The following is a 57360-nucleotide window of genomic DNA, read 5'->3' on the forward strand; positions in this document are numbered from 1 at the left end:
GGATTCATGCGAAACAGTTATGAAAGTCGAAAACTCGGAACTCGAAGCATTTGTCGCGGTGGCGGAGCTTGGCAGCTTTCAGAAAGCCGCCGACAAGCTGCACCTCACGCAACCCGGCTTGTCCCGGCGTATTCAGAAGCTGGAGCAGGCGCTTGGCGTGGAGTTGTTTCACCGGACCACGCGGAGTGTTGCGCTGACGGGCGTCGGCCGCCAATTCCTGCCGATGGCGCGCCAGCAAATCTCGCAGTTGGGCACGATGCTGTCGTCGATCCGGGAGATCGCCGAGAAGCGCTTCGGCAAGGTGCGGCTGGCGAGCATCCCGACGGTCGTCAGTCGCGTGCTGCCGGATGTGTTGCGGCAATATGCCCGGAAGTATCCGCACATCGGCGTGCAGATCTTCGACGGCAATCACGACTTCGTGCTTGGCCAGGTGCGGGCGGGGCTCGCGGAATTCGGCATCAGTCTCGATCCCGGCGACGACGAAGACCTCACCTTCGAGCCCTTGCTCGCGGACCGATACGTGCTGGCGGTGCATCGCGAACACGAATGGGCGTCGCGCGAGAGCGTGTCGCTGCGCGACCTGCCGAACCTGCGCGAGGCGCGCTTCGTCATTGGCGGACGTGACAGCGGGAACCGGCTCTTGCTAGAACTGCTGCTCGGACACGAGTCGATCAGCCTGCGCTGGTTCTACGAAGTCGAGCACATCTCATGCGTCGTCGCGCTCGTCGATGCAGGGCTCGGCTGCGCGATCGTGCCGTCGCTTGCGGTGTCGGCGCACTTCGCGCCGAACATTCGCGCGATCACGATCGCCAGTCCGGAAGTGCAGCGTGCCATCGGCATCGTGAAGCACCGGCATGTGTCGATGTCGTCCATCGCCGCCGATCTCTGCGGACTGCTGCAGAGGTCGCTTGGCTAGCTTGCGGGACTCACTCCGCCTCAGGCACTGATCGATGCCGCTGGAAGTTTCACGCAGAGCGGACCACATCATCAGGTTTTCCAATGGTCGTCGCGGGCCGTATTGGCGCGCCCGGCGGCTTACTACACTGGGCCCATCGGAACCCGTCCAACGGACGACCGGGGCTTGCCACGCCTTCCTCTACCCCGATCGGTTCCGAGTCAACCGACCGCGTCAACCGATGACGTGCAGGTGATCCTTGAACCTCGATGCGGGAGTCCGCCGTGAAAGACGCATGCGCTCAATTGAGCCCAGGCAGGTCCAGACTCAGCAGCAGGCGCCGCTACCCCACGTTGCCGTGCTGGCCACGGGGGGAACGATCGCCGGAACCGCGGCGACCGAAACGCGGACGACGGGCTACAAACCCGGCGAGCTCACTGCGGATGCGCTTCTCAATGGCGGTGTTTCTCGCCGCAGGCCAGTCGCTCGGCGCCAGTTCGCTCGACCCCGTCGCCCAGCAAGTCGCGATGGTCGCCGCGAGCCGCGCGAACGCCGCGGATTACGGCATCGCGGTGCATGCAACGCTTGCGGCGAAACTGGGCGCATCGGCGGAAATCGTCGAGGCTCTGCGGAACGGAAGCATGATCGACGACCCCAGGCTGGAAGCAGTACGCCGCTTTGCCGCCGCCGTCGCGACGAATCGGACGCAGGTATCCGACAGTGACGTCAATGCCTTGAAAGCGGCAGGCTTCGATCGCTGCGCGATGGTCGCCATCGCGTTGGCCGCGGCAGCAAAGACGCTCGTCAATACCGTGGCTCATCTGTCGCGGCCAGAAATCGACGCTGCTTTCCGGGCCGGCCAGGCTTGGTCATCTGACTCGCGGAACGACATCCCACATGCCGTTCCACGATTGCGCATTGCGAGCGGCATGATGCATGAACAGCGCCTGCTTCGAACGGGTCAAAGAGCGCGCCCCTCCCCAAGGAACCTGCCCATGATCACTCCCGCCGTCTGCGTGAATACCTCGGCAAGTTCCAGATCCATCGAAGTCGGCAACCTCGGCTCTCTGGAATACATGGCCAGCGCCCCAATCAGCCCTCCCTCCGGTGTCTGCACCGGAAACGACCAGCATCCTCGATACCCGAACTTCTCCGCCAGCCAGATCCACGACTGCCAACTCGGTTCATCGAACACGTCTGCCGTGATAACCGGCTTCCCCGTTGCAACCGCCAGCCCGCAGGCAAGCGACTCCGGCGAAATCTCGAACCCGTCGACACACCGCGCATACTCGTCCGACATGCCCACGACATGTCGCAACACGCTTCCCTCCGCGACAAAAAAAGCGCATCGGCCTCGTTCGGGCGACTGATTCGACAGCGTGCGCACCAGGATGCCCAACGAGGTATCGAGTGAAGCCCCGTTCATGGCTGCCTGAAACGCGTCCTTCTGCGCCGAGAGCCAGGCCCGGCTGCGCGCGATCACGGCCTCCGCGCGAGCATGATCGCTGATGTCCATGAACGTGATGGCCACCCCGGTAATCGCGTTGGTCTCCGACACATACGGATAGATCTTGCGCACAAAGGTATGGTCGTGGCTGTCGCGAATGATCGCTTCGCGCGGTTCACTCGCGCACAGCACGGCATGAATATCCGTGTAGAAGGCAGCGTCCGGAAACTTCGTCACGAGGTCCGTGATATTGCGGCCCGTGTCGCCCGGCATCAGCGGGAACACATCCCGCATCGAAGGCGTGAACCAGCGAAGCCTCAAATCCGGATCCAGGAACATCGTCATCACGGCGCCCGAAGACAACACGCGGCTCTGCATCGCAAGCTGTTCGATGTTCTTCTGCAAAGCGACGTTTGCCACGTTGAGATCGCCGTTGCTGCGATTGAGCTGTTCGTTCGATGCCTTGAGCTCTTCATTGAGCGCCTGCAATTCCTCGCGCGATGCTTCCAGCTCGTCGCGCGAAACCCGGGCCTTGTCTTTCCAGTCGACCGACTCGGCAACATCGAGATCACCCCGCATGAGCGGCGTACCCTCCGCCTCGGATGCATCGGCCGCATCCTGCTCCCTGACGAACGACACCAGCACACGGTCGCACGCGGCACCGGCCGACGCTTGCAACGGAGTGAGCCGTACGCGCATCGGCATGTTTTCCGCGCCGTCGAGTTTCAGGCCTTCCAGCGTGATAGGTTGCTGATCAGCCAGTATCTGCCGGATGGAATGCCGCAGGCGCGCCTCCCACTGCTTGGGCACGAGATCCGTGATCCTGAGCGAGGGTTCGCCCGCAGCAAGCCGCAGCACGTCCTTTGTGTCGCCGTACACCCGCAGGATGCTGCCATCTTCGTCGATCAACACTGACGGAACATCGAACTGTTCGTAGGCGAGCCGCAGCGCGAGCTTGGCCAGTCTTTCCTCATCCGATGCCACTCTGCGCACAACACTGCGCGGCACCTCGTGCATCGGCCCGACCTTGCGATAAATGTTCCACTTCCGGGAAACGACTTCGAAGCCCTGCTTGTCAAGAGGATAAGCCTCGCTTCGGCCAAGAAGAAGATAACCGCCCATGCGCAGTGAGCCGTGAAGCGAGAACAGTACGTCGCAGACCGTTTCCCGCTCGAGGTAGATGAAGAGGTTGCGGCAAGTGACGAGGTCGAGCCCTGAAAGCGGTGGATCCGAGATCAGATCCTGCGGAGCGAACACCAGCTTTTCACGCAGGAACCGCTTCACGCGAAAAGTGGCGTCGACCTTGTAGAAGTAACGTCCCTGACGCGCCGGCGACAAGCCGGTCAGCGACCTCGCATTGAACTGACCGAGGCTTGCGCTTGCGACCACTTCGGGAGCGGCATCGGTGGCGAAGATCTGGAAGTCGAATGGCTCGGCCGCGTCGCGTGCAAGTTCATCAAGCAGCATCGCAATGGAAAACGCTTCTTCGCCGGTCGCGCATGCAGGCGTCCAGACCCTCAGGATGCGCTCCTTCCCCGCCTCCGCAATGAGACGCTGAAGCACATCGGCTTGCAGGACCGCCCAGGCATCCGGATCGCGAAAGAATCCGGTCACGTGAATCGAGATGCCGCGCGCCAGCGCTTCCAGTTCGACAGGATCATCCCTGAGCAGCGAAGCGTAATCCTCCAGTGACCAGACCTTGCGCATATCCATGCGCTGCTGGATGCGCCATAACAAAGGCGAAGGCTTGTATCCGCCCAGGTTGAAGCCCGCACGTTGCCGGACCAGCCCGACGATATGAGCGAGCGTCTGCGACGTGATGCTGGACCAGTCGGCAGGCGGCACGGGACGTTCGTAGGCCGGATCGGCACAGGCCATCAATTGCCGCCCGATGGCCCCCGCATGCAGGACGTGATCGTGCACATGCCGTTGGATGACCGAGTTCGGCATGGCGTCATGCAGCGCCGTCAGCGGATCCTGAACGATGACGATGCCGCCGGCCTGCCGGACGAGCGTGGCGCCCGCGGTTCCATCCATGCCGGTGCCTGAGAGTATGACCGCGACCGGTGGCGGCTCCGTGCGCAACGCAAGGCTTTCGAGAAAGCAGTCGATCGTATCGATCCCGGGACGCCGTCCGCCTCCTTCGAGCGGTCTCGTTTCGAACACGTCGTGTTCGAGCGTCAGGATGTCATCCGGCGAGGGAATGTAGATGGTTCCGGCCTTGGGACGCGCCCCGCCGATAGCGCGCTGAACCGGCATGCGCGTCCATCTCGCGATCAGGCCGGGAAGCCCGCTGGGCAGACCGGCAGGCAGGTGCTGGAGCACGACGAGTGCATAAGGCAGGTTGCCGGGAAGCCCTTCGAAGAGCCGCTGCAACGCCGTAATGCCGCCGGCCGACGCACCGACAGCAACGATCCGCACATGGGTTTGTCTTTCATCCGCGTTCAATGATTCGGCCATGGCTGTCTTGTACGAAGGCCTCCCGGTTGGAGAGAAGACATGTGCGTACCAGCACGACCGATGAGGATGCAGACCAACCGGTTCTGCGATCGGGACTCGATGCCAACCCGGTTGCATACAAGGTCCTTGACTCCACTTCGCGTGAAGGACGGTGCGCAGCTATCGACGCCTGCTCTTTATGGTAGGTTAAATCCGCAGCAGGCGCTCACTGCATCCTGCATGGACCGCAACGAACTGGGCATGCAGCACCCGTATGGTTCAGGCACCCTTGCCGCCCGAGCAATATTCGCCGCATCGATCGGCGGGACGGGCACGCGCCGGGAAAAGGCGTTCCTTGATCCAATGCCAGTGGTTCCTCATGCGCGACAAGGCGCTGGCTCGTTCTGTGCTCGACGATGCAAGCTCTGCGGTGTCAGGTTGCGAATCGAAACAGGAGTGCAAGGCCGCACTGTCAGTTAAGCGCCCTTTTCGTCCCGCTTCGATCACATTCGGGGCACTCTTTTTGATCCTGCATTATTGGCAAAGCACGTGATGAACCTACAAGCAAGTTGGCCGGAGCATGCATACGACTGTAGCGGCTGGCGAGCCAGCCGCCGCATCGGGCGGCCGTGGTGTTCGCATCGGGCTATACGCGCGATGTCATCTTCCACGAAGGACGCATCGACGAAGGCATTACCTTGCTGAACAAGCCGTACAGCCGTTCCTAACTCGCGGGCGCGATCCGGCAGGCGTTGGACGCGCGGTCGGGGGCGCTGGCTGCGTCGGAGGGCAGCGACGGCGCCGCGATGACAGTCATGTTTCTGAACTCCGCTCGCCAGGAACGTCGTCAGCGCATTCGCAGCGGTCATCGGCATCAGTCTCATGGCATGATTCTGGACATCATGCCTTCAGACACCCCTTCCTCCGACGCCGCCAAGGCCACCGGCACCGCTGCCTTCTCGAAGTTCATGGCGGTCCTGCAACTCGTGGCCGATGCCGCCGATCCCCCCACCATCGCCCAGCTCGCGGCAGAGAGCGGCTATCCGCGCCCGACCGTGTATCGCATCGTCGGCGCGCTGATCGCTGAAGGGCTCGTCGTGGAAGGCGAGCGCGGCGGCTACGCGCTCGGCCCGCGCCTGATGTCGCTCGCCAGCCGCAGTTGGGAACGCTCCGACCTGCGCATCGCGGCCACCGACGCCTTGCAGGCGCTGCGCGACGCCACCCAGGAAACGGTCCACCTCGCCGTGCGCAGCGGTTCGGAAATGGTGTACGTGGAGAAGCTGGAAAGTCCGCACGCCGTGCGCATGACGTCGCGCATCGGCACGCGTGTCACGCTCTATTCGAGTTCCGTCGGCAAGGCCTATCTCTCGATGCAAACACCCGCCGAACGCGACGCGCTGCTGCACGGCATCGTCCTGCAACGCTTCACGCCGCATACGGTCACCGATCGCAACACGCTCGACGCCGAACTCGACGCCACCCGCGCACGCGGCTATGCCGAAGACCGCGAGGAAAACGAGGCGCAGATCTTCTGCTACGGCAGCGCGATCGTCGGGACGAACGGCGCCACGCTCGGCTGCGTGAGCGTCAGCATTCCGCTGTTCAGGAAGAGCGCGACGCCGCTCGAAACCTATGTCGAACCGCTCAAGGAAGCGTGCCGCGCAATCGCGCAACGCATGAGTCCGGGCACGCGCTAACGCAGCACGGAATCGCTGGTGCGCTGCGTCGCTGCTGCGCGTTTCGCGATGAGCGTCGGCAGGCGCGGCAGCATTTGCGGCCAGTGCGTCGCCTCGTGCGCGAGCCGGGTCGCCATGCTGCGGAGACTGAAGCGGTCGGCAGCGAGCCGGAGAATCACCTTGCGCGCGATGGTCCAGACATCGACATCGGGCGCAATCTCCCGCGCCACGCGCTCGATCCGTTCCGCCGACCTCGCCAGCAGCACCGCCCGCGACGCAATGCGTCCGTGCGCCGCGCTGAACATGTGCTCGGCGGGCGCCTTGCCGATGGCGCCGAACAGATGCGCAACGCCCACATTGCGCCGCGCGTGCGGCGAGGCGAAACGCTCGGCCTCGCGCCGATAGGTGGACTCGACGCGCATTTCATGATGATTCGACTGCGCGTCCGGACGGCCCTGTTCGAGATGCGCGCGCGCCGCTGCCTTGTGATCGCCCTGGATCAGCGCATGCGACACGCCCACGAGAAAATCGCGTTCGTGCGCGGCGAACAACATCATCGGGTTGTCGGCTTCCAGCACGATCTGGCCGCGCGTGCCCTCTTCGATGCTGACCCGCGCGCCCGCTGCATCGAGCCCCGCGTGATACAGCCCGATTCCCAGCGCCATCTCGAAGCACGCTTCGATCAGCGTCGCGACGACATCGGCCGGATCGAGTCCATGCGCCGCCAGTGTTGGCGTATCGTGCAACGCCGCCGTTTCGATGGCACGCGTCGTGAGCACTGCATCGTTGCAGTAGTCCCACAGCACTTCAGGCACCGCGATACGCGGGTCCTCGCGCAGACGGAAACGCAGGTAGCTTTGATCGGCGGCGCGCTGGCGCAGGTCGATCATCGCGTCGATGCTCTCCCGTGCCCGCTGCACCCACTCCACCGGATGCATGTTGCGCGCCTTCGCCGAACGCCGTTCGGCGAAGCGCGCCGCCGCGAGCGCGAGGTCGAGATCGTCGGCCAGCTCGGCGCGTGCGTCCGCGCGCAGCAGCGTGACGCGCACCGGTGTCCCGCCGAGGCGCGCCGTATGCGTCTGCTCCGCAACGCCCGAGCGCAGCGGCGCGTCCTGCAAGTCCGTCATTTCGAAGGCCAGCGTGGCGGGAAACGCCTCGGCGCAAGCCTTGCGAAAACGCGCGGCATCGTAGGGCGTGAAGAGCGCGTCCATTTCGGCCAGCGCGACGCGCACGGCCGTTTCCGCCAGCGCGGGATGGCTGGCGAGCGCATCCGACGCGTTCTCCAGCACGCGCGACAGCTGCGACAGCGCGGGCACGCCCGCCGCGAGCGGCGCCGCCCGCGCGCCATGCGTGGCGAAGAAGCGCGCGACGCGCGTCATCGCAGCGCCGTCATCGACGTGATGACTTTCCCGGACGAAAGCTCGGCCAAGGCGCCACAAGGTGGCGAGTCGTCGGACAGGCAAGTTGAGGCTCGCTGAAAGTGAGTTGGAAACTGCTGTAAGACTGCGCAGCCGCCACGGATGGCACGGCCGCGTCAATGTGTAACACGATTCGCCAGGCCGTGCACGCGGATGGTTCAATGCCGCCCTCTGCATCACGCTGTGTGGTTTGTTTCGTGATCCCTAGCAAACCGCGTCTGAACGAGCTCCCGGCAGCACGCGAAAATAACGCCGTCAAGGCCATCTTCGCGCGACAAATGCGCCTGCGTTTCCGTTTGTGGATTTTGTCGATCATCATTTCGGATTAATCTCAGTGCGGTATCTTGTAAAAGCGTCGCGGCTGGAGATCTGCCGGCCGGGCGTCGACCGCTTCGTGCTGCCACGCGCGAAGACCAATAACGATAAAGCTGAGAGCCCCCATGCCACTCCATTCCGCAGTGCCGTTGGCGAAGGTTATGTACATCCTCGGGCAGATTGGCGCGATCATCTGTCATGAACGCGGTCCGAGCCCGCAGACGAGCGTGCTGACGCGCATGGCGTCGCGGCCCGCGGAAGGCCTGGCGGACGCGCTGGCGGAGATGAATGCGCTGGGCACGCCGCGCCGCGGGCATCGTCGCGCGCTGCTGCAATGGAAGCATGGGGAGATTCGACGTCTGCGCCGCATGCTGCCCGAAGCCCTGCCGGCAGCGGCCTCGGCGCACACCCAAATGCCTTTCTGGGCGGGCTATTGCCAGTACTGGGAAGAGATCCTCAAAGCGCACGCCGAATCCGACACTGAGCGCCCCGTGCTCCGGCTCGTCGATACCTCGCGCAAGCATCCGGACGCCTGATTCTCCGCCTGTCAGCCGCGCAAAAGCACGGCTGCACTGTCGTCGCCTTGCGCGGAGAAATACGTCCGGATCACCTCGATCATGCGGTCGAGTTCCGCCGGCTTCAGGAAGTAGCCGTTGAAGCCGGTGCGCTGGGCGCGCGACCAGTCGTCCGGATTGGCGCGCCCGGTATGCGCGATCAGCAGCATCGTGATGTCGATGGCGCGAATCGCTTCCGCCGCCTCCCAGCCGTCGCCGAGCGGCATCGACAGATCGAGCAGCACCACGCCTGGCCGCCACTTGCGCGCCAGCGAAACCGCATCGAGCCCTGTGTGCACCGCGCGCACGGAGAAGTCGGCGTCCTCGAGCGCAAGCGCGATTGCGCGCGTGGCGTCGGGATCGTCGTCGGCGATCAGCACGCGCGGCTCGTCGGGAGCCGTCGCGCGCATTGGCATCTGCCAGAGCGATTGATGCGGAACAGGAACGGGTCGTTGCATCTTGATGGCCTCGGAACGAGCGAATCAGAAAGCAACCCTCGTTCCCTGCCCGAAGCGACAAGCGTTGAAGCAGACGCCATGCGCCTCGCCAACGTTACACTCCGGGAATACCCGCTGGCCGGCTCGACGCGCCGATGCACGCACTTCGTGCAGCTTTTGCATCGGCCTTGCGCGCGTTCGCCGGAACCGTGCGGACGTGCGTCCCAAAACGTGAGGAGAGTCGATGTTCGTCGTCTACTGGCTCGACGGCAATCCGGATGCCGAAGGCGCGGCGCGCTTCCGGCGTTTCGATCCCGCTTCGCTCGCCGAGGCGTTGCGCTTTGCCGAAGCGCTGAGAAAGCGCCAGGCCGATGGCGATGACCTGAGCTTCATCACGCTGTGCAGCGAGAATCCGCAGTCGGTGGGCAAGCCGGGCGCCGCTGACCCACCCGCGGACTACGCCTGGAAGAAGCGCAGGCGCTAGTTCTGCGCGGTCGCGGCGGCGTCCTCCTGCCAGCCGCCACCGAGCGACTTGTACACGGCGATGAGATTCGTCGTCACGTTCACCGTCGATTGCGCCAGTTGCTCGCGTGTCTGGGCAAGCTGGCGCTCGGCATCGAGCACGGTCACGAACGCCGTCAGCCCCTTGCGATAGCTGTCCGTCGCAAGTTGCAGGCTGATGCGGTTGGCCTCGACGGTGCGCACCAGCGCCGCGCGCCGGTCCTGCTCGGTGCGATAGTTGACCAGCGCGTTATCGACGTCCTGCAACGCGCTCAGCACCGTCTGCCGGTATTGCAGCGCCGCCGCGCCCGCTTCGGCCTTGGCGACGCGCACGTTCGCCCGCAACTGGCCGCCCTCGAAAATCGGCAGCGAGATGCTCGGCCCCACCGACCAGAACAGGCTCGACCAGTGAGCGAGGTAATTGGCCTTCGAGGCGCGCATGCCGACCTGTCCGGTCAGCGAGATATCCGGATACAACTGCGCCACCGCGACGCCCACTTCCGCCGTGGCCGCGTGCAACTGCGCCTCGGCACGGCGAATGTCCGGACGCCGCCGCGCAAGCGTCGACGGCAAGCCGACCGGCACGGTGGGCGGCACCGGCGGCACGGCTGCGCTGCCGGTGGTATCGGCGAGTTCGGCGTCGAGCGTGCCGGGCGGACTGCCGCTCAGCACGGCAAGGCCGTTCATGGCCTGCGCGATCTGCGCATCGAGCGTCGGCAGTTGCGCCTGGAGCGTGCCGACCTGCGCACTCGCGCTCTGCACGTCCTGCTGGCTCGTCAGGCCGACGCGCGCCTGCTCGCGCGTGAGATCGAGAATCTGCTGTTCGGCGTCGATCTCGGCCAGCGTGATCCGCTTGATCGCCTGCGCGCCGCGCAATTGCGCGTAAGTGCGCGCCACTTCCGATTCGAGCGACACCAGCGCGTCGTTGCGGCTCTCGATCTGCGCCTGTGTCTGGGCATCGGCGGATTCCACCGAGCGCCGCACGCGCCCGAACAAGTCCAGTTCCCACGACGCATCGAAGCCGTATTGATAAAGCGTGGTGGGCTGCGTCGCCGAGTCGAGTCCCTGGCGGATCTGCGCGCCATTGCTGCCGCCGATGTTGTTGATCTGATCGTAGACGCCCTGCGATTCGAGGAAGCCTTTCACGCCGAGCTGCTCGCGCTTGACGCTCGCGTTCGCGCCGATCTGCGGCAGACCGGCCGCGCCCGCCGCAATCGACTGTTCGCGCGCTTCCGTGATGCGCAGCACCGCGGCCTGCAAGTCGAGGTTCCCGGCGACGGCGCGCTCGATCAGCGAGTCGAGCATCGGATCGTGAAACTGCTTCCACCAGCGCGGATCGGGATCCGCCGAGGTCTGCGCCACCGAAGGCGCATCCGCATGCGGCGCGCGCGGATCGTTCGGCGCGTTCTGCACGCGCTGCATGTCGTTCCAGTCGGCGGGGGTATCGGCGGTCGGGGCCTTGAAATCCGGGCCCACTGCGCATGCGCCCAGCAAGAGCGCCGGCAAGAGAGCAAGAAGACGCGGCTTCATTTCAATGTCCTCCCGCCTGACCGGACGCCTTGACCGGTGAAAAGAACAACGACAACGGAATGAACATGAACGAGAAGATGGCGCACGCGAGGAATACGTCGAGATAGGCGAGGATGGTCGCCTGCGAAACAAGGGTCTTGTACATCTGTCCGGTGGCGGCGGTCATGGCCTGCGACATCGACTGTCCCGTGTCCATCAGCGTGCGGGCGATGCGATTGACGGAGTCCGTATAAGGTTGGTTCAACGGTGTCAGGTGTTCGACCATGTGCGCCATGTTGGCCTGCGTGCGCTCGCGGATCGCCGCTGTGGCGAGCGATATGCCGATGGACCCCGCCACGTTGCGGAACATCGTGAACAGCGCGGAGGCGTCGTTGTTGAGCGACTTGGGCAGGGAGAGATAGGCGAGCGTCGTCACGGGCACGAACAGGAAGCCGATCCCTATCGACTGCGCGCTGCGCATCTTGGTCAGCGTCACATAGTCGACGTTGGGCACGAGATGATGCGAATAGAGCAGCGCGCAGCCCATCAGGAAGAAGCCGAACGCGACGAGAAAGCGCGTCTGTATCACGTTCATCAGCTTGCTTACTACTGGAATCAGAAACACGATGCAGATCGCCCCGGGCGACAGCACGAGGCCCGCGAGCGTCGCGGTATAGCCGAGCTGCTGTTGGGCAAGCTGCGGAATCAGCACGGCGCTGCCGTACAGCACCGACGCAAAGCCGAAGATCGCCGCCGAGCCCAGCGCGAAGTTGCGGTCCTTCATCACGCGCAGGTCCACCACGGGTTTCTTCGCGTACAGCAGCCAGACCGTCGCGCCGATGATGCCCACCGCCGCAAGCACCGCGAACAGCACGATGAAGTTCGACGAGAACCAGTCGTCGTCCTCGCCGCGATCGAGGAACACTTGCAGACAGCCTAGACCCAGCGCGATCAGGCTGATGCCTATTACGTCGATGCCCACTTTCTTCGGGTCCTGACGCTTCTCCCACGGCGGATCCTCGACGAACTGCATGACCGCGAAAGTGGTCAGCACGCCCACCGGCACGTTGATGAGGAACACCCAGCGCCACGTGAAGTTGTCTGTGATCCAGCCGCCGAGCGTCGGCCCGAGCACCGGCGCGACGACGATCGCCACCGCCGAGATCGAAAACGCGCGGCCGCGCTGTTCGGGCGGGAAGGTGTCGAGGATGATCGATTGCTGGCTCGGCTGCAGGCCGCCGCCGAAGAAGCCTTGCAAAATGCGGAAGACGATCAGCTCGCCGAGATTGGTCGCGACGCCGCACATGAACGAGCACACCGTGAACGCGCCGATGCAGATCAGGAAGTAGCGCTTGCGCCCGAGGATCTTCGAGAAATAGGCGGACAGCGGCAGCACGATGCCGTTCGCGACGAGATAGGACGTGAGCGTCCAGGTGGATTCGTCGTAGCTCGCGGACATCGTGCCCGAGATGTGCGGCAGCGCGACGTTGACGATGGTCGTGTCGAGCACTTCCATGAACGCCGCGAGCGTGACGACGACGGCAATCAGCCATGGATTCGACCGGGGCTTCCAGCCGCTGTGGTCGTGTTCTGCGGTGGTATCGCTCATGGCGTCAATGCTTGAGCATCACGGTCGGCACCACGGACAGCCCGAGCGGCAGCGGCGCGCCCGGCTTCAGGCCATCGTCGATGACGATCTTCACCGGCACACGCTGCACGATCTTCACGAAGTTGCCGGTGGCGTTCTCGGCGGGGAACGCGGAAAAGCGCGAGCCGCTGCCGAGCTGCACACTGTCCACGTGGCCGTGCAGCTTCATGTCCGGATAGGCGTCCACTTCGATATCGACCTTGTCGCCGGGCTGCATGCGGTCGAGCTGCGATTCCTTGAAGTTGGCCGTCACCCAGAAGCGCGTCGTGACGAGCGTGAAGATCGACGTGCCCGCCTGGAGGAAGGTGCCGTACTGCACGTTGCGCTTGGTGATCCAGCCGTCGGACGGGGCGCGCAGTTCCGTGTACGAGAGGTTCAGCTGCGCGGATTCGACCTGCGCTTCCGCCTGACGCACCTGCTGGCGTCTTTCTTCGACAGCGGCAATCACGGTCGCGATCTGCTGCGGCACGAGCGCGGCGGTACGCACTTGCGCCCGCGCCTGCGCGACGTTCGCCTGCGCGCTCTTTTGTTGCGCGGTGGCTGTGTCGATGTTCTGCTGCGACGTCGCGCGGACATCCACCGTCTTCTGACGGTCGTATGCGGCGCTGGCCTGCGCGAGATTGGCGCGCGCCGTCTGTTCCTGCGCCTGCGCCTGGGCGAGTTGCGCCGGGTACTGCACGCGCGCGACTTCGAGCTGGGTTTCCTGGGCGTGCAGTTGCGCCTGGGCGAGGCCCAGCGATGCATTGGCCTGATCGAGTTGCGCCTGATAGTCGCGCGGATCGATCTTGATGAGCAGATCGCCTTTGTGGACGAACTGGTTGTCGTTGATGTTCATTTCCACGACATAGCCCGATACCTTTGGCGCGATGGTGACGGCGTCGCCATCGGTATAGGCGTCGTCGGTGCTTTGCTGGTTGCGCGTCATGAACCACCAGATGAATGCGCCTATCGCGATCACCACCACGGCGACGCCGAGAATGATCAACGGCTTCTTGCCGGGCTTCTTGCGGCCGTTCTTTTCGTCGCCGCTTTTCTCGTCGCCGTTTTTCTCGTCGCCCTTGTCATTGCCGTCATTACTCTTGCCGTTCGACTTGGCTTTCAGGCGTGGCTTGGCTTCGCCTGTGTCGTCGGCATGCGGGCCGTTGCGTGCTGGGTTCTGGGTATCGTCTGAATCTGGCATTGCCGCTCACTCGGTGTCGAAACTCGGCGCTGAATCCCGGACGAATGCCGGGCGGAACCGCTGGGTGGACCTGCGCGTGCAATCACGTCGATGGCCAGCGGGCACAGGACTACCCGCGCCAGCCCTCCGTGGCGGTGTCGTTGAGCAAGCGCCGTTCCCTTGCCGCGCGAAAGCGCGTCGATCCGGCGCGGAGCGAACGTGCGTGCGGCTTGGCACGGAATTGTTCTGCCTGTCCGGACGCACATGGGCGCGCGGCTTTTTAAGCCTGTGAGTAAAACTTTCAGCGGCCTGGCGGCATGAGCGCTCATCTCGCTCTAAGTCTCGTGGCACAGGATGGCGCCTGTACTCGACCGGAGATGCACCATGTACAAGCACATTCTCGTAGCCGTCGGCACCAGCCTCAGCGATACCGCCCTCACGGCCGCGATCCACTGCGCACGCGAATCCAACGCGCGCCTGACCGCGATGCACGTCGTCGATCAGACGCCGTGGTGGGCCGTCGTGACCGCGGATTGCAGCACGGCGGAAACCCTGGCGGTCATCGACCAGCACGCCCGCGCCGTCGCGCGGCATTGCATGCGGCGGATCAACGAGGCGGGCATCGAGGGCAGCGCGTTCACGCTCACCTTGCCGCTCAACGCGAATCTGGGCGAGACAATCGCGAAGGCGTCGACGGAACTGGGCGCGGACCTGATCGTGCTCGGCGGCGAGGCGGACATCGGCTGGAGTCATGGCGACCAGCGGCTGCGCGATGTCGTCCGTGCGCACGTGAAATGCAACGTGCTGATCGCGTCACATCTGGCGACGCACGCGGAAAGCGTGATGTAGCGTTCGCGATGCAAGCGCGTCAGAGCGTGCCGCGCAGTTGCGTTGCGAGCTGCACGATGCCGATGCAGATACGCCGCTCGCGCTTCGCATCGAGCCGGCCGATGGGCACGCTCGTCGACACGGCGATGCGTTTGCCGGCCGGCGTCATCCCGACATAGGCGGCGAAGCACGCGAGCCCTTCGGCGACTTCCTCGCGTTCGACGGCCAGACCGCTCGTGCGGATGGCGGCAAGTTCGCGGAGCAAGGCAGTACGTCGCGTGATGGTGCGCGGCGTGACGGCTTCGAGCCGTTCGGGCAGGCGTTCGATGACGGCTTCATCGGTTAGTCCCGCCAGCAGCGCCTTGCCGAGCGCGCAGCAATGCGCGGGCAGGCGCGAACCGGGATCCGACACGAGCCGCACCGGCCGATGCGCATCTTCGCGCGCCACATACACGACATGGATGCCGTCGAGCACGGCGAGCTGCACGACCTCGTTATGCTGGTGGATGAACGCGCCCGCGCCTTCGCGGAACGCCGCCTGCAGCGTGTCATGGCGCACGTAGGCATTGCCGAGCTCGAACAGGCCGACGCCGATCACATAGCCATCGTCGCGCTTCTCGATCCATTGCATGCGCGCGAGCGTTTCCAGCATCAGGTAGAGCGTGCTGCGCGACAGCCCCGTCCGTTCCGCGAGCGTCGCGGCGCGCACCGGCTTCGCAGCGGCCGCGAGGGCTTCGAGAATGTCGCTCGCGCGCCGCAGCGCAGGGACATCGTAGGTTTTTTCCATGCTGCGGTGTGGCCGATTCAGGGCACACAGTTTCCAACAGGTTGGATAAACAATCAACCCAATGGACACTTCGGGGTGGTGCGGGCTACGATCGGTTTTCCTTTTTCAGCCTGTCAGGCAAAGCCATGCAAACCGTCACCGTGACCTCCTGTCTGCCCGAAGATTTCGCCGATGCCGTATTGATCGGCCGCGTCTGGCGTCCCGCACCCGTGAACGGGCCGAGCGTCGTGGCGGTGCGTCAGGGCGAAGTGTTCGACATCACGCGCGCCGCGCCGACTACCGCCGATCTCTTCGATCACCCCGAGATGATCGACATTGCCCGCCATGCGGAAGGCGAGCATCTCGGCAATGTGCAAGACCTGCTGCAAGCGACGCTCGATGCCACGCCCGACAGCGTGCGGCTACTCGCCCCGTGCGATGTGCAGGCGGTGAAGGCATGCGGCGTGACCTTCGCGGTGAGTTTGCTGGAGCGCGTCATCGAGGAACACGCGGGCGGCGACGCCAGCAAGGCGCAGGAAGTGCGCGACACCATCAATACGCTGATCGGCGCCGATCTGTCGAAGATCAAGCCGGGTTCGGAAGGCGCGGCCAAGTTGAAGGCCGAACTCGAACGTCGCGGCGCGTGGTCGCAATACATGGAAGTGGGCATCGGGCCTGATGCCGAAGTGTTCTCGAAGTCGCAGCCGATGTCGTCGGTCGGTTTCGCGGCGGAAGTCGGGCTGTATCCGACATCGCAATGGAACAATCCTGAGCCGGAGATCGTGTTGGCCGTGAATGCGCGTGGTGAGATCGTCGGCGCGGCGCTCGGCAACGATGTGAATCTGCGCGACATCGAAGGCCGCAGCGCGCTGCTGCTCGGCAAGGCGAAGGACAACAATGCGTCGTGCGCGATCGGTCCGTTCGTGCGCCTGTTCGACGGACGCTTCACGCTCGATTCAGTGCGCCAGACGAGCGTGTCGCTGCGCATCGAAGGCGCGGACGACGGCTTCGTGCTGGAAGGCGTGAGCCACATGAGCGAAATCAGCCGCGATCCGGCGGATCTGGTGAAGCAGACGCATGGCGCGCACCATCAGTATCCGGACGGCTTCATGCTGTTCCTCGGCACGATGTTCTCGCCGATCAAGGACCGCGACACGCAGGGCGGCGGCTTCACGCATCATCTCGGCGATGTCGTGACCATCTCGACGCCGAGTCTCGGTGCGCTGGTGAATACGGTCAGGCTTTCGACGGAAATCGAACCGTGGACGTTCGGCGTCAGGGCGCTGTATCAGAGTCTCGCCGCGCGGGGGTTGATGGGGGCAGCGGGGGGTTGAGGGAGTCTGTTGTCTTGATGGGTGTAAAAGCTGAGCTGTCGAAACGATAGTAGTAGGTGCCTCGCCCCTGCTCGTTCCGGCTGCCATGCACGGTCAGCAGCGCACTGTCTTTTCGATAGGCAAGCGGCTCGGTGATATCCAGTGGCCAGTCGGACACGGTGAAGGGCAGCATCACGACCTTTCCCGTGTTCGAATCGATTGCGGCAGCCATCACGCAACCCGCGCCGCAGCCCCATTCCGCAAGGATGTGGTGACCCGCGAAGTTGATCTTGCCTCTGGCGGCTGTGCTGATCTGCGTTGCGTAGCGGCGGCTCTGACTAGAGTTCAGTTTGGGTTTGGGTTTGATCGGTCGAGATGACGGTTCGACCACCATTGGATAGTCCGCGAAAACCGGCGCGACAGGCTCGGCGCGGCAATTGCCCGCAACGAACAGGAAGAGAACGCAAGCCGCGAAATGCTTCCGCATGGTGACAGTCTTCCCGATGAATTCATCGAAGACATTACGCGGACGCCACCACGCGCGCTACGCGACTACTCTTAAACCCCTCACGACGCCCCCAGCCGAAACCCCTTCGGCTGTCCCTTGGTCACGAGTTGCACCGGCGTCTCCATATAGGGCGAAAGATCCCGCTGCCTGCGTTTTTCCAGCAGCGCTTTCACCGCGACATCTACGCCGAATACCGCCTGCCTCGCGCCGAACTGCTCCACGGTAGCGAGCAGGCGGCCGTCCTCGAGCATCGGCTGGACGGCCTCGATGTTGTTGTAGCCCGTCACGAGCACCCGGCCCTTCTTGCCCGCGATGCGCAGTGCATCGATCGCGCCCATCGCGATGTTGTCGTTGGCGCACATCAGGCCGCGCACCATCGGATGCCCCGACAGAATCTGCAGCGCGGCGACCTTGCCGCTTGCGGCGTTCCAGTCACCGCCGTCAATGGCGCTCACCCGCATGCCTGCCGCGTTCATCGCGTCCTTGAAACCCGCCGAGCGCTGCTGCGAATTGCGGTCGTTCGAAGGGCCTTCGATGATCCCCACTTCATCGCCCGGCTTCAGCTTCGACGCGAGATACGTGCCGACGAGCTTCGCCCCGCGCCGGCTGTCCGGCCCGACGAACGGAATCACGACTTTCGCGTCGTCCTGCGCGCGTTCGTCGAAAGGATTGTCGATCGCGATCACGATGATGCCCTCCACGATGGCCCTCGCCGTCACCGGCAGCAACGCCCGGGAATCCGCCGGCGCGATGACGATGGCATTCGCCTTCGCATCGATCAGCGACTCGACGATGCGGATCTGTCCGGCGACGTCGTTGTCCGTGTCCGTGCCGCGCGTTTCCAGATTGAGTTGCGATGCGAAGTGACGCTGGTAGTTCTTTGCGCCTTCGATCATCGACATGACGAACGGGTCTTCCAGCGACTTCATCACCAGCGCGATGGTCGCCGTGTCGGTCGCGGCGAGCGCATCGCGTCCGCGCGCCAGACCGCATGCGCTGAGAGCGCAGGCGGCGAGCAGGCGGCGGCGGACAAGGCTCGTCATGAAATGAAAGAGTGAGGCCGATGGATCGCCTCATTGTAGACGCAGCCGTCCGCGCTCTGGCCAAGTCCCGCAGCGACGCGGGCCTTTCGACTCAGCGCGCCGCCGCCTCCACGAGCGCGGGCAGGCCGCTGACAGGTTGCATCAGGCCGGCATCGAGCCCATGGCGCGCGCGCAGATAGTCGGTTGCGTTCCAGGAAAGCCACGAGCCGCCCTGCGCATCCTCCCAGGCCAGCACCTTGAGCGGCAGGTCGAGCGCGGCGGTGGGAACGGCCTGCATCAGCGGCGTGCCAGCCTGCGGATTGCCGAACACGAGCAACTGGCTGGGCGGCATCGCGAGGCCGGCGCGCGCGGCGTCGCCGCTGAAGTCGATGCGCGCGAACAGCATCAGCCCGCGTGCGCGGATCAGTGCTTCGAGCTTGTCGGCAGTGGCGAGTGCGCCGTGCGCGCTCGCCATCGTCTCGACGCCGTTTCCGGCGCTTGCATCGGGCATCGACATGAGGCCTCCGAGGTTCAAGGCGCCGCGCGGTTCTTCCAGGCCAGCGAGACAAAGGCCCTGCACAGCGCTTCCATGCCGAGCGCGTCTTCGTCGTCGAAGCGGTTGGGCACGGGACTATCCACATCCCATACGCCGATCAGCGTGCCATCGGCGGCAATCAAGGGCACGACGATCTCGGAACGCGACGCCGCATCGCAAGCAATGTGGCCGGGAAACGCATGCACATCGGGCACGACCTGGGTCCGGCGCTGCTGCGCCGCCGTGCCGCACACGCCGCGTCCGAGCGCAATGCGCACACAAGCCGGCTTGCCCTGAAACGGACCGACGACGAGTTCCGTGCCGTCGAAGAGATAGAAGCCGGCCCAGTTCAGATCCGGCAGCGAGTGATACAGCAGCGCCGAGAAATTCGCTGCATTGGCGATGAAGTCCGGTTCGTCGCTGACGAGTGCGCGGGCTTGCTGAAGCAGGTCGTCGTATTGGGCCGCCTTGCTGGCGTGACTGGTCGGGGAGATCGAAAACATGATGGCGACGAAGTTGGGCCGCAGCGCGAGCGCGTCCGCGACATCGAAAAAGTGTCGCCGACGATAGCACAACGGTCAGCGTCTCGCTGTCGATGCCGGAAAGCCCTTTGCAAGCAAGCTCCGCGTGCCTTGGCACCGCGCGAGACTCGCGACGCCACTGAAAGGAACGCTTAAAACCCCCTCCGGGATTTCCCTCCTTTACTTCGCTTCGCCGGCGGCATTAAATCAACCAACTTGATTTAATTAATGGCCACGCCAAGATGGCCCTCTGACGGAGACATCGAGTGAAATCCCCGAGCGGCAAAGGAAGCAACTCCGCGAACGTGCGCCGGTACAACGAGCGCCTGCTGCTGCAGGCGCTCAGGCGTACCGAACCCGCGTCGAAGGCCGACCTCGCGCGTCACGCGAACCTGACCAGCACGGCTGTCGGCAGCATCGTCGATTCGCTCCAGCAATCGGGTCTGATCGAATATTCGGGACGCCGTCTCGGAGGCCAGCGCGGCCAGCCGGCGTCGCTGCTGCGGCTCGATCCGCGCGGCGCATTCGGGATCGGCGTGCGGCTGGACCGCACGGGCATCGAGACGGTGCTCGTCAATTTCGCCGGCGACGTGCTCGCCCGCAGCGCGCTCGATTCCGTCCTGCCGCATCCGTCCACGGTGCTGAAGATCGTGCAGCGCGACGTCGGCAAGATGCTCTCGCTGCTGAGCGAGGCAGAGCGCGAGCGTCTGACGGGCATCGGCGTGGCGCAGCCGTTCAATCTCGGCAGCTGGCTGCGCGAACTCACGCTGCCCGCCGACACCTTCCGCGCCTGGGACGAAATCGACTTCGCCGACGAACTCGGCCGCGCGCTCTCCCTGCCCGTCTTCAGCGAGAACGACGGCAACGCCGCCGCCACCGCCGAACTGTTCTACGGCCACGGCCGCCGCTGCGACGATTTCGTCTATCTGTTCCTCGGCTCGGCGATCGGCGGCGGCATCGCGATTCATGGCGACTGCCTGCGCGGCGCCTCGGGCAATGCGGGCGACATCGGCGTGATTCCGGTGCCGCCGAGCCGCCTGCCGTCCGCGCCGCAGCCGGCCGGCCAGTGGGACATCCTGCTGTCGCGCGCATCGCTGAATGCGCTGGTGCGGCATCTCAGCTACTGCGGCGCGGCCGCCGACAACCGCGTCGATCTTCAATCGTGCATCGAGCGTGCTCTGCCCGCCGTCGACGAATGGATCGACGACTGCATCGAGGCGCTCGCGCCCGCATTGCGCGCCACGCTCTGCGTGCTCGATGTGCCGATGGTCGTGATCGATTCCGACATCGACGGCGGCCTGCTCGACAAGCTCGTCGCGCGCCTGGCCGCGACGCTCGCCGCCAACGCGCCCGAAGCGCGCGGCACCCCGACGCTCGTGCGCGGCACCTTCGGCCCGGATGCGGGTGCGATCGGTGCGGCCACGCTGCCGCTGTTCTTCAACTTCTCACCGCGCGCGGCGATCCGCCACGCGGGCATCAAACCGCAAGAGGTGAACCATGCCGCATGACGTATCCAGCCGGCCGCCGCTTCTCGAAATGCGCGGCATCAGCAAGACTTTCCCCGGCGTCCGCGCGCTCAACGACGTGCGGCTCTCGGTCTATCCCGGCGAAGTGCATTCGCTGATGGGCGAAAACGGCGCGGGCAAATCCACGCTGATGAAGATTCTGTCCGGCGCCTATCAGGCCGATGCGGGCGGCCAGATCCTGATCGACGGCGCACCCGTCACGATCGACGGTCCGCTCGCCGCGCGCTCGCTCGGCGTCGCGGTGATCTATCAGGAACTGAGCCTCGCGCCGAATCTCTCGGTCGCCGAGAACATCTACGCGGGGCGCGAGCTGCGGCGCGGCCGTCTGGTGGATCGCGCGGGCATGGAGCGCGGCTGCGCCGACGTGCTCACGCGGCTCGGCGCCAACTTCAGGCCGCATACGCTGGTGGGCGATCTGTCGATTGCGGAACGTCAGCTGGTCGAGATCGCGCGCGCCGTGCATGCGCAGGCGCGCATTCTCGTGATGGACGAGCCGACCACGCCGCTGTCCTCGCGCGAAACCGACCGCCTGTTCGCGCTCGTGCGCCAGCTGCGCGAGGAAGGCATCGCGATCATCTATATCAGTCACCGGATGGCGGAGATCTATGAACTCTCCGACCGCGTGTCCGTGCTGCGCGACGGCTCCTATGTCGGCACGCTGATGCGCGAGGAACTGTCCGCCGAAAGCCTCGTGAAGATGATGGTGGGACGCGACATCTCGGGCTTCTACAAGAAGGAACACGCGGCCTACGATCCCGGCAACGTGGTGCTCTCCGTGCGCGATCTCGCCGATGGCAAGCGCGTGCGCGGTTGCAGTCTCGACCTGCACGCGGGTGAGGTGCTGGGCATCGCGGGGCTGGTCGGCGCGGGGCGCACCGAGTTCGCGCGTCTGATCTTCGGCGCGGAGCCGGCCGTGCGCGGCGACGTGACGATGCACGGCAAGCCGCTGAAGCTGCGCACGCCGCGCGATGCGATCGACGCCGGTCTCGTCTATCTCACCGAGGACCGCAAGCATCAGGGCCTGTTCCTCGACATGAGCGTGCGCGACAACATCAACATCACGATCGCCGGGCGCGACGCAAAGATGGGCGTGATGGACCTGCCGCGCGGCAACTCGCGCGCGAAGGACGCCATCGCCGCGCTCACGATCCGCGTGCCGAACATGCGGGTGAACGTCGGCGCGCTGTCGGGCGGCAACCAGCAGAAGGTGCTGCTGTCGCGCCTGCTGGAGACGAAACCCGAAGTCCTGATCCTCGACGAGCCGACGCGCGGCGTGGACATCGGCGCCAAGTCGGAGATCTACCGGATCATCAACGATCTGGCGCGCTCGGGCGTCGGGATCATCGTGATTTCGAGTGAACTGCCGGAAGTGATCGGCGTTGCGGATCGCGTGCTCGTGATGCGCGAAGGCGAGATTGCGGGCGAACTCGGCGGCCATTCCGGCAAGCCGATTTCACAGGAAAGCATCATCGAACTGGCGACCGGCTCGAAGGCCGCGCTCGGCCAGGCGGCTTGAGCCTATCTGGACTGGAGAGAGACATGGCTAACACGACGAAACCCCACGACACCGCGCCGGCTTCCAAGGCGGACAACCCGGCAGAACGGCAGACGCGCATCGAGCACAAGGAACGCATGCAGGTGCTGATGCGCACGGCGGGCATGCTGCCGGTGCTGATCCTGCTGTGCATCGGCTTCGGCATTGTGACGGACGGCTTCTTCAGCCTCCAGAACCTGTCGATCGTCACGCAGCAGGCGTCGATCAACATCGTACTCGCAGCCGGCATGACCTTCGTGATCCTGACGGGCGGTATCGACTTGTCCGTGGGCTCGGTGCTTTCGGCGGCCGCCGTCACCGCGCTGCTTGCCTCGAACCTGCCGGGCCTGGGCTGGCTCGGCATTCCGGCGGCGCTTGCGGTCGGACTGGGCTTCGGCGTCGTCAACGGGCTGCTGATCGCGCTGCTCAAGCTGCCGCCGTTCATCGTGACGCTCGGCTCGCTGACCGCCGTGCGCGGCATCGCGCGGCTCATCGGACACGATACGACCATCTTCAATCCGCAACTGTCGTTCGCGTTCATCGGCAACGATTCGCTGTTCGGCGTGCCCTGGCTCGTCATCATCGCGATTGCCGTGGTCATCATCTCGTGGTTCATCCTGCGGCGCACCGTGCTCGGCCTGCGCATCTATTCGGTCGGCGGCAATCCGGAAGCGGCGCGGCTCTCGGGCATCAAGGTGTGGGGCATCGAGCTGTTCGTCTACGCGATCTCCGGCCTGCTCGCGGGACTCGGCGCGGTGATGTCGGCGGCGCGTTTGTACGCGGCGAACGGCCTGCAACTCGGCCAGTCCTATGAACTCGATGCGATCGCCGCCGTGATTCTCGGCGGGACGAGCGTCGTCGGCGGCGTCGGGTCGATTGTCGGCACGCTGGTGGGCGCGCTCATCATCGCGGTGCTGTCCAACGGTCTCGTGCTGCTCGGCGTGTCGGACATCTGGCAGTACATCATCAAGGGCCTGGTGATCATCGGCGCCGTCGCGCTCGACCGTTACCGCCAGCGCGGCTCGGCCCGCACCTGATCAACTCTCTTATCCTCCATCCGGGCGCTCGCAGGGTCCGCTTGCGCCCGACTCAAACACGAACGGACCAACCTGGAGACAACACCATGCGCAAGCACACCCCGCTGTTCGCCGGCGTCGCACTCGCCCTGGGAATCGGCCTGTCGATCTCGGCCCATGCCGCCGACAAGCAACTGAAATCGATCGGCGTCACGGTCGGTTCGCTCGGCAACCCGTACTTCGTGACGATTTCGAAAGGCGCGGAAGCGAAAGCCAAGGCCATCAATCCGGCCGCGAAGATAACAGCCGTGTCGGCGGATTACGACATGAACAAGCAGTTCACGCAGATCGACAATTTCATCTCGGCGCATGTGGACATGATCCTCATCAATGCCGTGGATCCGAAGGCGATCGAGCCAGCCGTGAAGAAGGCCAAGGCGGCGGGTATCGTCGTGGTCGCGGTGGACGTCGCGGCGGCCGGCGCCGATGCCACCGTGCAGACCAACAACGTGCAGGCCGGAGAACTCGCGTGCGACTTCCTCGCGAAGAAGCTGAACGGCAAGGGCAACGTGGTGATCGAGAACGGGCCGCAGGTATCGGCGGTGATCGACCGGGTGAACGGCTGCAAGAGCGTGTTTGCGAAGAACCCGGGCATCAAGGTCCTGTCCGACGATCAGGACGCGAAGGGCTCGCGCGAAGGCGGCATGAACGCGATGCAGGGTTATCTGACGCGCTTCCCGAAACTCGACGGCGTGTTCGCGATCAACGATCCGCAAGCCATCGGCACGGATCTGGCGGCCAAGCAATTGCATCGCAACAACATTGTGATTACGTCGGTGGACGGCGCGCCCGACATCGAATCCGCGCTCAAATCCGACACCATGATCCAGGCGTCCGCGAGCCAGGACCCGTGGTCGATGGCGCAGCAGGCGGTGAGCGTCGGCTACGACCTGATGAACGGCAAGAAGCCCAGCAGCACGATGATCCTGATGCCCTCCACGCTCATCACGCGTGAGAACGTCGGTAACTACAAGGGCTGGTCGTCGCCGCGCTGAGCGCGGTGGTTACCTGAGCGGCAGCACGCGGAGGGCGCTCGGCCGGCTGGGCGAAGTCGAGCGATCCACCGCGACCAGCCGCTTGCGCGCCACGTCCACGGCGACGCCGCGCGGCGCGTCCAGATCGTCGGCGATGACGGTGGGGCGGCCGCGCTTCGAGAAGCTGCAGACGGCGTGCGCGCCGCATTTCGTGTAGAGCGTGCCGTCGGGCGCCGCGGCCAGCAGGTCGGGCGCTTCGACGGTCGCGAAGACATCGCTGGCCGCAAGCGGCGCGTCGGCGGTGCGCGCCGCCGGCAAATCCACCCGGTAGATGCGGTTCGCGGCCTGATCGCTGATATAGAGCGTGTCGCCGGCCAGCGCGAGTCCGACCGGCTTCTTCAGGCCCGTGACGATATCCTGCTCGATCACCTGCCGTGGCGCCGCGCCGCGCGTGATGATGCTGACGCCGCCCGTCGCGGGCGCGTCGCCTTCCTTCGAAAACCAGCTCGACAGGAACGTGCCGCCATCGAGCACCAGCAGACCCAGGCGACGTCGCGCGGCATTCGTGTCGGACGCGAGGTTGACCTGACCGCTCGGTGCGACATCGAATACGGCGCTTGACGAACCAAAGCCGAAGCGCTCAACCAGCAGATGCCCGTTCGGCGCAAACGCGATCTGGCTCAGGCTCACGCGCTGACCGTCCGCCGCCGGCAGGCGCGCGTAGGGCGAAAACGCGGGCGCTTCCGCTTCGCCGATATGCTGCGTCATCTGGATGCCGTTACTGTCGTCATCGGTGACGAACACGGCGCCGTCCGAATCGCGCACGGCTACGCTGTTTGGCGTGCCCGTCAGCGGCACCTTCTGCGCCGTCGTCGTCACCGGGGCGACCGAGCCGCAGGCTGCCAGAAGCATCGTTGCGGCAAACGCCGTCATCAGTTGCCGGTTCATCGCGATGCCTCCCATCGAGTGGATGTCCATCCTTTCCTCCAGCTCAGATGATAGTGGCCCGCTTCAACATGCGCCCACTTGGCAAGCCTTCGACCCGCCTTTCAATTGTTTTGCGGATGATGCGGATCCGTGTCGTCCGTATGATGGCTGCCGGGAATGCCGCCTCCTCCGCCCCCAAGCCCTGCACCACCGCCACCGCCACCGCCGCCGCCGCCGCCCTTGCCTCCCTGACCCTCGCCCTGCTTGCCTTTGGCTCCGGACGGCCGCGCCGGACCCTGTGCCGGAATGCGGACCGTCATAGGCACCGCATCCAGATCGAGCGCGTCGCGGATGAAATCGCGCAGCGAGATCACGAGTTCAGCCGTATGAATCGGCCGCCCCTGCACCATCTCGGTCGCGGCATGAGCGGCCAGACGCACCTGTTCTTCCGTGCCGAGCAAGATGATATCGGCCAGCGCGGCCTCCACCGAGTCGCGTATGCGCCGCGACCTTTCCGTTTTGCCCGGATCGTGAGCATCGCGTGCCGCACCGGAATCATCCAGCGCGGCAAGGGCGTCATCGACGGCGGGCGGCACGGCCATCGAAGCGCGCCTGAGATCCTTGAGATGGGTCGGATCGACGGCAAGATTGCCGGTGAACGATCCTCCCAGCGTCTTGTACGCGGCGATCAGCGTACGCAGCCGTTCGTTGATCTGCCGGTTGGCGCGCTCGCGCCGCTGCTGGACCGTCTGCATCAGCAGCAAGCGGACACCGACGCCGATCAGCGTGACGACGGCCAGCGTGAAGAGCGTCGAAAGAAGGGTTTGCCAGGAACTGAAGTTCAGGTCGCGCATGGGGGGACGTCAGGAAAGATGGGGATGAATGACGCGCTTTCACAACTGCACCTGATGCAGTTGAACAGACGGGCATTGCTGTCGCTGATGGCCGCTGCGGGACGGTACTGAAACGCCTACGCCCTGAGCTTCATTCGCCGCCGGGCTGCATCAGCGGCAGGCGGACGGTGAAGGTCGAGCCGAGGCCGGCGCCGTCGCTCGCGCCATCCAGCATGCCGCCGTGCAGATCCACGATCTGTCTGGCAAGCCATAGCCCCAGTCCCAGCCCGCCGACGCGCCCGCTGGTGCGCGGCGCAATCTGTTCGAAGCGGTCGAAGATGCGCGGCAGGGCTTCCGGCTCGATGCCGCGCCCGGTATCGCGCACCTGGATGCTGACGTGATCGTCGAGCACCTTCATCGACACGGTGACGCTGCCGGCATCGGTGAACTTGATCGCGTTGGTCAGCAGGTTCGACACGACCTGTCCGAGGCGGTTTTCATCGGCGAGCACGACGCAGGAACCCAGTTCCGCGATATCGAGTTGCAGGCCCTTGTGCTCGGCGAGCTTGCGCATGTCCTCGACCACGATGGCGACCAGCGGACCGATATCGATGGGTTTCAGGTTTGCCGAGAGCTTGCCGGTCACGACGGCGCCGCTGTCGAGCAGGTCATCGACCATTCTCGACAACTGCCGTCCGTTGCGGCGAATGGCATCGCCGGCCTTGGCGACGTGATTCGGATCCGCGACGAGTTGCAGCAACTCGGCCCACGACACGATGGCATTCAGCGGCGAGCGCAATTCGTGGCTCACCGCCGCGATGAAGCGGTCCATGGTGGCCGCCAGCGCCTCGCTCCGCTCGCGCCCCGAGCGCTCTTCGCCCGCGACGGCATGCGCCTCGATCTCCCGCTCCTTGCGCCCCGTGATGTCGAGCGTGAAGCCCACCACCGAGCGCACGGTCACGTCATCATCGAAACGCGCCATGCCGCGGACCAGCACCCAGCGACGGCCCGTCTGCCTTTCCACAAGACGCTCGAACTCGAAAGGCTGTCCGGACTGAAGCAGGCGCCAGTGGGCCGCGAACTGCTCGGTGGTGTCGCCGAGGAAAGACGCATGCATGAGTTCGTCGGCGTGAACCTGACCCAGGTCGCGGCGGCATCGTTCACTGCACTTCACCGTGCCCGCCATCAGATCGAGTTCCCAGGCGCCGACGCCCGCGAACGCCAGCGCTTCCTCGAAATGGCCGAGGTGATCCGCGAGCTGCTTCTGCGTCTCCTGCACGAGGATTTTGCGCAGACGCGCATTCGACCGCATCTGCGCCTTCTCGCGCCGTTCGCCCTCGCCGGCCAGCGTGCGGGCGGTCATGTCCTCGAAGCGCAGGACGACATGGGACGGAAGGTCCTGCGTGGCCGGCACCCGCTGCGCGAAGATCTGCCAATGACGCGCAGCCGGCGCGGTGCTTCCGGTGGTTTCATCGGTGGATTGGCCGCCATCGAGACGGAACACCGGCGAGGACCGGCGTTGCCCGGCCCGCAGACTGGCCGCGATATTGACGATCAGATGCTCGCAATTGCGGCGCTGCTCGGCCAGCAGGCCGTCCGGCGCCGCGCCTTCAGGGAACGCGAACAGCGTCCGCCATGCAGCGTTCGCGCTGACGACCGCGCCGTCGGAATCGAGGATCAGGTAAGGGTCGAGCAGCCGTTCGAAGATGCGCAGATCACCCGCCGCCGCCCAGACGTCCGAACCGTCCTTTCGCGTAGCCTGATCCATCAGGGGCTTCGCCTGTCGCGAGCGCTGCGTTCGAAGCGGTGCATCGTCAGCCACCTTCGGAAAGTCTGGCGACGGTCGCCAGGAAGTCGTCCATGCGCGCGGGCTTGCGCAAAACCGCGTTCCATAGCGCCGTGCCGGCAGACGCATCGACATGAGCCGACGTGTGCAGCACGATCGGAATATGCGTCCATTCAGGGTTTTGACGCAGCGCGCGGCTCAGTTCCTCGCCGTTCATGCCGGGCATCATCAGGTCGGTGATGACCAGGTTGGACGGCCGGCGCTGCATCGCGAGCAATGCTTCCTGCGCGCCGTTCGCGCGTTCGACCTCGTAACCGACATGCTCCAGCGCGAAACTCCACGCTTCGAGCAAGTCCGGTTCATCATCAACGAGAAGGATACGCGTCATTTGGCGCTCATAGCGACGATAGGTGCCACCCTGGCCTTCGGCGTCCGGACCGTTTTTCCATGGTTCGGCTCGGCGTCATTCCGTTGCTCCGCGCGGGACCTGGACGTAACGCGCGACCGCTCCAATCAGGTCAGCCGGCGCGCACGGCTTGCGCAACAAGGCGGCGAACCGGTGAACCTCGTCCGGCGGGATCGCGTGCGGCACCGCGCTGCACAGGATGATGGGCATCGCCGGGCCGTCTTTCTGAAGGGCCCTCGCAAGCTCCAGGCCCGACATGACGGGCATCATGAAATCAGTCACGACGAGCGCCGGACGGACACGCGCGATCAGGCTCAGCGCCTCTTTTCCGTTGGGCGCGGCGTGAACCGTATATCCCTCGTCTTGCAGGAGAAACGTGAGGGAATCGGTAATCAGGGATTCGTCATCGACGACGACCAGAGTAGACATGCAGACCGGCGACGGCTATCGGCCGCGCGCTTTGATGTTCCCCCCCGCTGCGACGACGACGTCGCTCAGCGGCAGCGTTCCGATCACGTGTACGCCCTTGCCCGAAGTGGAAATGCCGACTTCGGCCACGGTGGTGTCGAAGAGACTGTCGCGCACCTTGAGCACGGCGATGGCCCGCTTCATGACGCCGTCGACCAGTTCATGCTGCATGCCGATCACGTTGTCCAGCTGGCTCAGGATTTCCGGCGACGGATTCTCGATCCACGGGCCCGACAGTTCCTTCACTTCCCAGGTACAGACCGTGGTGACGCCCAGACCGCGCAGTTCGTTGGTGAGCGCCGCGAAGAACTCGACCATGCGATGCGGGTCCACGGTGGCGCGCTCGAAGCCGGCCAGCCCGTCGATGAAAACACGTTTGGCGCCGCTCGCCCGCACGACGTCGAGCAGGTCGTAGGCGAGTTTATCGAGCAGGTTCTCGGTCATCGGCCGCCAGATGACCTTGAGCGCGCCCGATGAACAGCGTTGCTCCCAGTCCAGGCCGAGTGCGTGCGCTTTGGTCTCCAGGCGTTTTGGCGTTTCGTAGAAGCCGAAATGCACCGCCGGTTCCTCGGGCGTGCCGAGTTGCAGGAAATTCAGTCCGAAGGTTGTCTTGCCGCTGCCGGCCGGGCCCACGAGAACGGAGACCGAACTTGCCGGAATGCCGCCGCCGAGACGGGCGTCCAGTCCGTCGATGCCGGTGGGGATCCTGTAGGGCGGCGCAGGGTCGCTCCGGGTTGGAAGCCCCAGCGCGACTTCGAGCCGCGGATAGACGACGATGCCGCGATTGCCGATCTCGAACAGATGCAGCCCGCCCATCGCGCGGCTGCCGCGCGACTTGGCGACGCGGATCTGACGCACCGTGCGCGACGCAGCGAGGATCTCCTCGATCTGCAGCACGCCGTCGACCATCGTGTGTTCGGGGCTGGATTCGTCGATGCGCGCGCTCGTCAGGAACAGCACGGTACAGCCGGTGAAGGCCGCGTGTCCCTGGAGTTCGGCGACGAAGGTCTTGACGTCGAGATTGCTTTCGCCGCTTTCACGCGCGTTGAGCAGGCCGTCGAGCACGAGAATGCTGGCTTTCTGCCGGGCAAGCTCGGTGCGCAGCGTGGCGACCAGCGCCGAGAGTCCCTCTTCGCGCAGCGTGCGGAACAGACTGATGTACGTGATGCCGTTTCCGACGCGTTGCGCGTCGTAGAAGTCGAGCGTCGAGAGCGACTGGAACAGTCTGTCGTGCGACTCGGCCAGCAGCGTCACGTACAGCACCTTGCGGCCCTGGCGAGCCTGCGCGAACGCGATCTGATTCGCAAGAATCGTTTTGCCCGCGCCAGGGCGACCCTGAATGATGTAGGACGAGCCTGCCACGAGGCCGCCGCCACAGATTTCGTCGAGTCCGGTGACGCCGCTGCGTAAGCGCGCAAGCGTGTTGTCCATTGCCTGGGTCCATGAAAGCGAAGATGTGGAGCAACCGAATGTCACCGGCTTACTCGCGTACCCGGCAGTCTAACCGATAACCGTCTCCGTCCGATCCGTATCCGCTTGTGCGCATCAACCGGAGAGCCTTTGCGGACGCGGCTCGCAGGGCTTTCTACCGCGCGAAAAAATTGCTCGGTGACACGTTCGCGGTCGGTAAATCAGGGAGCGCGATAAAAAATATTTGCTACGCACCAGTTCGCCAACGTTTGCCATGACCGTCGACTAGTTGTCCACCGTTCAGTCCTGTCCCAACACGCCGTAAGGCCGCCTAGAAAGCTTAAGCGACCACTAAAAAAACGCCTTCGGACAACTCAAACAAGGAAGAACAACCATGTCAGGCAACCTGCGAGTCAAGACCAAACTCGCGCTCGGATTCGGCATGCTCACTGCGGCCGTGCTGATCGTAGCGGCGCTCTCGATCGAGGCGCTGCGGGAAAGCAACACGCGCTTCATGTCCTACGTGCACGGCATCAATGCGCGCGCGACGCTGGCCGAACACATCCGGACCGATGTCGACCGGCGGGCCATCGCGGCGCGCAATCTCGTCCTGGCCACCCGGCCCGAGGATATCGAACTCGAGAAAGCCGCGGTCATGCAAGCGCACGAAGACGTGCAGCGAGATTTGCGTATCTTCAAGGACAGGGTGGCCGGCGCGCAGGATGTCACGCCGGAAGTGCGGGCCCGCGTGGCGGAGATCGACCGCGTCGAGGCGCTCTACGGGCCAGTGGCATTGCATATCGTCGATCTCGCGCTGAAGGGGCAACGGGAGGAAGCCATCGCGCGCATCAACGACGACTGCCGTCCGCTGCTCGCCGCGCTCGTCAAGGCGACGCAAGATTATTCGGAACTGACGCAGCGACGCGAGGAACAGCTCGTCACCGAATCCGAACGCCATTACGCCACCGCGCGCCTCCTGCTGAGCGGCGTCTGCGCGCTGGCGGCGCTGGGCGCCGTGCTGGCGGGCTTCGTCATCACGCGCGGCGTGATGCGCGCGCTGGGCGCGGAACCGGATGCGCTGAGCGCCGTCGCGCAACGCGTCGCGAGCGGCGATCTCGCGCCGGTCGCCCACGCCGATGCCGCCCCACGCGACAGCGTGCTTGCCTCGATGAGCACCATGCAGAAAAATCTCGTGCAACTCATCGGCAATGTGCGGGCATCCGCCGATCACATCGCCACGGGTTCGAGCCAGATTGCATCGGGCAATGTCGATCTTTCGACTCGCACCGAACAGCAGGCGGCATCGCTCGAAGAAACCGCATCCAGCGTCGAGGAACTCACCACGACCGTGCGCCAGAACGCCGAGCACGCGCAGCAGGCCAACGCGCTCTCGGCCAGTGCGAGCGCCGTCGCCAGCGACGGCAGCGTGGCCGTCACCCGCATGATCGAAACCATGTCCGAGATCAGCGCGCGTTCGAGCCAGATTGCGAACATCACGGGCATCATCGACAGCATTGCCTTCCAGACGAACATCCTGGCGCTCAATGCCGCCGTCGAAGCTGCACGCGCGGGCGAGGAAGGACGCGGATTCGCCGTCGTCGCCGCGGAAGTGCGCAGCCTCGCGCAGCGCTCGTCGAGTGCCGCGAAGGAAATCAAGGCGCTGATCGATACCTCGGTGGAGCGCATTGCCGAAGGCTCCTCGCTGGCGGGCAAGGCCGGCGTGACCATGACGGACGTCACGCAGGCCGTGTCCAAGGTGCGCGACATCATGGGCGAAATCGCCGCCGCGTCCAGCGAACAGAGCCGGGGCATCGAGCAATTGAGTCACGCCATCTTGCAGATGGATCAAGTCACGCAGCAAAACGCGGCGCTGGTGGAAGAGGCCGCGGCGGCGGCGCAGTCGCTCGATGACCAGGGACGCCGCCTGACGGATGCCGTGTCCACCTTCCGCGTAGCCTGATCAACGTATGAACGACGAAGACTTCCTGACTTGCGGCCACGCGGACGCGTCCAGCGAACTGGTGTATCGACGGCTCGTGCAGAGCATCACCGGCTATGCCATCTATATGCTCGACGTGGACGGCATCATCACGACCTGGAACGCGGGCGCGCAGAAGGCGAAGGGCTATGCCGCCGATGAGATCATCGGCCGCCATTACGGCTGCTTCTATTCCGTCGAGGAACGGCTGGACGACCTGCCCGGCCGCAATCTGGAAACCGCGCGCACCACCGGCAAGTACGAAGCCGAAGGCTGGCGCGTGCGCAAGGACGGCAGCCGCTTCTGGGCGCACGTGGTCATCGACGCATTGCGCGACGAACACGGCGTCCTGTTCGGCTTCGCGAAGATCACGCGCGACTGCACCGAACAACGGCGCGTCAGCGAATACGCGTTCGATCAGGAACGGCGCTTCCGCTTCCTCGTGCAAAGCGTGACCGACTATGCCATCTACATGCTCGACATCAATGGCATCGTGTCGAACTGGAATGCCGGCGCGCAACGCACGAAAGGCTATAGCGCGGATGAGATCGTCGGCCGGCATTTCAGCTGCTTCTACACGCCCGACGATCAGGCCGCGGGCCTGCCCGCCCGCAGTCTCGCGACGGCGCTCGCGCAGGGCAAGTACGAGACCGAGAGCTGGCGCGTGCGCAAGGACGGCACGCACTTCTGGGCGCATGTCGTCATCGACCCGATCTACGACGACAACGGCGAGCTGTTCGGCTTCGCCAAGGTCACGCGCGACCGCACCGAAGCCCGCGCATTGCAGAAGCAGACGCGCGATCACGAGCGCAGCTTCCGGCTCCTGATAGAAGGCGTCACCGACTACGCGATCTACATGCTCGATGCGAACGGCATCGTGTCGAACTGGAACGCCGGGGCGCAGCGCGCGAAGGGTTACAAGGCGAGCGAGATCGTCGGCAAGCATTTTTCCTGTTTCTACGATCCGCGCGACCAGGAACAAGGGCTGCCGCAACACGGACTCGACACCGCGCGCGCCCATGGCAAGTTCGAGGCACTGGGCTGGCGCTTCCGCAAGGACGGCACGAAGTTCTGGGCGCACGTGCTGATCCAGCCGATCTACGACGATCGTGGCGACCTGTTCGGCTTTGCCAAGATCACGCGCGACTGCACCGAGCAGCGCGAGACCTCGCTGGCGCTGGAAGAGACCACGCGCAATCTCGACCTCGCGCTGGAAAACATGCTGCAAGGCTTGTGTCTGTTCAACCGGCGCGGCCGTCTGGTGCTATGCAACGACCAGTTCGCGCGCATCCTCTCGATTCCCGCCGACAGCCTGCCCGCCGGCATCTCGTTGCGCACCGTGCTGCGCCGCATCTGCGACCGCAAGACCGGCGCGCGCGACGATGCGGTCAATGCAGTCGACGAACTGCGCCGCAAACTGCTGCGCGGCTCCGCGCCGGGAACAGAGCAGACCACCATCGAATTCCAGCACCTCGGCCGCAGCATCGGGGTCGTGACGCGGCTGCTGTCGCATGGCGGCTGGGTATCGACGATCGAGGATGTCACCGAGCGCCGCGCCGCCGAACGGCGCATCTCGCATCTGGCGCATCACGATCACCTGACGGACCTGCCGAATCGCGTGAGCTTCAAGGAACGCCTGGAGCATCTCGTCGATGCCGTCACGCCCGAGCATCCGTTCGCCCTGCTCTATCTCGATCTCGACCGCTTCAAGGTGGTCAACGACACGCTGGGCCATCATGCGGGCGACGAACTGCTCAAGGCGGTGTCGCAGCGGCTGGGCTCGCTGTTGCGCGCAAGCGATCAGCTGGCGCGCCTGAGCGGCGACGAGTTCACCATCCTGCAGACGTGGGCCCGCACACCGGACGATGCCGCCGCCCTCGCGCAGCGTTGCATCGACGCGCTGGTGACGCCGTTCGAGATCGTCGGCAATGAGGTGACGGTGGGAGTGAGCATCGGCATCGTGTGCTGCACGGTAGGAAGCGTCGATGCCGACAATGTCCTGCAGCAAGCCGATCTCGCGCTCTACAAGGCCAAGCGCGAGGGCCGCAACTGCTTTCGCATCTACGAGCGCGGCATGAACGATCCGCTGCGCCTGCGTAACGAACTCGAAGACGACCTGCGCCGCACGCTGCGCGCGGACGAACTCGAAGTGCATTACCAGCCGATCGTCGATGCCCGCAGCGGCCGCACCACCGCCTGCGAAGCGCTGCTGCGCTGGCATCATCCGAAGCGCGGGCTGATCTCGCCGGCCGAATTCATTCCGATTGCGGAAGAGCGCGGCCTGATGCCGGAAATCGGCGCGTGGGTCATGCAGCGCGCGTGCCGCGATGCCGCGAAATGGCCCGCCCATGTGCGGCTCAGCATCAACGTTTCGCCGGCGCAATTGCTCTATGAAGACTTCACGCGGGTGCTGCTGCGTTCGCTCAACACGGCGGGCTTGCAGGCGCACAGGCTCGAGATCGAGATCACCGAGACCGCGCTGCTCGAAACCTCGGGCACGCCGCACCGCATTCTCAACGAGATCCGTACGCTTGGCGTGGGCGTCGCGATGGACGACTTCGGCACGGGCTATTCATCGCTGAGCATCCTGCAAAGCTTTCCGTTCACGCGGGTGAAGATCGATCGCGGCTTCGTCAACGGTCTTGGACGCAATCCGAAGTCGGCGGCGATCGTGCGCGCCATCAGCGAACTATGCCGCAGTCTCGGCCTGCCGATCACGGCGGAAGGCGTGGAGACGGCCGAGCAACGGCAAGCGCTGCTCGGCGAGCATTGCGATGAACTGCAGGGCTTTCTGCTGTCGCGCGCGCTGACGACGCGGGCCGTCGAGTCGTGGCTGATCAAGGAATCTCTCCCGCAATAGGCCGAGCGCTATTCGTTTCGCTCTCGTTGGATCTTCCAGAAAGTTACCGCATTTGACGGCGCTTGAATGCGGCTGACTGCGATTGACGCATGGCCCCGCGCGAACACTTTGTTTCAAAACGCGTTTTCTCTTTAGTGCCGCGCCTGAAGCCGCGCACGCCCAACATTCCGTAACGAATGCACGAACGAACGGCGTCGGAGCCCGTGATTTAATCCGGCCTCCGACGCGTCGACCGGTCGATCGGACGGGCTGTTCGCGCGAGGCATGCACGTCTTGCGCAACACAGGCACATCCTCAAGCTCTCTTGGAGAAACACAGTGAAGAAATCCTTATTCGCGCTGACCGTGCTCGGCACCGTCGCGGGCGCGGCGCATGCACAGAGCAGCGTGACGCTCTACGGCCTCATCGACGCGGGGCTGACCTATACGAACAACCAGGGCGGCTCGCATAACATTCAGGCGACGAGCGGCGCCGTCAACGGCAGCCGCTGGGGCCTGCGCGGCGCGGAAGATCTCGGCGGCGGGCTGAAGGCGATCTTCACCCTGGAAAACGGCTTCAACATCATGAACGGCAATCTCGGGCAGAACAGCCGCGAGTTCGGCCGGCAGGCGTTCGTCGGTTTGTCGAGCAATCAGCTGGGCGCGCTCACGCTCGGCCGGCAGTACGATTCCGTCGTCGATTATCTCGGCCCGCTCGCGCTCACCGGCACGCAATTTGGCGGAACGCAGGCCGCGCATCCGTTCGACAACGACAACCTCGACAACTCGTTCCGCGTCAGCAACGCCGTCAAGTATCAGAGCGTGAACTACGGCGGCTTCAAGTTCGGCGGCCTGTATGGTTTCTCGAACGAGGCCGGCGGCTTCGCGACGAATCGCGCTTATAGCGTCGGTGCGTCGTATGCGTTCGGGCCGTTGAACGTGGCAGCGAGCTACATGCAGTTGAACAACGCAGGCGCGACGCTGAACGCGAGCGGCGCGGTCAGCGACGACGCAACCTTCGCGGCAAGCCGTCAACGCACCTTCGGCGCCGGCGTCAGCTATGCGTTCGGCCCGGCGCAGGCAGGCTTCGTCTTCACGCAGACGCGGCTCGACGGCGCGACCGGCATCGGTGCATCGGCATCGGGCGTGACGGGCGGCATCACGCTCGACGGCGGCAGCGCGCGCTTCACCAACTACGAAGTCAACGGCCGCTATAACCTGACGCCCGCGTGGTCGCTGTCCGGCGCCTATACCTTCACCGACAGCCATCTGCAGGGCGTCGATCCGAAGTGGAATCAGATCAGCCTGCAAACGGCGTACGCGCTCTCGAAGCGCACCGACGTCTATCTGCAAGGCGTGTATCAGCACGTGAGCGATACGGGCGACTCGGGCATCACGGCGGCGATCAACGGTCTGTCGGCGTCATCGACGAACAGCCAGGTTTCGGCGACGGTGGGCTTGCGGCATCGTTTCTGAGTACGACGGGCTTGGCGTGGGCACGGCGTTCGCGGCGGTGCTTCAATGTGCCGCGAACAGTTCCACCACGCTCTGCGGCGCGTGTTCGCCGAAGAATCGCTCGTGGTTGCGAGCGGTTCGATCGGCGAATGCGGCGCTGCGTGAGAACAGCGCGTTTTCGTAGGCCTCGAGCGCTTTTTCGATGTTGTCGCGATGTTCGCACAGCGCCAGGCCCAGTGCGGCGCCGTCCTGGATGGCAAGGTTGGCGCCTTCGCCGGCGAACGGCGACATCAGGTGCGCCGCATCGCCCACGAGGGTCACGCCTTCAGTTTCAGTGCGTGCCCAGTGATGATGGGGCGGCAGGGCGTGGATCGGGCGGATCACGAGGTCCGTCTCGCTATTCAGTATCAAGGCTCGAAGCTCGGCAGCCCATCCTTCGAATTCATGCGCGAGTCGGGCCAGCGAGGACGAGCGCTTGGCGAAGTCGATCGTGTCGAACCAGTCTTCCGGCTTCTGCAACGCGACGTACACACGCACCGTGCCATCCGCGTAGCGGTGCGCAAGGATGCCCTTCCCCGGTTCTACCGCCATCAGCGTTCCCGTTTCGATTGCAGTCGATACTGTCGAGCCGGACGGATGGCTGGTCTCCATGAAGGTCGTGCCAGTGTACGCCGGCTTTGCAGCGGACACGAGCGGCCGAACCCGGGACCATGCGCCATCGGCACCGATCAATAACGCTGTGCGCTCGGTTACGCCGTTCTTGAATGCGATCTCGTGGTTGCCCTCTTGCAGACGGCTCACACGGGTCAGTTTGTGGCCCCAGCGGATCGTATCGGCCGGTAGCGAATCGATCAGCATGCGACGCAACGCGCCTCGGTCGACTTCAGGCCGCGTGGGTGCGGCGGAGGCGGGCTGGTCGAACAGGATGGTCGCGTGTCTGTCGACCACACGCTTGGCGTCCTCGCCTGGAAGCACGAGATCGAGAAAGCGATCGTAGAGGCCCGCGGCTTTCAGGCCTGCCTGGCCGTTGTATTCGTGGATGTCGAGCAGGCCGCCCTGTGAGCGCGCGTCGGGAGAGGGTTCGGCTTCGTAGATCGTCGAACGAAATCCGTTGATGTGCAGGACGCGAGCGAGCGTCAGGCCGCCCAGGCCAGCACCGATGATTGCAATGCGGGCCGCTGCGACGTTCGAGGAAACGAGGGGTGGGTTCATGGCGCGTTCCGATAAGTACGAGCGAATCGCGCGGAAACACGACGGCTCGTAACGGTTCCGACAGGGTGTCGGAGGAAACGCTGGTCAGCCCGAACCGAGTGGTTGGGTGACGTGTGCGCGGTCTTTCGATCAGCGGTTAAGGGCGCTTGCGCGCTCAGGCTGATTTGGACGACCGTTTTTCGCGAATGTCAGACCGGGAGTATTGCATGGAAGGGCGTTGCGAGGGGAGAAGAACCGGGCGCTGATTGCGGTCCGCGCCCGGGTCTTGAGTCGATCGTGGGTGTGTCGATGGCACGAGGCCGGCCGGAACGTGCGAGTCCGGTCGATCTCGTGCTTTCTTGGTTTGTAGTTAGCGTTCTTGTGCTGGGGTTAGTGGTTGCCGCCGCCGCCACCACCGCCACCGCCACCGCCACCGCCTCCGCCACCACCGCCATTGCCGTGGCCGCCGCCGCCATTGCCGTGACCACCACCACCGTTGCCGTGGCCGCCACCACCGTTGCCGTGGCCGCCACCACCGTTGCCGTGGCCACCATCGCCATGGCCACCAACGCTGCCGGCTCCATGGCCGCCATCGCCGTGACCGCCGCTGCTGCCGCTGCCGCCGCCAACGCCGTGGCCACCGTCGCCATGGCCTCCATCGCCGTGACCACCGCTGCCGTTACCGCCGCCAACGCCGTGGCCGCCATCGCCATGGCCGCCGTCACCGTGACCACCGCTGCCGTTGCCGCCGCCAACGCCGTGGCCGCCATCGCCATGGCCGCCGTCACCGTGACCACCATCGCCGTGACCGCCGCTGCCATTGCCGCCGCCAACACCATGACCGCCGTCGCCATGACCGCCGTCGCCATGACCACCGCTGCCGTTGGCACCGCCGACACCGTGGCCGCCGTCGCCATGACCGCCGTCGCCGTGGCCACCATCGCCGTGACCACCATCGCCGTGACCGCCGCTGCCGTTGGCACCGCCGACACCGTGGCCGCCGTCGCCATGACCGCCGTCGCCGTGGCCACCATCGCCGTGACCGCCGCTGCTGCCGGTGCCACCGCCGACGCCGTGGCCGCCGTCGCCATGACCACCGTCACCGTGACCACCGCTGCCGTTGGCACCGCCGACACCGTGGCCGCCATCACCATGACCGCCGTCGCCGTGGCCGCCATCGCCGTGACCGCCGCTGCTGCCGGTGCCACCGCCGACGCCGTGGCCGCCGTCGCCATGACCTCCGTCACCGTGGCCACCATCGCCGTGACCGCTGCTGCCATTGCCGCCACCAACGCCGTGACCGCCATCGCCATGGCCACCATCGCCATGACCGCTGCTGCCATTGCCGCCACCAACGCCGTGACCGCCATCGCCGTGGCCGCCGTCACCGTGACCGCCATCGCCGTGACCACCGTCGCCATGACCGCCGTCGCCGTTGCCGTGGCCACCATCACCATGACCACCGTCACCATGACCGCCATCACCATGGCCACCATCGCCGTGACCGCCGTCACCATGACCACCGTCACCATGACCGCCATCACCATGGCCGCCATCACCATGACCGCCGTCGCCATGGCCACCGTCACCATGACCGCCATTGCCATGGCCGCCATCACCATGACCGCCGTCACCATGGCCACCGTCACCGTGGCCACCGTCGCCATGACCACCATCACCATGGCCACCGTCGCCATGACCACCATCACCATGGCCACCATCGCCATGGCCGCCATCACCATGACCGCCGTCGCCATGACCACCATCACCATGGCCGCCATCACCATGACCGCCGTCACCATGGCCGCCGTCGCCATGGCCACCATCGCCGTGGCCACCATCGCCATGACCGCCGTCGCCATGGCCATGACCGTCACCGCCGTGACCGTGACCATGACCGTTGCCGCCGCCATCACCCGTGCTGCCCCCTCCTGTACTACCTCCGCCTGTACTGCCCCCGCCCGTACTACCCCCTCCCGTGCTACCCCCTCCTGTACTACCCCCTCCCGTACTACCCCCTCCCGTACTACCCCCTCCTGTACTACCCCCTCCCGTACTACCCCCGCTCGTGCTACCCCCTCCACCCGTCCCACCCGAACCGCCACTCGATCCACCCACACCCGAACTCGAACCGCCCCCTTGCCCACCGGCGGACACAGCGCCGCCTCCCGACGTCGCGCCGCCTCCCTGACCGGATGCCCCGTTCCCGGCGCTACCGCTGCCGCTGCCCGTACCGGTGCTGCTGCCGGCGGTGCCGGTGCCCGACGTACCGTTGCTCCGGCTACCGCTCCTCAACGCAACCGAGCGTCCCGGCAACACGGCCGCCTGCGCCACAGACTGCGTGGCCGGTACAGCCGCGGCCATGGTCTGCGTCCCGACCACACAACCCGTCGATGTCAGGTTATTGCAAGCATCCTGTGAGGAAGCTGCATGTGAAAGATTCGACACCGCCGCAGCAATGACGAGCACGCTAAGCCTGAGTGCCGTCCTCAATTCATATTTGTTCGAGTTCCTCATGTTTTCCCCGTATGAGCAGTCGCGCCGCCTCTGGTGATGCGGATAACGCGATGTGGGGCAAGAATGGCAGTCTGGAAATGTTGTTCTGTGCGCTACTCAACCGAGCGCCCGGCGGCTGCGAGCAAGCACGTGCGTGTCCGCGCAGAAAACGTTTGCAGAAGACTCAAAAGCGACTGTCGCATTTACTTGGGACGATGACCAACCAGCGCAAGCTTTACCTTGAAATGATCCCGAAGCGCGCCGTTGGCGATCCAGATACCTCGTCGATTACTACGCCATCCGAACTAAAACTCTCAGGCAAGAATCCGTACAAATTGCTTTCTTTCCGATCAACGCAGAATGGATTACGAAAGAAACTCGCTGGCGCCTGCCGATGTCATGCTGACAACCAGCACACGCAGCGCCTTTCAAGAATCGAACACCGAAACCCTGAAAAGGCAGATACACGACATTTCCCGCAGAAGATGTCATGAGCGACGATCCCGTAATATATTCAGTGATACAGCGATGTCCGGCCCAAGCCGTCTTGAGCAGCCACGCCAACCCGTGCGCAGCTTTCGATGTCCTTTCGCTCATTCCAACCAGAAGCCCTGCTCACATGCTTTCACTCAGCCAGGAAATTCGCAGCCCGCACGTGGAGATCGGTGGCGCGGTGCGAATGCCTCTCAGGCTCGATGTTTCCGCGTTGCGCGAGTTCGCCTGCACGCGCATCGAGCCGTTCGATCTGATCTGCTTTTCGACCGGCCGTTATATTCGTCCGATGGGAAGCTATCGCGGCGTCCCGTTGCGCACGCTGCTGGACGCGGCGGGCGTGCGTCGGCCGGACAATACGGATTTCAAGCGCACGGTGTTCCTCGCGCAGGCGCACGACGGCTATGCCGTCACCTTCTCATGGCATGAGCTGTTCAACACGCCGATCGGCGCGCAAGTGATCGTCGCCTACGAATGCGCGGATCGCGAACTGGGTGTCGAAGACGGCCTGCCGGTGCTCGTATCCGGCGCGGACACGGTGCATGCGCCGCGGCACATGAAACGCCTCGTGCGCGTCGATGCTCACATTCTGGGAACCTCGCACCCATGAACGATGCCACGCGCGCGTTGCTGACTCACGCCGTCGCGCCCCCTTCCGCCGATACCGTGCTGTTCGCGCGGCTGATCGGCGCGCGCATCGAAGCGGGCGATACGGCCCTGCTGGGGCTCGATCGCATCGCACTCGCCGCATTGCTCGACCGTCATTTCCCGCACGCGTCGAATACCCCGGAAGCCCCGCGGCAGATCGTGCTGACGCCCCATCATGCGTTCGTCCGCCGTCTGCACGGCCTGCTGATGTGGCACGACCGCACCGCGACACACGCATGGCACGACGCACTGTGTCTCGCGACCATCATCTCGGCCGCGACCTTGCGTCCGGATCATCTCTGGCGCGACCTCGGTCTCGACGGCCGCGACGACGTCACCGACATGCTGCAGCGTCACTATCCCGCGCTGGTCGCGCGGAACACGGCGAATCTGCGCTGGAAGAAGTTTCTGGCTCAGGAAGTGGCCTGCGCGGAAGGCGTCGCGCCTACGTGCGCGCCGGGTTGTCCGGGCTGCGAGGATTACGCGTTCTGTTATCCGGGGCAGTCATAGCCCATCGCGCCGATGTCGTTCGTGTATTCTCTCGGGCATGGCGACGACCCTCAAATCCAAGGACAGCGCAAAGGAAGCGGACACGGCAAAGCAGCCGGCCGAAGTGCGCTTTCGCATGCGCATCACCAAAGGCGAAACCATCGCGCTCGGTCCGGGCAAGGTTGCGCTGCTCGAAGCGATCCGCGAGCAAGGTTCGATATCGGCGGCCGCACGCAGCCTTGACATGTCGTACCGGCGCGCGTGGCTGCTCGTCGACGAACTGAACCGCTCGCTCAAGTCACCCGCGACGCTCTCCGAGCAAGGCGGCCAAAGCGGCGGCGGCTGCGTGCTCACGCCGGTCGGCGAACGCATCATCAAGCTGTATCGCGATGTCGAAGCTCAGGCCGAGGCAGCCTGCGCCCGGCAGATCGCTTCTCTCACGCAATTGCTCAAACCCTGAGCCCCGAAGCTTTCCTGCTAGCCGTGACGCAGACAGAAGGCCGATGGCGGCGGTGACGCCGGGTTCACATCCCGCGCGCCCGCGCCAAGCCGCCCGACGAACTCCACGAAACTCGCCACGCTCGCCGTACGCAGCGGTGAATACGGCACGCCGTGACGCTCGCAAACACGCTTGAGCCTGTTCATCGAATCGTGATCGATGCAATCGACGGGAAACAGCACCGCGTCGGCATTCGGCAGCGCCGCCGCAAGCAAGCCCTTGCGATCTTCGATGCCGCCATCGTGCACAACCAGTTCGCCGCCCGCCGCAGCCGTCAGCGACCTGAGCAGCGCATTCGAATTCGGCCTCCCGCCCACATACACGATGCGCTTCCCTTCCAGCCATTCGACCGCGCGCCGGCGTGTCTCGGGCTCATCGCCGGCGGCGAGCGTCGCGCGTTCGAGCGCCGCGCATTCCGCCTGCACCACCTTCAACAACGCCTGCGTCTCGCCCAGGCTGTTGCGCAATGCGCGCGACTGTTCCTCTTCCTGCAGCACGCGCTGCTCGACACTTTCACGACGGCTCGTATGCAGCGCCAGGCGCCGCTCGCCGTCCTCGACCTTCTCGCGCAGACGCTCGATTTCGTCTTCGAGTTCGATGGTCGAGCGTTCCGGCTTGCGCGCGGCCAACTGCAAGGCAAGCTCATGCGCCTGCCTGACGGCGGCATCGCGTTCGGCGCTCAATTCCAGCACCCGCGCCTGCTGGCGCTCCAGCTTGTCGCCGAGTTCCTGGTTGTCGGCTTCGAGCGCGACCAGACGCCGAATGTCCGCGCGATTCGCCGCGCCGACCAGATGCGACAGCATGTGCAGTTCGCCGAACGCGTACTGTCGCACTTCGATGCTCGCGTGCGGATGCGACATCACGGCCCAGTAAGCAGGCGGAATGTCGCCGGATTTGAGCGCTTCGTTCCACAGATCGAGCAGCGCCTGGGTATCGCGCGCGCTGTCGAAGCGGCGGATCGCGCCTGAATACCGTTCGTCGAGCGCCTTGTGCAGCGCCTTCGCACCCGCGCCGCCGGCAATGGCCAGCTCGACCGCCGCGTGATGGATCTCCAGATCGCTCGCGTGATAGCGGTCGAGGTCGGTGAACTTCGGCACGAGCTTGCGCAGCTCGCCCGTCGAAAGACACGTACCGATGACCGAGCAGTGCAGATGCGAGTCCAGTTCCGCGAGGCGCGCGCGACGGCGCACCGGACGCGGAACGGCCTCGCCCGGCTGGCAGCAGGCGTCGCCATGCGCATGGGCATGCGTGCGCGCGAGTTGGAACGGCGGGGTTTGCATGATCACCTCGGGCTCGATCGGCAGGGCCAGGACGAGCGCGGATGCCGCGCGCAGACGCGACATGGCGCCCCGGCAAGATCAGTCGAAAGCTTTTTCGCAATATACCACCGAATATAGCGACGACGAAAACGCACCGGCCGTCCGTGCCTTGCCGCGCGCGGGCTACGGACACGGCGTATCCTACGACTTCGGCGCGCCGGGCCGGCCGTGCAAGGTCGCGTCCGCAAGGCGCCGCGCCGGACGTTTCCAATCGCGAACAACGCGCTCGCTCACAAGGAGAATCTGAATGGCCAGGGTTGAAGTCAAGGTTCCGCAGCTTTCCGAATCCGTCACTGAAGCGACGATGCTGCCGTGGAAGAAAAATGCGGGCGACGCCGTGGCACAAGACGAAACGCTCGTCGAACTGGAAACTGACAAGGTTGTGCTCGAAGTGCCCGCGCCCGGCGCCGGCACGCTCGTGGAAGTGCTGAAGAAAGCAGGCGACATCGTTCACGCCGATGAAGTGCTCGCCGTGATCGATACCGAAGCGAAGGCATCGGCGGCCCCTGCGGCAGCTGAGAAGCCGGCAGCAGCCGCTGCACCCGCAACGCCTGAGAAGCCCGCAGCACCCGCGCAAGCCGCCGCACCCGCGCCCGCATCCGCCCCGGCCGGTCAGAAAGCCGATTTCGACGTCATCGTGATCGGCTCAGGGCCGGGCGGCTATATCGCCGCGATCCGCGCCGCGCAACTCGGCCGCAAGGTCGCCTGCGTCGAGGAATGGATCAATCCGGCGGGCAAGCCGAAACTCGGCGGCACCTGCCTGAACGTCGGCTGCATTCCGTCTAAAGCGTTGCTGGCATCGTCGGAGGAATTCGAGAAGGCCAGCCTTCACTTCGGCGACTTCGGCATCAAGATGGACAACCTGTCCGTCGATGTCGAGAAGATGGTCGGACGCAAGGAAGCGATCGTCGAAAAGATCACCGGCGGCGTGGAATTCCTGTTCCGCAAGAACAAGATCACCTGGCTCAAAGGTCACGGCAAGCTCGCCGGCAAGGATGGCGGCAACTTCAAGATCGAAGTGAGCGGCGACGGCAAGAGCGAAAGCCGCACCGCGCAGCACGTGATCATCGCGACGGGCTCGAAGGCGCGGCATCTGCCGAACGTGCCGGTGGACAACAAGATCGTCTCCGACAACGAAGGCGCCCTCGCCTTCACCTCCGTGCCGAAGAAGCTCGCGGTGATCGGCGCGGGCGTGATCGGGCTGGAACTCGGCTCGGTGTGGCGTCGGCTCGGCGCGGAAGTGACGATTCTCGAAGCGCTGCCCGAATTCCTCGGCACCACGGATATCGCGCTGCAAAAGGAAGCCGCCAAGCTGTTCAAGAAGCAGGGCCTGGCCATTCATCTCGGCGTCAAGATTGACGGCGTGAAGACGACGGATTCGAGCGTGTCGATTTCCTACCAGGACAAGGACGGCAACGCGCAGACGCTGGACGCGGACCGGCTGATCGTGTCGATTGGCCGCGTGCCCAACACCGACAATCTCGGCCTCGATTCAATCGGTCTGGCGGCCGATGAGCGCGGCTTCATTCCCGTCGACGGTCATTGCGCGACGAAGGTGCCGAACGTGTACGCGATCGGCGATGTCGTGCGCGGCCCGATGCTCGCCCACAAGGCCGAGGACGAAGGCGTGCTGGTGGCGGAGATCATCGACGGGCAGAAGCCGCATATCGACTACAACTGCATTCCGTGGGTGATCTACACGCACCCGGAGATCGCGTGGGTCGGGCAGACCGAGCAGGCGCTGAAGGCGGAGGGCCGCGAGGTCAAGGCAGGGCAGTTTCCGATGCTCGCCAATGGCCGCGCAATGGGCATCGGCGAGACCGATGGCTTCATCAAGATCATCGCCGATGCCAAGACCGACGAGATTCTCGGCGTGCATATCATTTCGGCGAACGCGTCGGATCTGATCGCGGAAGCCGTTGTCGCGATGGAGTTCAAGGCGGCGGCGGAGGATATCGGACGGATTTGCCATCCGCACCCTTCGCTTTCGGAGGTGATGCGCGAAGCGGCGCTCGCGGTGGACAAGCGGGCGTTGAATATTTAAACGCGCCGCGCCATCCACACCCTCAACAACGAGTAAAGCCGGTCGATGTCGATCGGCTTTGCCAGATAGTCACTCGCCCCCGCCGCGAGACACTGTTCCTGATCGTCCTTCATCGCCTTCGCCGTGATCGCGATGACCGGCAGCTTCCTGAAGCGCGCATCCTCGCGGATGCGCCGCGTCGCCTCCAGTCCGTCCATGCCCGGCATCATCACATCCATCAGCACGACGTCGATGCCCGGATTCTTGTTGAGCGCCTCGATCGCCTCGAAGCCGTTGCGGCCGATCTCCACCTTCAGCCCCTGATGCTCCAGCGCGCTCGACAGCGAGAAAATGTTGCGGATGTCGTCGTCCACCAGCAGCACGCGCCGGCCATCCAGCACGCGATCCCGCGAACGCGACACATGCAGCATCGCCTGGCGGTCCGCCGACAGATCCGTTTCCACCTTGTGCAGGAACAGCGTCACTTCATCGAGCAGACGTTCCGGCGAGCGCGCGCCCTTGATGATGATCGACTGCGAATAGCGCAACAACTCCGCTTCCTCGTCATGCGTCAGGTTGCGGCCCGTGTAGACGATCACCGGCGGGAACGAATAGGCGTCGATCGCGGCCATCTGGCGCAGCAGGTCGCCGCCCTGCATGTCCGGCAGTTTCAGGTCGATGATCATGCAGTCGAAGATCGTCGTCTTCAGCATGTCGAGCGCTTCGCGTCCGTATTCGACCGGCGTGATCTCCACGTCCGCATCGCTGATCAGTTCGACGATGCTCTGGCGCTGACGCGCATCGTCTTCCACCAGCAGCACGCGCTTGATCTTCTGGCTGCTCTTTTCCTCGAGCCGCTGGAAAATCTCCAGCAGTTGCTCGCGCGTGGTCGGCTTGACCGCATGGCCGATCGCCCCGAGATGCAGCGCCGCTTCGCTGCGGTCCGTCGCCGACACCACATGCACGGGAATATGCCGCGTCCGCGCATTCGCCTTCAGTTCCTGCAACAGCACCAGGCCCGAGCGGTCCGGCAAGCCGATGTCGAGCAGAATGGCGCTCGGCGCGCTCTCCTGCGCGAGCCGCAACGCCTCGCCTGCCGTGCCGCTCACGATGCAGCGATAGTCCAGCTCGTGCGCGAGATCGAACAGCACCTGGGCGAAGCGCGCGTCGTCCTCGACCACCAGCACGAGGCGACGGCCAGGCGCGGAATCCTCGTGGCGATCGTCGTCGATCACGCGGGCGGGCTCGACTGCTGCCATCGGTTCCACCACTTCAACTTCATCCACGGATTCCACCGGCTCCAAAGCTTGCGGAACTTCAACCGCCGCGTCATACGCAAGCGGCATCGTCAACGTAAAGGTGCTGCCCGTGCCCGGGACGCTGCGCACCGCAATCGTGCCGCCGAGCAAGTGCGCCAGGCTGCGTGAAATCGACAGGCCCAAGCCCGTGCCGCCGTAATGACGGCTCGTGGTGCCATCGGCTTGCTGGAACGCCTCGAAGATCGCATCGAGCTGATCCGTCGCGATGCCGATACCCGTGTCCTTTACTTCGAACTCCACCGCACGCGAGGAATCCGCGTTCCGCAGCGTCAGCGAAACGACGCCGGCATCCGTGAACTTGATCGCGTTCGACAGCAGATTCTTCAACACCTGTTCGAGCCGCCGCGCGTCGGTTTCGAGCGTCGGATAGCCGGCCATCTCGTTGCGCAGTTCGAGCGTGAGCTGCTTCTGCCGCGCGAGCGGTTCGAACGTGCGCCGCAGCGTTTCCACGATGCGTTGCAGCGGCACGTCCTCGATATGCAGATCCAGCTTGCCCGCCTCGACCTTCGAAAGATCGAGGATGTCGTTGATCAGGTTCAGCAGGTCGTTGCCCGCGGAATAGATGGTCTGCGCATACTTGATCTGATCGCCGTTCAGGTTGCCGCTCTTGTTCTCGGAAAGCAGCTTCGCGAGAATCAGCGAGCTGTTCAACGGCGTGCGCAGTTCGTGCGACATGTTCGCCAGGAACTCCGACTTGTAGCGGCTCGCGCGCTGCAACGCATCGGCGCGCGTTTCGAGTTCGCCCTGCGCCGCGTTGAGCGCCGAATTGCGCTCGTCGAGCACGCGCGCCTGCTCCGCCAGTTGATCGTTGGTCTGCTCCAGCTCGGCCTTCTGGTTCGCAAGATAAGCCTGTGCCTGGGAAAGCGCGGTCGTCTGCTGCTCCAGTTCTTCGTTGGTGGTGCGCAGTTCTTCCTGCTGCATCTGCAATTCTTCGTTCAGTTGCTGCGTTTCCTCCAGCACGCGCTGCAAGCGCTCGCGATACTGCGCCGCATCGACGAAATCGCCGATGTTCCGCGCCACCAACTCCAGGAACTGCCGGTCGCGCGGACTGAGCGCGTGCATCGCGCCGAGTTCGAGTGCGCCGTTCGCGCGCCCTTCGTTTTCGATCGGCACGATCACGAGGCTCGCCGGCGCGCTCCCGCCGAGCGCCGAGGTGACCTTCCAGTAACCGGACGGCACCTCGGCGACGCTCGTCAGCTTGCGCGCATGCACCGCTTGCCCGACCAGACTCGTCACGCCCGCCAGCGATCCCGGCACCGCCGTGCTGGCCGGATCGAAGCCGAAGCTGGCGGTGCGCTTGAGCGTGCCGTCGGCTTCGCGCACATAGAACGTGCCGAGCGAAATCTTCAGGTAATCGGAGAGGAAATCGAGAATGGACTGGCACAGCTGATCCAGCGTTTGCCGTCCGATGACCGTCTCCGCAAGCTGCCGCTGGCCATCGCGCAGCCACGCCTGCTCCTGGAGCGCTTTCGTCTGCCGTTCCTGTTCGTCGATCGCCGCGCCGAACGCGCCCGACAGGCCCATCAGCTCGCGCCGGCCGAACACCGCCAGCACGACCGAAAGCGCCAGGCTCAGGATCATGAACACGGCGACGGTAATCGTCGTCAGTTGCCTGGCGGATTCAATACGCTGCAAGCGCAGCGTCTGCTCGATGTTGAGAAAGGCGTCGAGCTCACGCCCGGATTCCGCGCGTTCCGCGGAACCGCGTCCGGCACGCACGAGCGCGGCGGAATCCTGCTGGCGGCGGCGCGCGTCGATCAGCGCGTCGGCCACCTTGTCCCATTGCGCCTGCAACGCGCGGATGCGGATCAGGCGGTCCACCTGCGGCGTGTTGTCGGACACGAGGCCCGCGAGCGTGTCGATATCCGCCGACAGCTTCGGCTTCGCCGTCTCATAGGGCGCGAGGAAGGACTCGTCGCCGGTCAGCAGGAAGCCGCGAACCGCGCTCTCCTTGTCGCTGACCAGCCGGCCGATCTCCTGCGCATTGCCGATTACGCGCTCGGAATGCTCGACCCAGTTGATGCCCGAAAGCAGATACAGCACGAGCGCCAGGAAGGCGACCGCCGTGACGATGCCCGTCGCGAGCGGCAGCGTGATGTTGCGCAGAAGAATCCGACGAAAGCTGGCCTCGTCGACACCGGACCGCAAGGGCATAAACAGCTCCGATTAAGCGTGGCGGCCGCCCGGCGAGAACCGGCTGTCTGGATGACGCCAATCGCCGCGGCCGTTTCTAAAGTTGTAATTGTGGTTCCAGCCGGTGCGCATCATAACCGCTTTGAATCCGCCGCGCGGGAGCCGCCGGACGGGTGGGCGAAGGGTACACCGTATCGGCTTCCGAAACGGACGCGGCCATCCTTGCGCCTCCCTGAATATTTGCGCGCGCCGCCTTACAATCGACGCACGGCATACAGCCGCCACGGCCACGAGGAAAGCGTCATCGGCCCGGAGAAAGTGCTTGCGAGTTGTTTCACCGGTTTTCGCGGCCCATTCCGGCCGCGCGACGTTCAACCGATCTCTCTGGAGAGGCTATGAAAGCAACGCTCGGCAGCAGACTTGCCGTTTCCCTGATGGCGGCCGTATTCGGGCTGTCGGTCGCGCCGCTCGCCAGCGCCCAGGACAGCGCCGCCACCAATGGCGCCACGCAGGCCGCGCCCACCACCAAGGCCGACCAGAAAGCGGCGCGCAAGGCCGCCCGCAAGCAGGCCCGCGCCAAGAAGAACGCCGAACTCAAGAAGCTCGAGGACGCCGGCTACAACCCGGCCGTGCGCGACGACGCCAAATATCCGCAGGACATCCAGGACGCGCAGAAGAAGGCCGGCATCGGCCGGGGCGCGAGTCAGTAAGCGGTTTTTCCGGCGCTGCCCGCGTCCTGTGACGCAGCAGCGCCCTCTTCCCGCTTGTCGGGCACGGCGGGTTCCTCATGCAGCCATTCGACCAGGCCGTCGATGGACGAGGTAATCGACCGTCCGTGCGGAACCACGATGTAGTACGCGTCGGCGGGCTTGCATGACGCCGTATGCAGCCGCACCAGTTCGCCCGACGCCAGGAAGTCCGTCACGAGCCGCGCCCAGCCGAGCGACACGCCCTGCCCGCAGCGCGCCGCCAGCACGGCATCGGAATAAATGCTGCAGCGAAGCGCGTAATTCAGGCGCGCCGGCCGATGCCCCACCGACGCAAACCACGCCTCCCAGCCCATCCAGCCTTCCGAAGTCGAATCCGAGCCGATCAGCGGCATCTGCGCGAGCGCTTCGAGCGTCTCCGGCGCCTCGTGTTCGCGCAGCCAGTCGGGCGAGCACACGGGGAACACTTCTTCGTCGAACAGATAGGTCGAGGTGCCGTCCGTCCAGGAACCGTCGCCGAAACGCACCGCGACATCGACTTCGTTGTGACGCAGGTCCGCGATGAACATCGGATCGGTCAGGCGCAACTGCAGCTTCGGTTGCAGCCGCTTCAGGCTGGCCAGACGGGGAACGAGGCGCAGCTGCGAGAAGGCGGCGGTGGACGCCAGCACGAGTTCGCGCTGCTCGAAACCGGTGGAAAGACGGTCGAACACGCCCGCGATCTTCTGCATCGACTCCGCGACCACCAGATAAAGCGACTCGCCTTCGCCCGTCAGCGAGATGGAGCGGTGCAGGCGATGGAACAGCCTCACGCCGAGCGTCTCTTCCAGCACCTTCACCTGCCGGCTGACGGCCGCCTGACTGACGCCCAGTTCGCTCGCCGCATGCGTGAAGCTGCCGAGCCGCGCGACGGCTTCGAACTCGACCAGCGCGGTCATGGAAGGAATGATCCGCCTGTAACCTTTGGGGCCTCTTGCATTCTTCATCTGACGACGGTTCCTGTCCGGTGAATACAGCGTTCGAAGACTGCGGCAGGCGCGATTCTGCCTCAATTTTCACGGCTCGATACGCATAACATAGAGTAATGCGAGACGGAGATTAAAGGACATTGACGCTCACAGGCGGCACTCCAATACTGCGCGTACGGCGGCTGGGAACGCCCGCCGGAAACACATTCCTCTGGAGCGCATCGTGTCAGCCACTCCCCACAAGACCCATCGCGAACTGCTCGACAGCCGGGAGCCCGGCTGCGGCTTTCCGGGCGAAGTATTCAGTCGGCAGGACGTGTTCGAGAACGATCTCGACGTCTTCTTCAGCAAGCTCTGGATTCTCGCCGGCGTGACAGCGGACATTCCCGAGCCGGGCGATGTCTCCACGGTCGAAGTGGGCCGGGCATCGATCATGATCGTGCGCGACGACGACGACAACATCCGCACCTATCGCAACGTCTGCCGTCATCGCGGTTCGCGGATCATGAAGGAGGCGGGCAAGGCGAGCGTCGGCATGCTGGTGTGTCCGTATCACCAATGGACCTACGATCTCGACGGCAGTCTCAAGCACGCCGCGCACATGGGCAAGGACTTCGACGCCAAGTGCAAGAGCCTGATCCCGGTCCATACGAAGGTGATCGGCAGCCATATCTACGTGTGTCTCGCCGATGATCCGCCGGAAGACGTCATGAAGCTCGATCAGGCGATGACGCCGCGCTTCGCGCCGCATCAGATGCAGCGCACGAAGATTGCGTTCGAGGCGGAGATCATCGAGAACGGCAACTGGAAGCTCGTGATCGAGAACAATCGCGAGTGCTATCACTGCGAAGGCACGCACCCCGAGCTGTCCAATTCGTTCCTGCCGGAAGACTTCGGCTACTGTCTCGACGGTCTCGGCGAGGAAGCCGTCAGGGACTACGAAGCCTATACGGCGCGCAACGAGAAAAGCCGCGAAGACTGGGAGCGGGACGGCTTCATCTGCGAGCTGGTGGAAGCCGTCGATGAAAGCGCGCAGACCAATTTCCGCACGCAGCGGCTCGTCATTGCGGGCAGCAACGAATCGCAGACGATCTCGACCCGCGTGGCCAGCACGAAACTCCTCGGCGATCTGCAACGCCGCGACCTCGGCGACGTGCATCTGTGGGGACACAATTCGTGGACCCACGTGATGAGCGATCACGCGGTTGTCGCCTTCATTCTGCCGATCGCGCCGGACAAGACCGTCGTGCGCACCAAGTGGCTGGTTCATGAGGATGCGGTGGAAGGCGTGGACTACGACGTGCCGACGCTCACGGAAGTCTGGCTCGCCACCACGCGCCAGGACGCCGATCTCGTCGCGAACACGCACAGCGGCACGCAGGATCCGGCCTATGTGCCGGGCCCGTATTCGCGCTACACCGAAACCGCGCTCGACCAGTTCTGCCGCTGGTATGACGCGCGTCTGAGCGAGCACGGCATCTGAAACTCTATTGACGTGCATGGTTCACATGCACGTTTATGCACGTTTACATTCTTGTTTGTGCACACTAGAATGCACACTCATGAATGAAGACATCCCACTCGCCCGCCGCGATGAGATCGCGGCGCGGCTCGCACAAGGCCAGCCGGTCGTCGCGGCGGCGCTCGCCACGGAATTCCATGTCTCGGAAGACGCCATCCGGCGCGATCTCCGCGCGCTGGCGGCGGAAGGCCGCTGCCGCCGGGTGTACGGCGGCGCGTTGCCGATCACGCCGGCATCGGCGCCCATGGCCAGCCGGATCGACCAGGCCCAGGAACGCAAGGCAGCGCTGGCGCGTGCGGCGGTGCCGCTGATCGAACCGGGCGAACTTCTGTTCCTCGACAGCGGCAGCACCAATCTCTCGCTGGTCGCCCTGCTTCCGGAAGACTTCGGCCTCACGGTCGCGACCAACTCCGTCGATATCGCCGCCGCCGTACTGCGCCGCGCCGACCTGCCGCTCATCATGACCGGCGGCGTCGTCGATCCGGCGGTCGGCGGGTGTGTCGATGCGCAAGCCATGCAGCAGGTCGCGCAGATGAACATCGACCGCTGTTTCATCGGCTCGTGCGCCATTTCGTCGAAGGCGGGCATCAGCGCCTTCTCGCTCGCCGACGCAAGCTTCAAACGCGCGGTGCTGGCCGCCAGCCGGCATGGCATCGTGCTCGCGCTCAACGACAAGTTCGACGCCCGCGCGCCGCATCGCATCGCCGCCGTCAAAGCGATCGGCAGCATTGTCGTCGAGCATGATCTGCCTCGTGCGGAACGAATGGCGCTGTCGAAAGGCGGCGCGTCCGTTCTGGCGGCTGCGGAGGCTGTCGGATCATGAACGCGCGTTCCCTTCCCGAGCAGCGTGCTTCAGAAGCGGCGCATCCGGCCGCGCGTCTCGCGACACGGCTCGCCTTCCTCGTCGCGGGCTTCGGCGTCGCGTGCTGGGCGCCGCTCGTGCCGTTCGCGAAGCAGCGTCTCGGCGTCGATGACGGCGTGCTCGGCATGCTGCTGCTCTGCATCGGTCTCGGTTCCGTCTTCGCGATGATGATGACCGGCGCGCTCAGCGCCCGCTACGGCAGCAAGCCGATCATCGTGGCGGGCGGGATCGGGCTGGCCGCCATTCTGCCGCTGCTCACGGTGGCCGACACGCCCGTCGCGCTCGGCATTGCCCTGCTCGGATTCGGCGCGTGTCTCGGCTCGCTCGATGTCGCGATGAACATCCATGCAGTCGAAGTCGAGCGCGCCGCGCAGCAACCGCTGATGTCCGGTTTTCACGCGCTGTTCAGCGTCGGTGGATTCGCCGGTTCGCTGCTCATGACGTTCCTGCTGTCGATGCACATCGGCATGTTACTGAGCGCGTCGTTGTGCGCGGTGCTCATGTTCGGCGCGATGATCGTGGCGCGTCCTCGACTGATCGAAACCGCCAGCGCGAACGACGCACCCTTGTTCGCCGTGCCGCGCGGCATCGTGCTGTTGCTGGCGGCGCTGGCGGCGATCACCTTTCTCGTGGAAGGCGCGTTGCTCGACTGGAGCGCGCTGCTGCTCACCAGCACCGGAATCGTCGCGGCCGCGCAGGGCGGACTGGGCTACATGGGCTTCTCGATCGCGATGACCGCAGGCCGTTTCGGCGGCGATGCATTGACGGCCCGCATCGGTGATCGCGCGATGGTGTTCTGGGGCGGGCTGCTTGCCATCGCGGGCTTCGTCGTGCTGCTGACCGCGCCGTCCGCCGTTGGCGCGATGAGCGGCTTCGTGCTGATCGGGCTTGGCGCTTCGAACGTGGTGCCGGTGTTGTTTCGACGCGCGGGCACCCAGCATGCGATGCCGTCCACGCTCGCCGTCGCGGCCATCACGATGACGGGCTATGCCGGGCATCTGCTCGGACCGGCGGGCGTGGGTTTCGTCGCGAAGGAAGTGGGCTTGCCTGGCGCGTTCTGGCTCCTGGCTGGTTTGCTTTGTTTCGTTCCCGTCTGTGCGCGGAGGGTGACCGCACGTGAGCCCAATGAGGTGCGTCAATGAACGTTGCGCACGTGGCGCTCTGGACGCGCGATCTAAAAACAGCGGCAGCATTCTGGCGCGCGCACTTCGGCGCGAAGATCGGAGAGCCGTATCACAGCCAGCGCCGGCCAGGATTCGTGTCCTGCTTCGTCACGTTGCCTGACGGCGGCGCGCAGATCGAGCTGATGACGGCGCCGTGGCTCGCAAATGCCGACATCGCCGATCACGTGGGCTGGGATCATCTCGCGATCGCACTCGGCAGCCGCGCGGCAGTCGACACGATGGCGCAGCGCTGCGGTGCGGAGGGCTTGCTGATCGCGGCGCCCCGCATCACGGGCGACGGTTTTTACGAAGCTGTCATAGCCGCGCCGGACGGCACGCGCATTGAAATTACGGCATAGCTGCGCACGGCGTTTCGCCATTCACGCTGTTGCGCTGCCCGCCAGGTGCCCCGCTGAAAACCAACTATAGTGGGAGTTCACCCAGCGGAGGCTCCATGATCTTTTCAAAACGACAGGTGGGCGCGGGCAGCATTCTCGTTGCGACCTTGCTCTGTTCATCCATCGCGCAGGCGCAGCTCGGCAACCTTCTCAATCAGGGAAAGAGCAGCGGTGGCGGTGGACTGGGTAGTCTGAGCGGCCTGGGAAACGGTTTGTCGATGGACTCGCTGACATCCAGTAGCACGGGCAATGTCGCCGGCGTGCTCGAGTTCTGCGTGAAGAACAACTATCTCGGCGGCAGTGCGTCGTCCGTCAAGGACGGCTTGATGAGCAAGCTCGGCGGCTCGCCTTCCACGGACAGCGGCTATACCGATGGCGCGAAAGGCGTGCTCGACAGCGGCGGCGGCAAGACGCTCGATCTCAGCGGCGGCGGACTCAAGGAGCAGATCACGAAGCAGGTCTGCGACAAGATTCTTGCTCAGGGCAAGTCGCTTCTGTAGTTCGCTGATGAGCTGACTTGCTTTGGCACCCGTGCTGTCATCGAGGTGTCTCAGCCCGATCCCCGCAAATCACTCGTCCCGCGCCGGCGCGACACCGCCCGAAGCCGTCGTCGCGTCCGGCACGCAGGTGAACGACACCTTCGCCGTCTGCTCTTCCAGCGAGCGCACGCCGCTCGTCGCTTCGGACTTCACCGAGACGCGTTGCGAGCGTTGCTTGCAATAGTCCGTTGCGGCATCCATCGCGGCCTTGCGCGCGGTGGCCCAGGACATGCGCGTGCCTGTAGCCTTGCCCGTGACGGTGTAGCTGTTCGGTTGCGGCCCGGCGGTGATATCGCTGGTCGTGCCGCATGCAGCGAGCAGAAGCGAGAGCGCGGATGCGCCGAGTACGTGACGCAAACGTAAGAGGGATTGAAGTGGATTCGACATGCGCTTGTGAACCGTGATGAATGAGGACGGCCCGAATGGTACAAGCGCCCGCGAATTTCTTCACGGATCAGAGGAAACAAAGTGCATCATCAAGCCGAAGGCAGCCGCCGCGCACGAGTGTCCGCGCGGCTCTCGTGGATTGACCGCTCACACCCCCGGCTGTTCTTGCGCATTGCTCAGACTTCGGCGATCCGCTCGAGCAAACGTTGCAGACGGGCGTATTGACAGGGCGCAAGCCCCGGCGTCGCCAGCGCCTGCACGACGCGCGCACGCCAGTACGTCTGCGAAAACAGCGAATTTGCGCCTTCGAGACTCAATACCTGTTCGAGATGTTCGATCGCCGCATCCAGATGGCCGACGCTATATGAAGGTGTGCCTTTGTAGAAATCATTCATGGGCACGATTGCTCTGGCGAGCGGTTGTTTCAGATGAAGAAACGCGCTGCTTCGGCAGCAGGGCGGCACACGTGCGACCGTGCGCCGCCGGCCATCCTTAGTTCATGTGCTGACCGCCGTTGATCGCGATGTTCGAACCGGTCACGAAACCCGCATCGTCCGAACACAGGAATGCGACGAGCGCCGCGACTTCTTCCGGCTTGCCGAGGCGGCCGGCCGGGATCTGCGGCAGGATCTTCGTGTCGAGGATCTCTTGCGGAATCGCCGTCACCATCTTGGTGGCGAGATAGCCCGGCGAGATCGTGTTGACGGTGACGCCCTTCTTCGCGACTTCGAGCGCGAGCGACTTCGTGAAGCCATGCATGCCGGCCTTGGCGGCCGAGTAGTTGGTTTGCCCAATCTGGCCTTTCGAACCATTCACCGACGAAATGTTGATGATGCGGCCCCAGCCGCGCGACACCATTTCCTCGCACACCGGCTTGGTCATGTTGAAGACCGAGTCGAGATTGGTGCGCAGCACGGCGTCCCAGTTCACCTTGGTCATTTTCTTGAAGGTGGTGTCCTGCGTGATGCCCGCATTGTTCACGAGGATGTCGATCGGACCGACTTCGGCCTGGATCTGCGCCACGCAGTGTTGGGCGGAATCATAGTCGGCGACGTCCACGGCGAATGCGCGGATGTTGCGGCCCCGGCGGTCCATGTCGGCGAGCCATTCATTCACCTTGGCGTTGCCCGGCGAATGCGTCACGACGACCGCATAGCCCGCGTCGTGCAGCTTGATGCTGATGGCCTCGCCCAGACCGCCCATGCCGCCCGTCACCACTGCGATTCGCTTAGTCATGCTGATACTCCTCTCGAACAGATCTCTCAGATTGATGAAACTCGGAATGGCACCGGCGCCTTCCCTTTATCCCGACGCTTGTAATGATCTTGATGGTGCGTCGGGTCGCGTCTTCGCGGCGCCGGTGTGTACTTCGTGCTGCGTTGATACGTTGCGTGGACTTACAGACGTTCCACCGCCAGCGCCACGCCCATGCCGCCGCCGATGCACAGCGACGCCAGACCCTTCTTCGCATCGCGCTTCTGCATTTCGTGCAGCAGCGTCACC

General features: G+C 64.7%; 50 protein-coding genes and 2 pseudogenes. 27 read left to right on the forward strand and 25 right to left on the reverse strand.

The window, feature by feature from the left end; genetic code table 11:
* Nucleotides 1-19 precede the first annotated feature (19 nt).
* Nucleotides 20-916, forward strand: coding sequence for a LysR family transcriptional regulator (locus QCE62_RS27125; protein WP_309925154.1), 897 nt, complete (start codon nt 20-22; stop codon nt 914-916).
* 506 nt (nt 917-1422) lie between these two features.
* A pseudogene (locus QCE62_RS27135) lies at nt 1423-1521 on the forward strand (hypothetical protein); the annotation flags it as partial.
* A 335-nt stretch (nt 1522-1856) separates the two neighbouring features.
* On the opposite strand, the gene QCE62_RS27140 reads toward QCE62_RS27135, so the two are convergent.
* Nucleotides 1857-4802, reverse strand: a complete 2946-nt coding sequence (locus QCE62_RS27140; RefSeq protein ID WP_309925156.1) for a CheR family methyltransferase — start codon at nt 4800-4802, stop codon at nt 1857-1859.
* A gap of 881 nt (nt 4803-5683) precedes the next feature.
* Between QCE62_RS27140 and QCE62_RS27145 the strand changes: the two genes are divergently transcribed.
* Entirely contained in the window at nt 5684-6478 is a 795-nt protein-coding gene (locus QCE62_RS27145; RefSeq protein ID WP_309925158.1) for an IclR family transcriptional regulator, read from the forward strand.
* On the opposite strand, the gene QCE62_RS27150 is transcribed toward QCE62_RS27145, so the two are convergent.
* On the reverse strand, nt 6475-7836 hold the full coding sequence (locus QCE62_RS27150) for an AarF/UbiB family protein (RefSeq protein ID WP_309925160.1): 1362 nt from the start codon (nt 7834-7836) through the stop codon (nt 6475-6477). The two genes, QCE62_RS27145 and QCE62_RS27150, sit on opposite strands and share 4 nt — an antisense overlap.
* 479 nt (nt 7837-8315) lie before the next feature.
* On the opposite strand from QCE62_RS27150, the gene QCE62_RS27155 reads away from it, so the two are divergent.
* A complete protein-coding gene (locus QCE62_RS27155; protein ID WP_309925161.1) occupies nt 8316-8726 on the forward strand; it encodes a hypothetical protein in 411 nt (136 codons plus the stop codon).
* A gap of 11 nt (nt 8727-8737) precedes the next feature.
* Here QCE62_RS27155 and QCE62_RS27160 read toward each other — a convergent pair whose 3' ends face one another.
* The gene (locus QCE62_RS27160; protein WP_309925165.1) at nt 8738-9154 is read right to left on the reverse strand and encodes a response regulator; all 417 of its coding nucleotides are present in this window, start codon (nt 9152-9154) and stop codon (nt 8738-8740) included.
* A gap of 271 nt (nt 9155-9425) precedes the next feature.
* Between QCE62_RS27160 and QCE62_RS27165 the strand changes: the two genes are divergently transcribed.
* Nucleotides 9426-9665 carry a hypothetical protein gene (locus QCE62_RS27165; protein ID WP_309925166.1) on the forward strand — a complete coding sequence of 80 codons (240 nt, stop codon included), beginning with the start codon at nt 9426-9428 and terminating at the stop codon, nt 9663-9665.
* Here QCE62_RS27165 and QCE62_RS27170 read toward each other — a convergent pair.
* Genes QCE62_RS27170 through QCE62_RS27180 form a run of 3 tightly spaced genes read right to left on the reverse strand, consistent with a single transcriptional unit; the run spans nt 9662 to nt 14019 of the window.
* Nucleotides 9662-11212 (reverse strand): efflux transporter outer membrane subunit, encoded by a 1551-nt coding sequence (locus tag QCE62_RS27170; protein ID WP_309925168.1) that lies wholly within the window; start codon nt 11210-11212, stop codon nt 9662-9664. The two genes, QCE62_RS27165 and QCE62_RS27170, sit on opposite strands and share 4 nt — an antisense overlap.
* A gap of 1 nt (nt 11213) precedes the next feature.
* Nucleotides 11214-12800: a DHA2 family efflux MFS transporter permease subunit gene (locus QCE62_RS27175; protein ID WP_309925170.1), complete on the reverse strand. Its 1587-nt coding sequence runs from the start codon at nt 12798-12800 to the stop codon at nt 11214-11216.
* 4 nt (nt 12801-12804) lie between these two features.
* Nucleotides 12805-14019 carry an HlyD family efflux transporter periplasmic adaptor subunit gene (locus tag QCE62_RS27180; RefSeq protein ID WP_309925172.1) on the reverse strand — a complete coding sequence of 405 codons (1215 nt, stop codon included), beginning with the start codon at nt 14017-14019 and terminating at the stop codon, nt 12805-12807.
* A gap of 363 nt (nt 14020-14382) precedes the next feature.
* Between QCE62_RS27180 and QCE62_RS27185 the strand changes: the two genes are divergently transcribed.
* Complete coding sequence (locus QCE62_RS27185; RefSeq protein WP_309925173.1) at nt 14383-14847, forward strand: universal stress protein; 465 nt, start codon at nt 14383-14385, stop codon at nt 14845-14847.
* Between the two features lie 19 nt (nt 14848-14866).
* Here QCE62_RS27185 and QCE62_RS27190 read toward each other — a convergent pair whose 3' ends face one another.
* Nucleotides 14867-15613 (reverse strand): IclR family transcriptional regulator, encoded by a 747-nt coding sequence (locus tag QCE62_RS27190; protein WP_309925175.1) that lies wholly within the window; start codon nt 15611-15613, stop codon nt 14867-14869.
* A 125-nt stretch (nt 15614-15738) separates the two neighbouring features.
* Between QCE62_RS27190 and QCE62_RS27195 the strand changes: the two genes are divergently transcribed.
* The gene (locus QCE62_RS27195) at nt 15739-16926 is read left to right on the forward strand and encodes a fumarylacetoacetate hydrolase family protein (RefSeq protein ID WP_309925176.1); all 1188 of its coding nucleotides are present in this window, start codon (nt 15739-15741) and stop codon (nt 16924-16926) included.
* Here QCE62_RS27195 and QCE62_RS27200 read toward each other — a convergent pair.
* The 4 genes from QCE62_RS27200 to QCE62_RS27215 all read right to left on the reverse strand — a co-directional run bounded on the left by QCE62_RS27200 (nt 16868) and on the right by QCE62_RS27215 (nt 19473).
* Entirely contained in the window at nt 16868-17392 is a 525-nt protein-coding gene (locus QCE62_RS27200) for a hypothetical protein (RefSeq protein WP_309925178.1), read from the reverse strand. The genes QCE62_RS27195 and QCE62_RS27200 overlap by 59 nt on opposite strands.
* A gap of 80 nt (nt 17393-17472) precedes the next feature.
* Entirely contained in the window at nt 17473-18456 is a 984-nt protein-coding gene (locus QCE62_RS27205) for a substrate-binding domain-containing protein (RefSeq protein ID WP_309925179.1), read from the reverse strand.
* A gap of 91 nt (nt 18457-18547) precedes the next feature.
* Nucleotides 18548-18952, reverse strand: coding sequence for a DUF302 domain-containing protein (locus QCE62_RS27210; RefSeq protein WP_309925180.1), 405 nt, complete (start codon nt 18950-18952; stop codon nt 18548-18550).
* A 14-nt stretch (nt 18953-18966) separates the two neighbouring features.
* Complete coding sequence (locus QCE62_RS27215; protein ID WP_309925182.1) at nt 18967-19473, reverse strand: GAF domain-containing protein; 507 nt, start codon at nt 19471-19473, stop codon at nt 18967-18969.
* A 284-nt stretch (nt 19474-19757) separates the two neighbouring features.
* Here QCE62_RS27215 and QCE62_RS27220 point away from each other — a divergent pair, with 284 nt between their 5' ends.
* From QCE62_RS27220 to QCE62_RS27235, 4 genes are all read left to right on the forward strand, one after another.
* Nucleotides 19758-20999, forward strand: a complete 1242-nt coding sequence (locus tag QCE62_RS27220; RefSeq protein WP_309925183.1) for an ROK family transcriptional regulator — start codon at nt 19758-19760, stop codon at nt 20997-20999.
* Nucleotides 20989-22533, forward strand: a complete 1545-nt coding sequence (locus QCE62_RS27225; RefSeq protein WP_309925185.1) for a sugar ABC transporter ATP-binding protein — start codon at nt 20989-20991, stop codon at nt 22531-22533. The genes QCE62_RS27220 and QCE62_RS27225 overlap by 11 nt, the downstream gene beginning before the upstream one ends.
* Before the next feature lie 23 nt (nt 22534-22556).
* Nucleotides 22557-23588 carry an ABC transporter permease subunit gene (locus tag QCE62_RS27230; RefSeq protein WP_309925186.1) on the forward strand — a complete coding sequence of 344 codons (1032 nt, stop codon included), beginning with the start codon at nt 22557-22559 and terminating at the stop codon, nt 23586-23588.
* Between the two features lie 86 nt (nt 23589-23674).
* Entirely contained in the window at nt 23675-24622 is a 948-nt protein-coding gene (locus tag QCE62_RS27235; protein WP_309925188.1) for an ABC transporter substrate-binding protein, read from the forward strand.
* A 9-nt stretch (nt 24623-24631) separates the two neighbouring features.
* Here the strand turns inward: QCE62_RS27235 and QCE62_RS27240 are convergent, their stop codons facing one another.
* From QCE62_RS27240 to QCE62_RS27265, 6 genes are all read right to left on the reverse strand, one after another.
* The gene (locus tag QCE62_RS27240; RefSeq protein ID WP_309925190.1) at nt 24632-25579 is read right to left on the reverse strand and encodes a hypothetical protein; all 948 of its coding nucleotides are present in this window, start codon (nt 25577-25579) and stop codon (nt 24632-24634) included.
* Between the two features lie 71 nt (nt 25580-25650).
* A complete protein-coding gene (locus QCE62_RS27245) occupies nt 25651-26382 on the reverse strand; it encodes a hypothetical protein (protein ID WP_309925192.1) in 732 nt (243 codons plus the stop codon).
* A gap of 130 nt (nt 26383-26512) precedes the next feature.
* Nucleotides 26513-28129 (reverse strand): HAMP domain-containing sensor histidine kinase, encoded by a 1617-nt coding sequence (locus QCE62_RS27250; RefSeq protein ID WP_309925195.1) that lies wholly within the window; start codon nt 28127-28129, stop codon nt 26513-26515.
* 46 nt (nt 28130-28175) lie between these two features.
* Nucleotides 28176-28535: a response regulator gene (locus tag QCE62_RS27255; RefSeq protein WP_309925197.1), complete on the reverse strand. Its 360-nt coding sequence runs from the start codon at nt 28533-28535 to the stop codon at nt 28176-28178.
* A gap of 75 nt (nt 28536-28610) precedes the next feature.
* Nucleotides 28611-28982 carry a response regulator gene (locus QCE62_RS27260; protein WP_309925198.1) on the reverse strand — a complete coding sequence of 124 codons (372 nt, stop codon included), beginning with the start codon at nt 28980-28982 and terminating at the stop codon, nt 28611-28613.
* A 15-nt stretch (nt 28983-28997) separates the two neighbouring features.
* Complete coding sequence (locus QCE62_RS27265; protein WP_309925200.1) at nt 28998-30452, reverse strand: ATPase domain-containing protein; 1455 nt, start codon at nt 30450-30452, stop codon at nt 28998-29000.
* 373 nt (nt 30453-30825) lie between these two features.
* On the opposite strand from QCE62_RS27265, the gene QCE62_RS27270 reads away from it, so the two are divergent.
* The 3 genes from QCE62_RS27270 to QCE62_RS27280 all read left to right on the forward strand — a co-directional run bounded on the left by QCE62_RS27270 (nt 30826) and on the right by QCE62_RS27280 (nt 36723).
* Nucleotides 30826-32391 (forward strand): methyl-accepting chemotaxis protein, encoded by a 1566-nt coding sequence (locus QCE62_RS27270; protein ID WP_309925202.1) that lies wholly within the window; start codon nt 30826-30828, stop codon nt 32389-32391.
* Between the two features lie 7 nt (nt 32392-32398).
* Nucleotides 32399-35269, forward strand: a complete 2871-nt coding sequence (locus tag QCE62_RS27275) for an EAL domain-containing protein (RefSeq protein WP_309925204.1) — start codon at nt 32399-32401, stop codon at nt 35267-35269.
* Between the two features lie 317 nt (nt 35270-35586).
* Nucleotides 35587-36723, forward strand: coding sequence for a porin (locus QCE62_RS27280; protein WP_309925206.1), 1137 nt, complete (start codon nt 35587-35589; stop codon nt 36721-36723).
* Between the two features lie 42 nt (nt 36724-36765).
* Here QCE62_RS27280 and QCE62_RS27285 read toward each other — a convergent pair whose 3' ends face one another.
* Entirely contained in the window at nt 36766-37914 is a 1149-nt protein-coding gene (locus tag QCE62_RS27285) for an NAD(P)/FAD-dependent oxidoreductase (protein WP_309925208.1), read from the reverse strand.
* A gap of 276 nt (nt 37915-38190) precedes the next feature.
* On the opposite strand from QCE62_RS27285, the gene QCE62_RS27290 reads away from it, so the two are divergent.
* The 5 genes from QCE62_RS27290 to QCE62_RS27310 all read left to right on the forward strand — a co-directional run bounded on the left by QCE62_RS27290 (nt 38191) and on the right by QCE62_RS27310 (nt 42478).
* Nucleotides 38191-40314 (forward strand): hypothetical protein, encoded by a 2124-nt coding sequence (locus QCE62_RS27290; RefSeq protein WP_309925211.1) that lies wholly within the window; start codon nt 38191-38193, stop codon nt 40312-40314.
* 107 nt (nt 40315-40421) lie between these two features.
* Complete coding sequence (locus tag QCE62_RS27295; protein ID WP_309925214.1) at nt 40422-40883, forward strand: hypothetical protein; 462 nt, start codon at nt 40422-40424, stop codon at nt 40881-40883.
* 125 nt (nt 40884-41008) lie between these two features.
* The gene (locus QCE62_RS27300) at nt 41009-41491 is read left to right on the forward strand and encodes a molybdopterin-dependent oxidoreductase (RefSeq protein ID WP_309925344.1); all 483 of its coding nucleotides are present in this window, start codon (nt 41009-41011) and stop codon (nt 41489-41491) included.
* Nucleotides 41488-42039, forward strand: coding sequence for a nitrogen fixation protein NifQ (locus QCE62_RS27305; protein WP_309925216.1), 552 nt, complete (start codon nt 41488-41490; stop codon nt 42037-42039). The genes QCE62_RS27300 and QCE62_RS27305 overlap by 4 nt, the downstream gene beginning before the upstream one ends.
* A 37-nt stretch (nt 42040-42076) precedes the next feature.
* Nucleotides 42077-42478, forward strand: coding sequence for a LysR family transcriptional regulator (locus tag QCE62_RS27310; protein WP_309818066.1), 402 nt, complete (start codon nt 42077-42079; stop codon nt 42476-42478).
* Nucleotides 42479-42495: 17 nt separating this feature from the next.
* Here the strand turns inward: QCE62_RS27310 and QCE62_RS27315 are convergent, their stop codons facing one another.
* A complete protein-coding gene (locus tag QCE62_RS27315) occupies nt 42496-43797 on the reverse strand; it encodes a DUF2325 domain-containing protein (protein WP_309925218.1) in 1302 nt (433 codons plus the stop codon).
* Between the two features lie 286 nt (nt 43798-44083).
* Between QCE62_RS27315 and QCE62_RS27320 the strand changes: the two are divergent.
* Nucleotides 44084-44302: pseudogene (locus QCE62_RS27320) on the forward strand (biotin/lipoyl-containing protein); the annotation flags it as partial.
* 168 nt (nt 44303-44470) lie between these two features.
* Nucleotides 44471-45880, forward strand: coding sequence for a dihydrolipoyl dehydrogenase (gene lpdA, locus QCE62_RS27325; RefSeq protein WP_309925346.1), 1410 nt, complete (start codon nt 44471-44473; stop codon nt 45878-45880).
* Here the strand turns inward: lpdA and QCE62_RS27330 are convergent.
* On the reverse strand, nt 45877-49332 hold the full coding sequence (locus tag QCE62_RS27330) for a response regulator (protein WP_309925220.1): 3456 nt from the start codon (nt 49330-49332) through the stop codon (nt 45877-45879). The two genes, lpdA and QCE62_RS27330, sit on opposite strands and share 4 nt — an antisense overlap.
* Nucleotides 49333-49706: 374 nt before the next feature.
* Between QCE62_RS27330 and QCE62_RS27335 the strand changes: the two genes are divergently transcribed.
* The gene (locus tag QCE62_RS27335) at nt 49707-50021 is read left to right on the forward strand and encodes a hypothetical protein (RefSeq protein WP_309925223.1); all 315 of its coding nucleotides are present in this window, start codon (nt 49707-49709) and stop codon (nt 50019-50021) included.
* Here QCE62_RS27335 and QCE62_RS27340 read toward each other — a convergent pair.
* A complete protein-coding gene (locus tag QCE62_RS27340) occupies nt 50015-50956 on the reverse strand; it encodes a LysR substrate-binding domain-containing protein (protein WP_309925225.1) in 942 nt (313 codons plus the stop codon). The genes QCE62_RS27335 and QCE62_RS27340 overlap by 7 nt on opposite strands.
* Before the next feature lie 253 nt (nt 50957-51209).
* On the opposite strand from QCE62_RS27340, the gene QCE62_RS27345 reads away from it, so the two are divergent.
* The 5 genes from QCE62_RS27345 to QCE62_RS27365 all read left to right on the forward strand — a co-directional run bounded on the left by QCE62_RS27345 (nt 51210) and on the right by QCE62_RS27365 (nt 55431).
* The gene (locus QCE62_RS27345) at nt 51210-52469 is read left to right on the forward strand and encodes an aromatic ring-hydroxylating dioxygenase subunit alpha (protein WP_309925228.1); all 1260 of its coding nucleotides are present in this window, start codon (nt 51210-51212) and stop codon (nt 52467-52469) included.
* A gap of 79 nt (nt 52470-52548) precedes the next feature.
* Nucleotides 52549-53331: a DeoR/GlpR family DNA-binding transcription regulator gene (locus tag QCE62_RS27350; protein ID WP_309925230.1), complete on the forward strand. Its 783-nt coding sequence runs from the start codon at nt 52549-52551 to the stop codon at nt 53329-53331.
* Nucleotides 53328-54512, forward strand: coding sequence for an MFS transporter (locus tag QCE62_RS27355; protein ID WP_309925232.1), 1185 nt, complete (start codon nt 53328-53330; stop codon nt 54510-54512). Before QCE62_RS27350 ends, QCE62_RS27355 begins: the two co-directional genes overlap by 4 nt.
* Nucleotides 54509-54892 carry a VOC family protein gene (locus QCE62_RS27360; protein WP_309925235.1) on the forward strand — a complete coding sequence of 128 codons (384 nt, stop codon included), beginning with the start codon at nt 54509-54511 and terminating at the stop codon, nt 54890-54892. The genes QCE62_RS27355 and QCE62_RS27360 overlap by 4 nt, the downstream gene beginning before the upstream one ends.
* A gap of 95 nt (nt 54893-54987) precedes the next feature.
* The gene (locus QCE62_RS27365; protein ID WP_309925237.1) at nt 54988-55431 is read left to right on the forward strand and encodes a DUF2501 domain-containing protein; all 444 of its coding nucleotides are present in this window, start codon (nt 54988-54990) and stop codon (nt 55429-55431) included.
* Nucleotides 55432-55500: 69 nt separating this feature from the next.
* Here QCE62_RS27365 and QCE62_RS27370 read toward each other — a convergent pair whose 3' ends face one another.
* From QCE62_RS27370 to QCE62_RS27385, 4 genes are all read right to left on the reverse strand, one after another.
* The gene (locus tag QCE62_RS27370; protein WP_309925239.1) at nt 55501-55857 is read right to left on the reverse strand and encodes a hypothetical protein; all 357 of its coding nucleotides are present in this window, start codon (nt 55855-55857) and stop codon (nt 55501-55503) included.
* Between the two features lie 176 nt (nt 55858-56033).
* Complete coding sequence (locus QCE62_RS27375) at nt 56034-56252, reverse strand: hypothetical protein (protein ID WP_309925240.1); 219 nt, start codon at nt 56250-56252, stop codon at nt 56034-56036.
* 97 nt (nt 56253-56349) lie between these two features.
* Complete coding sequence (gene phbB / locus QCE62_RS27380) at nt 56350-57093, reverse strand: acetoacetyl-CoA reductase (protein ID WP_309925242.1); 744 nt, start codon at nt 57091-57093, stop codon at nt 56350-56352.
* Nucleotides 57094-57254: 161 nt separating this feature from the next.
* Nucleotides 57255-57360: hypothetical protein (locus QCE62_RS27385; RefSeq protein ID WP_309925348.1), on the reverse strand; the 106-nt coding region annotated here is incomplete at its 5' end.

It is taken from the genome of Caballeronia sp. LZ033 (assembly GCF_031451265.1).
Taxonomy (GTDB): Bacteria; Pseudomonadota; Gammaproteobacteria; order Burkholderiales; family Burkholderiaceae; genus Caballeronia.

What these genes read in the sequence shown, in the direction of transcription:
- QCE62_RS27160 (WP_309925165.1), bottom strand. Translation starts at nt 9,154, where the DNA reads ATGCGCGCGACGGCTCCCGACGAGCCGCGCGTGCTGATCGCCGACGAC.
- QCE62_RS27155 (WP_309925161.1), top strand. Translation starts at nt 8,316, where the DNA reads ATGCCACTCCATTCCGCAGTGCCGTTGGCGAAGGTTATGTACATCCTC.
- QCE62_RS27305 (WP_309925216.1), top strand. Translation starts at nt 41,488, where the DNA reads ATGAACGATGCCACGCGCGCGTTGCTGACTCACGCCGTCGCGCCCCCT.
- QCE62_RS27240 (WP_309925190.1), bottom strand. Translation starts at nt 25,579, where the DNA reads ATGGACATCCACTCGATGGGAGGCATCGCGATGAACCGGCAACTGATG.
- QCE62_RS27300 (WP_309925344.1), top strand. Translation starts at nt 41,009, where the DNA reads ATGCTTTCACTCAGCCAGGAAATTCGCAGCCCGCACGTGGAGATCGGT.
- phbB (WP_309925242.1), bottom strand. Translation starts at nt 57,093, where the DNA reads ATGACTAAGCGAATCGCAGTGGTGACGGGCGGCATGGGCGGTCTGGGC.
- QCE62_RS27230 (WP_309925186.1), top strand. Translation starts at nt 22,557, where the DNA reads ATGGCTAACACGACGAAACCCCACGACACCGCGCCGGCTTCCAAGGCG.
- QCE62_RS27215 (WP_309925182.1), bottom strand. Translation starts at nt 19,473, where the DNA reads ATGTTTTCGATCTCCCCGACCAGTCACGCCAGCAAGGCGGCCCAATAC.
- QCE62_RS27145 (WP_309925158.1), top strand. Translation starts at nt 5,684, where the DNA reads ATGCCTTCAGACACCCCTTCCTCCGACGCCGCCAAGGCCACCGGCACC.
- QCE62_RS27355 (WP_309925232.1), top strand. Translation starts at nt 53,328, where the DNA reads ATGAACGCGCGTTCCCTTCCCGAGCAGCGTGCTTCAGAAGCGGCGCAT.
- QCE62_RS27285 (WP_309925208.1), bottom strand. Translation starts at nt 37,914, where the DNA reads ATGAACCCACCCCTCGTTTCCTCGAACGTCGCAGCGGCCCGCATTGCA.
- QCE62_RS27360 (WP_309925235.1), top strand. Translation starts at nt 54,509, where the DNA reads ATGAACGTTGCGCACGTGGCGCTCTGGACGCGCGATCTAAAAACAGCG.
- QCE62_RS27250 (WP_309925195.1), bottom strand. Translation starts at nt 28,129, where the DNA reads ATGGATCAGGCTACGCGAAAGGACGGTTCGGACGTCTGGGCGGCGGCG.
- QCE62_RS27210 (WP_309925180.1), bottom strand. Translation starts at nt 18,952, where the DNA reads ATGTCGATGCCCGATGCAAGCGCCGGAAACGGCGTCGAGACGATGGCG.
- QCE62_RS27165 (WP_309925166.1), top strand. Translation starts at nt 9,426, where the DNA reads ATGTTCGTCGTCTACTGGCTCGACGGCAATCCGGATGCCGAAGGCGCG.
- QCE62_RS27245 (WP_309925192.1), bottom strand. Translation starts at nt 26,382, where the DNA reads ATGCGCGACCTGAACTTCAGTTCCTGGCAAACCCTTCTTTCGACGCTC.
- QCE62_RS27330 (WP_309925220.1), bottom strand. Translation starts at nt 49,332, where the DNA reads ATGCCCTTGCGGTCCGGTGTCGACGAGGCCAGCTTTCGTCGGATTCTT.
- QCE62_RS27310 (WP_309818066.1), top strand. Translation starts at nt 42,077, where the DNA reads ATGGCGACGACCCTCAAATCCAAGGACAGCGCAAAGGAAGCGGACACG.
- QCE62_RS27255 (WP_309925197.1), bottom strand. Translation starts at nt 28,535, where the DNA reads ATGACGCGTATCCTTCTCGTTGATGATGAACCGGACTTGCTCGAAGCG.
- QCE62_RS27200 (WP_309925178.1), bottom strand. Translation starts at nt 17,392, where the DNA reads ATGCGGAAGCATTTCGCGGCTTGCGTTCTCTTCCTGTTCGTTGCGGGC.
- QCE62_RS27335 (WP_309925223.1), top strand. Translation starts at nt 49,707, where the DNA reads ATGAAAGCAACGCTCGGCAGCAGACTTGCCGTTTCCCTGATGGCGGCC.
- QCE62_RS27195 (WP_309925176.1), top strand. Translation starts at nt 15,739, where the DNA reads ATGCAAACCGTCACCGTGACCTCCTGTCTGCCCGAAGATTTCGCCGAT.
- QCE62_RS27170 (WP_309925168.1), bottom strand. Translation starts at nt 11,212, where the DNA reads ATGAAGCCGCGTCTTCTTGCTCTCTTGCCGGCGCTCTTGCTGGGCGCA.
- QCE62_RS27175 (WP_309925170.1), bottom strand. Translation starts at nt 12,800, where the DNA reads ATGAGCGATACCACCGCAGAACACGACCACAGCGGCTGGAAGCCCCGG.
- QCE62_RS27315 (WP_309925218.1), bottom strand. Translation starts at nt 43,797, where the DNA reads ATGCAAACCCCGCCGTTCCAACTCGCGCGCACGCATGCCCATGCGCAT.
- QCE62_RS27350 (WP_309925230.1), top strand. Translation starts at nt 52,549, where the DNA reads ATGAATGAAGACATCCCACTCGCCCGCCGCGATGAGATCGCGGCGCGG.
- QCE62_RS27340 (WP_309925225.1), bottom strand. Translation starts at nt 50,956, where the DNA reads ATGACCGCGCTGGTCGAGTTCGAAGCCGTCGCGCGGCTCGGCAGCTTC.
- QCE62_RS27275 (WP_309925204.1), top strand. Translation starts at nt 32,399, where the DNA reads ATGAACGACGAAGACTTCCTGACTTGCGGCCACGCGGACGCGTCCAGC.
- QCE62_RS27140 (WP_309925156.1), bottom strand. Translation starts at nt 4,802, where the DNA reads ATGGCCGAATCATTGAACGCGGATGAAAGACAAACCCATGTGCGGATC.
- QCE62_RS27365 (WP_309925237.1), top strand. Translation starts at nt 54,988, where the DNA reads ATGATCTTTTCAAAACGACAGGTGGGCGCGGGCAGCATTCTCGTTGCG.
- QCE62_RS27375 (WP_309925240.1), bottom strand. Translation starts at nt 56,252, where the DNA reads ATGAATGATTTCTACAAAGGCACACCTTCATATAGCGTCGGCCATCTG.
- QCE62_RS27295 (WP_309925214.1), top strand. Translation starts at nt 40,422, where the DNA reads ATGAGCAGTCGCGCCGCCTCTGGTGATGCGGATAACGCGATGTGGGGC.
- QCE62_RS27270 (WP_309925202.1), top strand. Translation starts at nt 30,826, where the DNA reads ATGTCAGGCAACCTGCGAGTCAAGACCAAACTCGCGCTCGGATTCGGC.
- QCE62_RS27370 (WP_309925239.1), bottom strand. Translation starts at nt 55,857, where the DNA reads ATGTCGAATCCACTTCAATCCCTCTTACGTTTGCGTCACGTACTCGGC.
- QCE62_RS27235 (WP_309925188.1), top strand. Translation starts at nt 23,675, where the DNA reads ATGCGCAAGCACACCCCGCTGTTCGCCGGCGTCGCACTCGCCCTGGGA.
- QCE62_RS27205 (WP_309925179.1), bottom strand. Translation starts at nt 18,456, where the DNA reads ATGACGAGCCTTGTCCGCCGCCGCCTGCTCGCCGCCTGCGCTCTCAGC.
- QCE62_RS27260 (WP_309925198.1), bottom strand. Translation starts at nt 28,982, where the DNA reads ATGTCTACTCTGGTCGTCGTCGATGACGAATCCCTGATTACCGATTCC.
- QCE62_RS27225 (WP_309925185.1), top strand. Translation starts at nt 20,989, where the DNA reads ATGCCGCATGACGTATCCAGCCGGCCGCCGCTTCTCGAAATGCGCGGC.
- QCE62_RS27265 (WP_309925200.1), bottom strand. Translation starts at nt 30,452, where the DNA reads ATGGACAACACGCTTGCGCGCTTACGCAGCGGCGTCACCGGACTCGAC.
- QCE62_RS27150 (WP_309925160.1), bottom strand. Translation starts at nt 7,836, where the DNA reads ATGACGCGCGTCGCGCGCTTCTTCGCCACGCATGGCGCGCGGGCGGCG.
- QCE62_RS27190 (WP_309925175.1), bottom strand. Translation starts at nt 15,613, where the DNA reads ATGGAAAAAACCTACGATGTCCCTGCGCTGCGGCGCGCGAGCGACATT.
- QCE62_RS27125 (WP_309925154.1), top strand. Translation starts at nt 20, where the DNA reads ATGAAAGTCGAAAACTCGGAACTCGAAGCATTTGTCGCGGTGGCGGAG.
- QCE62_RS27185 (WP_309925173.1), top strand. Translation starts at nt 14,383, where the DNA reads ATGTACAAGCACATTCTCGTAGCCGTCGGCACCAGCCTCAGCGATACC.
- QCE62_RS27180 (WP_309925172.1), bottom strand. Translation starts at nt 14,019, where the DNA reads ATGCCAGATTCAGACGATACCCAGAACCCAGCACGCAACGGCCCGCAT.